The sequence below is a fragment of the Methylobacterium sp. WL1 genome (genome assembly GCF_008000895.1).
GTDB lineage: Bacteria > Pseudomonadota > Alphaproteobacteria > Rhizobiales > Beijerinckiaceae > Methylobacterium.
Genome location: NZ_CP042823.1, coordinates 838,028 through 892,593, shown reverse-complemented (window position 1 = coordinate 892,593; position 54,566 = coordinate 838,028). Strand labels below are relative to the sequence as shown.

The window sequence follows — 54,566 nt, the reverse complement described above, 5'->3', positions numbered from 1 at the left end:
TCGGCCTCGTCCACGGTCCAACCCTCGCGGCCGAGCGACCGGCGCAGGCGCTCGCGGGCATCCGGGTCGTCATCGACCACGAGGACGCGCGCCTCCCCCGGGCCCTCCGGGCGGTAGCGCTCCATCATGCTCTTCAGCCGGTCCCAGTCGATCGGCTTGACGAAGTAGTCGGTGGCGCCGAGCGCCTGACCGAGTCCCTGCTCGGCCACCACCGAGGTCATGATCACCGGCGTCCCGGCGAGATCGGGATCGCTGCGGACCGCGTGCAGCACCGCCCAGCCGTCCATGCGCGGCATCTCGACATCGAGCAGGATCGCCCGCGGCTTGAGCGCCCGGGCGAGCGTCAGGCCCGCCCTGCCGTCATTGGCGGTGCGGACGTGGAACCCCTCGCGCTCGAGGAAGCGCTGGAGCAGCTCCCGGGCGGCGGGGTCGTCGTCCACCAGCAGGACCGTCTCGTGCTGCTCGTGCGACTCGACCGCCGTCGCCTCGGCCTCGGCGGTGACCTCCTGCGGCTCGTCCTCCGGCTTGAGCACCGCCGGCAGGCGGATCGTGAAGGTCGCGCCCTGCCCTTCCGTGCTTGTCACCGCGATGTCGCCGCCCATGGTCTGGCAGAAGGCCCGGGTGATCGCGAGGCCGAGGCCGGTGCCGCCGAACTGGCGGGTGGTCGAGTCGTCGGCCTGCACGAAGCGCTCGAACAGGCGCGCGATCTGCGCCTCGGACAGGCCGATGCCGGTATCGGTGACCGCGAAGGACAGCCAGTCCGCCGCCTCCTCCCGGTGGTGCCGCACGGTGAGGCGGATCGTCCCCTTCTCGGTGAACTTGGCGGCGTTGCCGATCAGGTTGAGCAGGCACTGGCGGATCTTGGTCTGGTCCTGGTGCATCGACCCGAGGCCGGCCTCGCCTGCCTCATCGCCCACATCGAGGACGAAGCGGTTGCCCTTCTTCTCCACCAGCGAGCCGGTGGAATCGACCACGTCCCGCAGCAGGTCCGAGACGGAAAACGTCTCGGCCGAGGCGGTCATGCGCCCGGCCTCGATCTTCGAGATGTCGAGCACGTCGTTGATCAGCGACAGCAGATGCCGGGCGGCCGCCTCGATCTTGCGCAGGTCCGGCAGCAGGGCGGCCTGGCCGATATCCTCAAGCTCCTCGCCGAGCATCTCGGAATAGCCGATCACCGCCGAGAGCGGCGTGCGCAGCTCGTGGCTCATGTTGGCGATGAACTGGCTTTTCGCCCGGTTGGCCGCCTCCGCGGCCTGGCGCGCCCGCTCGACCTCCTCCTCGGCCTCCTTGCGCTCCGTGACGTCGACGCAGGTGCCGACCCATTCGCGCAAAGTGCCGTCCGCGGCGAGCACGGGCACGCCCCGCACCTCCATGGCCCGCCAGGCGCCGTCGTGCCGGCGCAGGCGGTACTCGACCTCGTAGGGCTTGCGCGCCTCCACGGAGGCGGCCCAGGCATCGGCCGCGTGCGCGCTGTCGTCGGGATGGACCGCGTCGACCCAGCCCCAGCCCTGGTAGGCCTCTTCGGTCTGGCCGGTATAGGTGCTCCACCGGACCTGCGGCGGCATCAGCTCGCCCACCGCGTTGGTGTTCCAGATCACCGCCGCGGAGGCGTCCACCAGCGCCCGGAAGCGCTGCTCGGAATCGCGCAGGCGCTCCTCGACGGCGCGGCGGCGGGAGATGTCGGTGTTGGTGCCGTACCAGCGCAGGATGGTCCCGGCCTCGTCCCGGTGCGGCAGCGCCTTGGACAGGAACCAGCGGTAGATCCCGTCGCGCCCGCGCAGCGGAAACGTGTCCTCCCAGGACTGGCCGAGCAGGATCGCCGCCCGGAAGCGCTCGGTGACGGCATCGACGTGGTCGGGGTGGTGGACGGCGCGCCAGCCCCAGCCGCGCATCTCGTCCAGGGTGCTGCCCGTGTAATCGTACCAGCGTTGGTTGTACCAGACGATGGTCCCGTCGGCCTCGGCGATCCAAGCCAGCTGCGGCAGCGTCTCGGCGAGATTCCTGTAATCGGCATCGGTGACGACGCCTTGGCCGCCCTCGGATTCTCTCATCGGCTCGCCGAAATCCCGTCGCTCGCCCCGCGGGGCGCAGGGTATTCCTTATACACGCATCGGGTCGGGATCCGACCGGACCTCAACCACAGGGTCCACCGGCCGCCGGCCGCGGAGGGCATCGATGCTGTAGAGGGCCAGCGCCAGCCAGATCAGGGCGAACATGGCCGCCCGGTGCGGCTCCACGTGCTCGCCATAGACCAGGACGCTCAGGCCGAGCAGGCAGGTCGGGGCGACGTATTGCAGCAGGCCCAGCGTGGTCAGCCGCAGGCGCACCGCGGCGGCGGCGAACCAGATCAGCGGCAGCGCCGTGGTGAGCCCGGTCAGCATCAGCAGCGTTAGGTTCCTGGGCTCGGCCGGCAGGAACGGCTCGGGCGAGAGCACGAGCCACAGGATCGCGAGCGGCAGGAGCAGCAGCGTCTCGGTCAGGAACCCGACCAGGGCATCGACTCCCACAAACTTCCGCACCAGCCCGTAGAGCGCGAAGCTGACCGCGAGCGACAGCGAGAGGGCCGGTAACTCCCCCGCCCACACTACGGCGACGGCCACGCCCGTCGCCGCGATCGTGACCGCCACGACCTGCAGGGGCCGCAGCCGCTCGCCGAACACCACGCGCCCGAACGCCACGCTCACCAGGGGATTGATGTAGTAGCCGAGGCTCGCGTCGAGCAGGTGTCCGCGGTCGATCGCGTAGAGGTAGAGCAGCCAGTTCACCCCGATCATCGCGGCTGAGACCGCCAGCAGGGCGTGGCGCGGGCGCAGGGGCAGCGGCAGGTTCAGGCGCCGTCGCGCCGCGAGCGCCAGGGCCAGGGCGCCCGCGAACAGGCTCGACCAGACGATCCGCTCGGCCAGGATGTGGTAGGGGCTGAACGCCCCGAGCATGCGGAAATGCACCGGGACCAGCAGGCCCCAGCTCAGATAGGCGGCGAGCGCGTAGACCAGGCCCACGGTGTCCTCCCGATCGACCCGAGCGGGCGGACGGTGCTGCGGCTTTACGCCCGGCGTCGCGCCCATGACAGGGGTGCGCGACGCAGAGCTGCTATCCCGGCTGACATCCCGGCCGCCATCCCGGGTGGACGCGCGGCGCGCCCCCCGGCTCAGGCGGCCCGGATCGTCGCCAGGAACCGGTCGACCTCGCCGCTGAGATGCTCGGACTGGCGCGACAGCTCGGAGGCCGCGTCGAGGACTTGGCCGGCCGCCCGGCCGGTCTCCGCGGCGGCGCCGGCCACGCCGGCGATGTTGCTGGTCACCTCGCCGGTGCCCTGCGCCGCCTGCCCGACGTTGCGCACGATCTCCTGGGTGGCCGCCCCTTGCTCCTCCACCGCGGCCGCAATGGTGGTGGCGACCGCCTCGATCTCCTTGATCCGGGCGGTGATCGCCGCGATCACCGAGACGGCCGCGCCGGTGGATGTCTGGATCTGGCCGATCTGGCCGGCGACCTCCTCGGTGGCCCGGGCGGTCTGGTTGGCCAGCTCCTTCACCTCGGCCGCCACCACGGCGAAGCCGCGCCCGGCCTCGCCGGCGCGCGCGGCCTCGATCGTGGCGTTGAGGGCGAGCAGGTTGGTCTGGGCCGCGATGTCGGTGATCAGCCGGACCACGTCACCGACCTTGGCGGCGGCGGCGCTCAGCTCCTGCACCAGCGTCGCGGTCTGGTCTGCCTCGGACACGGCGCCCTGAGCGAGCTTGGCGGATCCGTCCACCTGCCGGCTGATCTCCTGGACCGACGAGCCCAGCTCCTCGGCCGCGCTCGCCACCGTGTTGACGTTGGAGGCGGCCTCCTCGGCGGCGGCCGCCACGGTGGTGGATTGGCTGGCGGTCTGGGTTGCGGTGGCGGTCATGGCCTGCGCGGTGGCCTGCAGCTCGGTGGCCGAGGACGAGACCTGGCCGATGATCCGGCCGACCGTGCCCTGGAAGCCGTCGGCCAGTTCCAGCATCGCCTGGCGGCGCGCCTCGGCGGCGGCCTCGTCCGCCATCCGCCGGATCTCGGCCTGCTCGGCGGCCTTCTGGGCGACGAGCGCCTTGATGCCCTCCACGGCGCGGCCGATCAGGCCGATCTCGTCGCCGCGCCGCGCCTCCGGGATCTCGGCCCCGATCTCGCCGTCCGCCATGCGCCGCAGCACATCCGTCAGCCGGCGGATCGGGCGCGTCACGCCGTAGATCACGACCAGGCCGCCCCCGACGATGCCCGTGGCGATACCGATGAGCGACACGGTCAGCAGCAGGGAGCGGGTCGCGTTGGTCTCGACGGTGAGGTCGTCCGACCGCTTCTGGACCGAGACATCCATGTCGTCCACGAGGGTGCGGGCGGCCTCGGTCAAGTCCGCCCGGATCGGTTCGGCCGTCCGGTGTGCGAGCACCAGGGCCTCGCTGCCCTGGCCCTTGTCGGCGAGGCTGCGCATGTCCCCAACGGTCCGGGCGTAGAGGTCGAATTGCGTAGCGATCCGGTCGATCCGCTCCCGGAAGGCGGGTGCGTCGCGACGGGCGTCTTCGACCAACTTCGCGGCTTCGGCCACGAGACCCTCGAGGCCCATGCCGACCCGGGTCCCGTCCGCCGTGCCGGCTTCTGCCGCGCTGCGGAAGGCCACGTAGCTCAGCTGCGCGACGACGCGGTTCAAACGCGCCACCCGGACGACCGCCTTCGATTCCTTGTCGAGCAGGATCGTGTAGGCGACGTCGATTCCGGCGACGTTCTGTGATGTGTACCAAGCTGATCCGAAGAAGAGTATACTCATCAACGCAATGACAGAAAAGAGCTTCGTGGGAATATTGATCTTGGCTATCAGTTCCATGGAAGCCTCTGCTTTGCGCGATGGCGAACGTGCCCGAGAGATCTGTGTCGATTAATGTGGATGGCGGCAAGATGGATTGTTGCCGATCGATGTCTACGCTGCCCGTTCCGAGAGAACAGAAACGGCATTGTCTCGATCAAGCGGCGCTATGAAAGCTTGTTATTTAGCTAGGCTGGCGTTTGAATGAAGAAAGAACGTTATTTTAATGCTGTTTGTGCGATCCGAATGCCGTCATTCCGCGGTGTGAGGCTTACGGGGCGATCCAGCTGCCGGTCCAGTCACCCTGGCCCCGGGTCCAGGCGGCCCGGCGATGGCCGCGGCGGTCAAGGTAGAGGAAGTCGAGGCGCGCGGCCCGTACCCTGACGACGGCGAAATGCGGTCGGCCGAGGGTCGCCGCCGCCGTCTCGTCGGGCAGCGTGTAGGCGTCCCCCGTGGGCAGCGCCGTGCCCGGAGCGGGGGCGGCGCCGTAGCAGACCCGGCTCATCGCCCGGGAGCCGGCCCAGGCTTCCTCCGCCACGGCATCGTCCGTGTGGAGCGTCGCCCGGCCCTCGATCCGGATCTGGATCTTGGCCGCCGCGTCGTAGGCGGAGAGTGCGCAGGCCGGGTGCGCCAGGATCTCGGCGGCCTTGTCGGAGCGGCGGTCGCAATGGAACCGCAGGATGCCGGATCTCGCGTCGGCGGCGCGCAGCACCACCGTGCGCAGGCGGGGGCCTTCGGGTCCGAGCGTCGCCAGGGCCGGCAGGTGGAAGCCGCTCCGGCCCTGCGCGGCGCCCTCGTCCAAGAGCCGCCACAGCTCGGCGAAGCTGGCGTCGAGGTCGTCGTAGAAGGCCGGCACGGGAGCGCGGGTCATGCCGGGTCGCTCCGACGTCGCCGCTGCTCGCGAAAAATCAGCGCCAGGTTGCGCAGGTAGATGCCGGTGGACAGGCCCTGGCCGATGATGATCACCGGTTCCCGGCGCACGAATCCGTAGACCAGGGTCATCAGCCCGCCCAGGATCGACAGGAACCAGAACGAGAGCGGCATCACGCTCCGGCCGGCGCGCTCGCTGGCGATCCATTGCAGGATGAAGCGGGAGCCGAAAACCAGCTGAGCGATGATGCCGAACACCACCCAGAAGTCGAGCCGGGTGACGAACACGTCGTAGAAATAGTCCGGCAGATCGCGCGCGAGCTGGATCAGCATCCGACATCCTGGTCTGCGGGCATGGCGGTGTCGGAGGCGGTGTCGGCGGCGGCGATCTCGGCGGGCTGCGGGTCGGCGCGCTTGCGTCGGATCAGCCACCAGACCCCGGCGAGGTCGAGGAGCCCGACCCAGAGCCGGTCGAACAGGCCGTAATTCGAGACGCCGGTGAGCCGCGGCCGGTCGATCACGTCGTGGTGGACCACCGAAAACCCTTCGCGCACCATCAGGGCCGGCATGAACCGGTGGAGGGCGTCGAAATAGGGCAGCCGGAGGTACACGGCCCGGCGGAAGACCTTCAGGCCGCAGCCGGTATCCCGGGTGGCGTCCTTGAGGATGCGCCCGCGCACGCCGTTGGCGATGCGCGATTGCAGCATCTTGAAGCGCCCATCCTTGCGTCCGCGCCGCTGGCCCTGGGCGAGCCCGGCCTGCGCGCCGCCCGCCTCCAGGGCGGCCAGCAGGGCCGGGATGAAGGCCGGGTCGTTCTGGCCGTCGCCGTCGAGGGTCGCGACGACCGGCGCCCGCGCGGCCAGGACGCCGCTGCGCACCGCCGCGGACTGGCCGCCACCGCGCGCATGCCGCACCACCCGCATCCACGGCCGGTCGGCGCGGGCCGCCGCCAGGGCCGCCCGCGTGCCGTCGGTGGAGCCGTCGTCGACGTAGATCAGCTCGAAGCCGAGCGGCGTGCAGGCGGCCTCGATCTCGGCCACCAGGGGGGCGATGTTGCCGGCCTCGTTCTTGACCGGCACGACGACGCTGAGGTTCGGCGCGCCGGTCACGGGGCCACCCCGTAGGCGGTCACGAAGACCCGCCGGCCGGTGTTGAGGTTGAAGCCCTCGACCTCGGCGAGCGGCGCGGGCGCGCCCCGCGCCACCGGCCAGGCGGCGTTGAAGTCGTCGCGTTCCCGGGCTTCCACGAACAGCAGCCGGCAGCCGCCCGCCTCCAGGAATTGCCTGGCGGCGGCGCCGTCCGGCGGGAGGGCGAGATCCGTGCCGGCCAGGAACACCAGGCTCGGCTCCCGGTAGCCGAGGCTCGCGACCTGCGGGTTCGCGCAGCCCACGCGGTCGCGCAGGGCGGCGAGCCGCGGCGAGACCTTCAGGGCCGGCAGCGAGCGTTGCGCCACGCCGAGTACCGCCGGCCCGAGCAGGCAGGAAGCGAGGATCCCGAGCACGAGGGCGCGCTCGGGCCTGCCGCCCGCGAAGGCCATCCAGGCCAGGACTGCCACCGCGCAGGCGGCGGCGAGCAGCGGCAGCGCGGCCCAGGGGAGCGTGTGGCTGTCCAGGCGCCAGCCGGCCAGGCACAGACCGAGCGTCAGACCCACAGGAATCGCCGGCACGAGCAGGGCGGTCGCCCGCGCCCCGCGCAGACGCGGGTCGAGCGCACCGCGGGACAGGGCCAGGGCGGTGAGGATGGCGAGCCACGGCATCAGCGGCAGGACGTAGTGGGGCAGCTTGGTCGGCACCGCCTCGAAGATCAGCCAGGCCGGCAGCACGGAAGCGATCAGGAACGCGAAGGCCGGCTCGCGCCGGGCGCGCCAAGCCAGCGGCAGGCTCATCGCCGCGAAGGCCGCGCCGGGCCAGAAGGTCGCGAAGAACGCCAGCGCGTAGGCCCCGGGCGGGGCCCAGTGCCGCTCGGCCCCGCCGCCGACCTTGGCCAGCATGTCGTGCCCCACCGCCTCAGCATAGAAGGCGCCGCCGCTCTTCCAGGCGATCGCCGCGAACCAGGGGGCCACCAGCAGCAGCGTGAGCGCCAGCCCCGCCCACGGCTTCAGCGCCAGGAGCCAGCGACCCGAGCGCGCCACCACCGACAAGATCAGGGCCGGCAGCACCACGAACAGCGGCACCATCGGGCCCTTGATCAGGATGCCGAGCGCCATCCCGAGCCAGAAGGCGGGGAAGACGGCGCGACCCAAGGGTCCGCCGGCCCGGGACGCCAGCCATACCCGCGCGAGCGCCCCCAGGCTCGCGGTGGCGCAGGCGGCGAGCAGCGCGTCGGTCTTGGCCATATGCGCCTCGGCCGAGAGCATCAGCCCGGCGCCGTACAGGGCGGCCGCCAGCAGCGCGAGGCGGCGGGGCAGGAAGGCGAGCGCGGCCCAGTAGGCGAGCAGCACCGAGGCGGTCGCGCCGATCAGCGACGGGATGCGATAGAGGGCGATCTGCCGGCGCGCGTCGGGCACGCCGAGCGCCTCGCCCGCCGCCACCGCGGCGGCCTGCGCCCAATAGATTCCGACCGGCTTCTTGTGCCGGGCCTCGCCCTGGAAGCGGATGTCGACGAAGTCGCCGCTCTCCAGCATCTGCTTCGAGGCCTGGGCGAAGCGCGGCTCGTCCCGGTCCATCGGCTGCAGGGAGATCTGCCCGGGCAGGAACAGCAGCAGGCAGAGCGCCAGCAGGGCGGCCGCGGCGCGGGCATGGGTCAGGCTCAGCGCGTCGAGCCCGCGGCCGATCCGATCGACAGGTGCGCGGCGCGGAATGCCGTCGGCGGAGAGGCTCGTGGTCATGCCCGGCCGGTCAATCAGGATCGGACGGGAAGGTCAAATGCCCCGTCAGTCCGCCGTCATCGCGCGCGGTGACGGTTCACCGTCAGGACGCGGCCCGCAGGCGCGCGAAGCCGGCGTCGAGATCGGCCTGGAGGTCGGAGATGTCCTCCAGCCCGATATGGAAGCGCAGGGCCGGGCCGCCGGGCGCCCACTGGGTCGCCGTCCGGTAGCCGGCGCAGTCGAACGGGATCACCAGGCTCTCGAAGCCGCCCCACGAGAAGCCCATCCCGAACAGCTCCAGCCCGTCCAGCATCGCGGCGACCGCCGCCTCGGGCACGGGCTTGAGGATCACCCCAAACAGCCCGGAAGCGCCGGAGAAGTCGCGCTTCCAGATCGCGTGGCCGGGATCCTCCGGCAGCCCCGGATGCAGCACCCGCAGCACCTCCGGCCGCGCCTGGAACCACCGGGCCATCTCGAACCCGGCCCGGCCGTGCTCGCGCAGGCGCAGCGCCATGGTGCGCATACCCCGGAGCGCCAGGAAGATGTCCTCGGCGCCGGCGCAGGGGGCGAGGTGATCGAAGGTGCGCCGTACCGCCGGGTAATACGCGGCGTTGGCGGAGGTCAGGCCGATCAGCAGGTCCGAGCCGCCGCTGAGATACTTGGTGCCGGCCTCGACCGCGATGTCGACCCCGCGTTCATGGGGCGGGAACAGCAGCGGCGTCGCCCAGGTGTTGTCCATGATCACGCAGGCGCCTCGCGCATGTGCGACCTCGGCGATGGCCGGGATGTCCTGCATCTCGAAGCTCTGGGAGCCCGGCGCCTCGACCAGCACCGCCTTGGTGTTCGGTTGCATCAGCTCCGCGATGCCGGCTCCCACGGTCGGATCGTAATAGGTGACCGCGACGCCGAACCGGGCCAGGACGCCGTCGCAGAACTGCCGGGTCGGCCGGTAGGCGGAATCGGTGACGAGGAGATGGTCGCCGGCCGAGACCGCGGCCATCAACGCGATGGTGAGGGCCGACAATCCCGAGGGCGTCACCACGGTGCCGGCGGCGCCGGCAAGCTCCGTCCAGGCATCGGTGAGCGAATCCATCGTGGGCGTCGCCGAGGTGCCGTAATTGTAGCGCCCGCGCCGGTTCTTGATCGCGTCGTAGGTCGGATAGAGCACGGTCGAGCCGCGATAGATCGGCGTGTTGACGAAGCCGTGCTGCGCGCCCGGATCGCGGCCCGCATGGACGAGGCGCGTCGCAGCCCCGTACTTGTCCTTGGATTCGGGCTTGGGCGTCAGGGACATTGTGGCTCTGGGATCGCGTTGCGCTGCGACACACGAAGCCCGCGGGCTTGGGCGAGGTCAAGCGTGGCGCCGCTAGAGGGGCGGACGCACGACCTCCAGATTGACCCCATGAGCCTAGGGCGATATCAGTTCGTGATATCTCGTGCGCCGAGATCGGGCGCGAAATGAACAGCCGGCATGCGCGTACTTTGCGCGCCATCTACAAGGATCCGGTGCCGGCCTCGATCGAATGGCACGCCATCGAGAGCTTGCTGCTGGCAGTCGGATGTCGGCTTATCGAAGGGACCGGGTCACGGGTGCGTTTCGCGTACAGAGGCGTCGTGGCTGCTTTCCATCGGCCGCATCCGGCCAACGAGGCCGCGCGCTATCAGGTGCGCGCCACACGCGAGTTTCTCATCAAAATCGGTGTCACACCGGGAGAGTCGCCGTGAACACGATGACCTATCAGGGCTTTCGTGCCCGCGTCGCGTTTGACGAGGAGGATGAGCTTTTCGTCGGCCAAATCGCTGGCATCAACGATGTGATCAGCTTTCACGCGGACACCGTGCCCGAGCTGAAGGCCGCGTTTCATGAGGCGGTGGACGACTACACCGCGGCGTGCCGAGCGATCGGAAAGGAGCCGGAAAAGGCTTATTCCGGCAAGCTGATGCTCCGGATCGACCCGAAAATCCATGCCCAGGCAGCCCGCGCGGCGGAACTCGCCGGAACGAGCCTCAATCAATGGGCCGAAGATGTCCTGCGTCGGGCGGGCTCAAACCTCATGCGGTCTGTGACCGAGGAGGCCTGAACCGCCTAACGCCGACCCGGCCCCATCGCTCACGGCGTCTCGGGCGGATCGGAGACCACCGCCTCCTCGTAAGCTTGCATCCAGGCGGCATGCTCTTCCGAGCCGTCCGGATAGGGACATTCGCTTGCCGGCTTGCCGTACAGGCGGGCGTTGCGCCCCTGAATGAACGCGCTGTCGCTGGCGGTGGCCTGGACGTTGGTCAATATCGCCTCCCGAACATTGGCACCCATCCCGACGATTTGGGGTGGGCTTCGTTAACGGGCCGGCGGGTAATCTGTTGCCGTCTCCAGTCGCGTTCCGGGTCGTCTGCGTGCGTATCCTGCGTTCCCTTTTCGGCGGCGTCCTCGTGCTGGTCTCGACGGCGATCGTCGCCTTCGTCAGCGCCGACCGGCTCGCCCACCTGGCGCCGCCGGCCGTGGTGCGCGCCGCCCAAGCCGAGCCCTCGGCCACCGGGTCGCTTCCAGCGCCGGTCAAGGCCGTGCCGACGCCCAAGGCGGCCGTGCCCAGCATCCCGAACGGGTTCGATACCGAGCGGCTCAACGCCCTGATGCGCGGCGACCCGATCCTGCCGCGCCGCTGAGCGGACGGGGCCCGTCACGGGGTCCCGCCAGGCGGCTCGTACGCCGGCCCCCTACCGGGCGGTGCGGAAAACCTGCAGGTCGAGGTCGCGGACCTTCTTGCGCAGGGTGTTGCGGTTGACCCCCAGCAGTTCCGCCGCGCGGATCTGGTTGCCCCGCGTGGCAGCGAGCGCCGCGCCGATCAGCGGGCCTTCGATCTCCCGCAGGATCCTGTGATAGAGCCCGGGCGGCGGCAGCGTGTCCCGGTAGCCGGAGAAGTAGTCCGACAGGTGGCGCTCCACCGCGCTGGACAGGGTCTCTGATTCGCCGTTGGCCTTGCGGGCGCTGCCGTTGGCGGAGGCCGGGGCGGCGAGCGGCAGGGTATCGAGCTCGGCCTCGATCACCGGGCCGGTGATCGTCTCCTGCGGGTACAGGGCGGCGAGCCGGCGGACCAGATTCTCCAACTCGCGGACGTTGCCGGGCCAGCGGTACCGCTTGAGCCGCTCCATGGCGTCGCCGTCGAGCGACTTGCGGGTCAGGCCCTCGCGCTCGACCAGCACGAAGAAGTGCCGGATCAGGTCCGGTACGTCCTCGGACCGCTCGCGCAGGGCCGGCAGCCGCAGGGGCACGACGTTCAGCCGGAAGAACAGGTCCTCGCGGAAGATCCCCTGCTGGATCGAGATCCGCAGGTCCTTGTTGGTCGCCGCGATGATCCGGACGTTGGTCTTGATCGGAACGCGGCCGCCGACCGTGGTGTACTCGCCCTGCTGCAGCACGCGCAGGAGCCGGGTCTGGGCCTCCATCGGCATGTCGCCGATCTCGTCGAGGAACAGGGTGCCGCCCTCGGCCTGTTCGAACCGGCCGGCGGAGCGCTGGAGCGCGCCCGTGAAGGCGCCCTTCTCGTGGCCGAACAGCTCGGATTCGATCAGGTCGCGCGGGATCGCGGCCATGTTGACCGGCACGAACGGGCCGGTGCGGCGGCGGCCGTAATCGTGCAGCGCCCGGGCGACCAGCTCCTTGCCGGTACCGGACTCTCCGGTGATCATCACGGTGAGGTCGGTGGGCATCAGCCGGGCGAGCGCCCGGTAGATCTCCTGCATGGCGGGCGAGCGCCCGACCAGCGGGATGTCCTCGTTGTCGGGCGGCGCGCCGGCCGCGGGCGCCCCGCGGGGACGCGACAACGCGCGGCCCACGATGGCGATCAGCTCCTTCAGGTCGAAGGGTTTCGGCAGGTACTCGTAGGCCCCGCGCTCGGAGGCGCGGATCGCCGTCATGAAGGTGTTCTGTGCGCTCATGACGATGATCGGCAGTTCCGGCCGCACCCGCTTGATGCGGGGCAGCAGGTCGAACACGTTCTCGTCGGGCATCACCACGTCGGTGATGACGAGGTCGCCCTCGCCCTGCGCGACCCAGCGCCAGAGGGTTGCGCAATTGCCCGTCGAGCGGACTTCGTAGCCCGCCCGGGATAGTGCCTGGTTCAGCACCGTGCGGATGGCGGCGTCGTCGTCGGCGACGATGATGTGGCCGTTCGGCATGACTCTCTACTCAGACGTCCGGCCGGGCGGCCGAAACACAAGACGATTTCAAGGGTCGACCGACGATTCACGCCCGTCGCGGGCGCTCGACATCGGCAGAAGAATGCGGAACGTCGTGCGGCGGGGGGCGGGATCGCACTCGACGATGCCGCCGTGGTCGCCCACGATCTTGGCGACCAATGCAAGTCCGAGGCCGGAGCCCTGCGACTTGGTGGTCACGAAGGGGTCGAACAGGTCCGGCAGCAGGTCGGCCGAGATGCCCGGGCCGTTGTCGCGGATCGCGACCTCGATCGGCAGGCTGACCCGCTCGCGCGAGCCCGGCACCTGCAGGCGCAGGCCGGTGCGGAACGCGGTGGACAGGGTGATCTCGCCCTCGACCGCATCCGGGCCGATCGCCTCGGCGGCGTTCTTCACGAGGTTCAGGATCACCTGGATCAACTGGTCGCGGCTTCCGAGCACCGGCGGCAGCGACGGATCGTAGGTCTCGACGAAGCGGATATGGCGCGCGAACCCGCTCTGGGCCGAGCGCTTCACCTGGTCGAGCACCCCGTGGACGTTGACCGCGCCGCGATCGGCCGGGCGCTCGTCACCGAACAGCTCCATCCGCTCGACGATCCGCACGATCCGGTCCGATTCGTCGCAGATCAACCGGGTGAGCATCCGGTCCTCCTCGGCGCCGGTGCCCTCCAGGAGCTGCGCGGCGCCGCGGATGCCGGCGAGCGGGTTCTTGATCTCGTGGGCCAGCATCGCACCGAGCGCCACCATCGAGCGGGCGGCGCCGCGATGGGTGAGCTGGCGGTTCATCTTGTCCGCGATGGTGCGCTCCTGAAGCATCATCACCACGGCGTCGTCGTCGTCGGCGAGCGGCGTGGCGAACACGTCGACGCTACGCTCCAGACCGAGGCGGGGCTGGGTCAGCTCGACCCGGTATTCGCTGACGCTGGCCCGGCGGCGCCGGACGTCGGCCACGAGCGCGATGATCGGCGACGCGAACGGGATGATGTCGCGCAGGCGACGCCGCTGCATCAGGCGCGCGGAATAGTCGAAGAACGCCTCCGCGGCGTGGTTGCAGTGGAGGATCCGCTCGTCGCCCCCGATGGTCAGGACCGGCAGCGGCAGGGCGTTGAGCACGGCCTCCCCGGACGTGGCGCGCCGGCCGCCGGGCTCCTGCGGAAAGGCGTCCTCGGTCACGCGGCCTCCCGGATGGTCTCGGCCGCCCCGAAGGCGCGCGCCAGAAGGGCCAGCGCCACCTCGGGATCGGTGGTGGTGAGGAGGGCGGCGCGCTCGGCCGGCTCCAGCGCCCCGCCAGTCTCGGCATAGGCGGCGAGGTGCTTGCGGGCGTGGCGCACGCCCATATGGCGGCCGTAGAGCGACAGCAGCCCGGCGTAATGCGCGGCCGCCATCCCGGCCTGCTCGGCCCGAGACGGCGGATCCGTCGGCCGGCCGGCCAGCGCCGCCGCGACCTGCCCGACCAGCCAGGGCCGCCCTTGGGCCGCGCGCCCGATCATCACCCCGGCGGCGCCGGAGGCGGCCAGGCACGCCCGGGCGCTGGCGAGGTCGACCACGTCGCCGTTGGCGATCACCGGGATCGACACCGCCTCGACCACGGGGCGGATCGCGGCCCAGTCGGCCACGCCTTTGTAGAATTGCTGCCGGGTCCGCCCGTGGACCGTGACGGCGTTGAGCCCGAGCCGCTCGGCCCGGGTCGCCAGATCGACGGCGTTGCGGGTCGCGTCGTCCCAGCCGAGCCGCATTTTGACGGTGACCGGCACCGACACCGCGCCGCGCACGGCCGCGAGCAGTCGTTCGGCATGGTCGAGATCGCGCATCAGGGCCGAGCCCGACGCGATTCCGGTGACGATCTTGGCCGGGCAACCCATGTTGACGTCGATCACGTCGGCGCCACCGGCCTCCGCGAGGCGTGCGGCCTCGGCCATGGGCTCCGCCTCGCAGCCGGCCAACTGGACCACGTGCAGGTCGACCCCGGAGCCGTCGGCCCGCAGGGTCGCCTCGCCGGCGCCGCGGGTGAACTCCCGTGCCGCCACCATTTCGGACACCACCGCGTCGGCGCCGCAGCGCCGGGCGATCCGACGCATGTGCAGGTCGGTGACCCCGGACAGGGGCGCGAGCAGGCAGAGCGGGGCGGGGGATTTCTCCCCGCCACCCGGACGTCCACGGCGCAGCGCGCTTAAATAATGATCAGTCGCCATTCTGCACAACAATGAGGCAAGGGCGATCCGCTGGCAAGCGGATACCGCGCGTTGATTTCGGGCCCTCCCCCGCTTAAACGACGGGCACCCTCACCGGCAGAGGTTCGGCAGCACGGCTGGCCCGCGCGCCCGCCCCCGTTTCCGCGCCAGGATCCCACGAGTTTCCCGCCCATGCCCGCCATCGGCACGCCTGCCACCGGACCCGCGGATACGGGGTCCGGCGTCGCCGCGGTGGTCGTGGCGGCCGGTCGCGGCATCCGCATCGGCGGCGGCACGCCTAAGCAGTACCGCAGGGTCGGCGGCCAGGCCGTCCTGACCCGGACGCTGGCGGCGCTGGCCGCCCAGGACACGATCGACCGGATCCAGCCGGTGATCGCCGCCGACGCGGCAGACTTCTTCCTCAGTTGCTTGGACGAACTCGCCCCCGGTCTCCGGGAAAAGATCGGCGCCCCCGTCGAGGGCGGGGCCACGCGCCAGCTCTCGGTGCGTGCCGGCCTCGAGGCGCTGGCGGCGGGTGCTGCGCCGGAGATCGTACTGGTCCACGACGCCGCCCGCCCCTACGTCGATGCGGCCTTGATCGCCCGGGCGATCGCGGCTGGCCGCGACCACGGCGCGGCGGTACCCGGCGTGCCGGTGACCGACACGGTCAAGCGAGTCGCCGAGATCGCCCCCGGTATCGGCCGCGTGATCGAGACCCCGCCCCGGGAGCACCTGCGCGCGGTCCAGACCCCCCAAGCCTTCGCCTTCGCCCCCCTGCTCGCCGCGCATCGCGACGCCGCCGGCCAGGGCCTCGATGGCTTCACCGACGACGGCGCGCTCGCCGAATGGGCGGGCTTGCCGGTGGTGGTGTTCCTGGGCGACATCGCCAACCGCAAGATCACCCAGCCCGCCGACCTGATCGAGGCGGATCGGGCCTTCGCGTCCGATTCAACCGAAACGCCAGCGCCCGGAGCCCGCGCCATGACCGCCTACGTCACCCGCCTCGGCACCGGCTTCGACGTCCACGCCTTCACGTCCGGCGACCACGTCTGGCTGGGCGGCATCAAGATCCCGGCCGATCGCGGCGTGCTGGCTCATTCCGACGGCGACGTGGCGCTGCATGCGCTCACCGATGCGCTGCTCGGCGCCATCGCGGACGGCGATATCGGCACGCATTTCCCGCCCTCCGACGAGCGTTGGCGGGGCGCTTCCTCGGACCAGTTCCTGGCCCACGCCTGTGCCCTCGTCCGCGCCCGCGGCGGTCGGATCGACCACCTCGACATCACCGTCCTGGCCGAGGCGCCGCGGATCGGCCAGCATCGGGAGGCGATCCGCGCCCGCATCGCCGAGATCGCCGGCGTGCCGCTCACTGCCGTTTCGATCAAGGCGACGACCACGGAGAAGCTCGGTTTCGTCGGCCGTGCCGAAGGCCTTGCAGCCCAGGCCGCCGCCACGATCCGCCTCCCCGAAGAGGACGGCCCGGTGCTCGATGCCGAGGCCGAGACAGCGATGCGGCAGGGGTGAACGGCTGGTTCGCATTGGCGGACCGAAGCGTATTCTGGCCGCCGCGTTCTACGTCTTGCTGCGCCCAGCCGCGATGTTCACGTCTCTGCTTTTGCGGCGCGGCTTCCCCTCTCCCCGCGAGCGGGACGAGGGGATCCGTTCGGCCCGTCGCGCGAAGCCGTTAGCGCTGCGAGAGGAAGAGGCCGAAGGGTTTCCGACCGACCCCCGCCCTCATCCGCGTTGCACGCCGAAGGCACCCTCTCCAAAAAAGGAAATCACGCCGTCCGGAGCAGGAGCGCGATCGCCGCGATGGCGATCGTGGCCATCGTCAGCAGGATCCCGCCGCCCCGGCATGCGAACTGGCGGGGGGTGTTCGGCGCGGCGAACATGCCGATCGGGTGGAGGATACGGCCGACCAGCAGGGCGATCAGCAGGCCCTGGACCAGACCGTGGCCGCCGCCGCCAGCCTCCAGCAGGGCGACCAGGATCAGCGCCAGCGGGACGTATTCCGAAAAGTTGGCGTGGGTGCGGACCCGCTTGAGCAGGGATGCGTCGCCGCCGTCGCCCAACAGGACGTTGTCGGAGACGCGGGATCCCATCACCCACCCGGACAAGCCGAGATACACGAGGGCGAGCAGCGCGGCGTAGAAGGCCGTGGTCGCGGGGAAGATCATCGGTGTTGGGTTTCCTGTCTGGGCAGCCGGTCCTTGAGCCAGGGCCGGCCTTGCGTCACAACACGAGATAGGGCGCTCCGGCCCAGGGCGAACCGCGTGCGATGATCGACGACACGGAGCTTCTGGACCGCGCCGAGGCGCTGGTCGCGGCCTACGCCAAGGCCGGGCGCACGATCGTCACGGCCGAATCGTGCACCGGGGGGCTGGTGGCGGGGCTGCTCACCGCGGTGCCGGGTTCCTCCGCGGTGGTCGAGCGCGGCTACGTCACCTACTCGAACGAGGCCAAGGCGGAGGCGATCGGGGTGCCGATCGACTTGATCCGCCGGCACGGCGCCGTCAGCGAGGATGTGGCCCGGGCGATGGCCTGCGGGGCGCTGTCGGCCTCGCGCGCCTCGGTCGCGGTGGCGATCACCGGCATCGCCGGTCCAGGCGGCGGCAGCGCCGAGAAGCCGGTCGGGCTGGTGCATTTCGGGTTGGCCCTGCGCGACGGCGGACGCCGGCACCTGGAGCGGCGCTACGGCGACCTCGGACGCGGCGCGATCCGCCGCGCGGCGGTCGCGGACGCGCTCGGCCTGCTCGAGGGAGCGCTGGCGGACTGATCCAGCGGCGGGAGGGGTCGATGGCCAGCCTGAAGACCCAGCTCTGCATCGTCGGCGGCGGCCCGGCCGGGATGATGGCCGGCCTGCTCTTCGCCCGGGCCGGGATCGCCGTGACGGTGCTGGAGAAGCACGCGGATTTCCTGCGCGACTTCCGCGGCGACACGATCCACCCCTCCACCCTCGACCTGATGGACGAGCTCGGCCTCGGCGAGCGCTTTCGCGCCCTGCCCCAGCGGCGGGTCGAGTCCTTCTCGGGAGTCGTGAACGGCCGGAGCTACCGGGTCGCCGATTTCAGCCGGCTGCCGACCCGCAACCGATTCCTGTCTTTCATGCCGCAATGGGATTTCTTGGACTTTCTCGCCGGCGAGGCGGGCCGCTATCCGGGGTTCCGGCTGATCCGCCGGACCGAGGCACGCGACCTCGTCGAAGCGGAGGGCCGGGTCGCGGGCGTGCGGGCCGAGGGGCCGGACGGGCCGGTGGAGATCCGGGCCGACCTCGTGCTCTGCGCGGATGGCCGGCATTCGCGGATGCGCGAACGCGCCGGCTTCCTGCCCCGGGCCTTCGGGGCGCCGATCGACGTGCTGTGGTTCCGCCTGCCCCGCCGGGACGGCGACCCCGAGGCGGCGGCCGGGCGCTTCGCACCGGGGCGTCTCCTGATCACCCTCGACCGGGGCGACATCTGGCAATGCGCCTACCTGGTCCCGAAGGGCGGGGACACGACGCTTCGCGCCAGGGGGCTGCCGGCCTTCCGGGCGGCGGTGGCCGAGATGGCACCGTTCCTGGCCGACCGCACCGAGTCCATTCCCGACTGGGACGCGGTCAAGCTCCTGACCGTGACCGTCGACCGGCTGGAGCGCTGGCACCGCCCCAGCCTGCTCTGCATCGGCGATTCCGCGCACGCGATGTCGCCGGTGGGTGGGGTCGGCATCAATCTCGCGATCCAGGACGCGGTGGCGGCGGCCAACATCCTGGCCGGGCCCCTGCGGTCCGGGCCGGTCGCCGAGGCAGACCTCGCGCGGGTCCAGGCCCGGCGGTTGTTCCCGGTCCGGGCGACGCAGGCGCTACAGCGGTTCATCCAGGCCCGGGTGATCGCCACCACGCTCAAGGCCGATGCGCCGTTCCGGGCTCCGCTCGCCCTGCGGATCCTCGACAGGCTGCCGATCCTTCAGGTCCTGCCCGCCCGGATGATCGGGATGGGCGTGCGGCCGGAGCACGTGTCCGCGCCGGCCCGGACCTGACGCGTTCAGGCGGTGCCGTACATCCGGTTTGCCCGGCCCTCGAAGGCGTCGGTGAACTTGCGGAAGGCGCGGTCGAACATCGTGCCCATCAGGAGGCCCAGCGTCCGGCTCTTGAACTCGTAGGTGATGAAGAAATCTACGGCGCAGCCACCATTCGGCGCTTCCTTGAACAACCAGCGGTTCTCAAGGTGCCGGAACGGGCCGTCGATGTACTCGGCCACGATCTTGTGGTTGGCCGGATCGAGGCTGACCCGGGTAGTGAAGCGCTCGCGGATCGCCTTGTAGCCCACGCCCATCTCGGCGATCAGCACCTCACCGCCCTCCGGCATGTCGTGGTGCTGGACCTGCTGACGGCGGATCACCCGCAGGGATTCGCACAGCGGCAGGAACTCGGGATAGCGCTCCACGTCCGCCACGAGATCGTACATCTGCTGCGGCGAATGCCGCACCGTGCGGGTAACCCGGAAGGACGGCATTTCTGTTCCGACGTGCTCAGGCCGAGAGGGCGGGGGCGTGCGAGGAGGCATGCTTGGCGAGCCGGGCCGCCTGAAGCTTGGCGAAATCCTCGCCCGCATGGTGCGACGAGCGGGTCAGCGGCGTGGCCGAGACCAGCAGGAAGCCCTTGGCGTAGGCGGTGGTCTCGTAGGTCTTGAACTCGTCGGGCGGTACGAAGCGCACGACCTCGTGATGCTTCTTGGACGGCTGCAGGTACTGGCCGACGGTCAGGAAGTCGACCTCGGCCGAGCGCAGGTCGTCCATCAGCTGGAGCACTTCGTTGCGCTCCTCGCCCAGGCCGACCATGATGCCGGACTTGGTGAAGATCGTCGGGTCGAGCTCCTTCACCCGCTGCAGCAGGCGCACCGAGTGGAAGTAGCGGGCGCCCGGCCGCACCGTCAGGTACTTTGCCGGGACTGTCTCCAAGTTGTGGTTGAACACGTCGGGCTTGGCCGCGACCACGACCTCCAGGGCCCCGTCCTTGCGCAGGAAGTCCGGGGTGAGGATCTCCACCGTGGTACCGGGGCTCGCACGACGGATCGCCGCGATGGTCCGAGCGAAATGCTGCGCGCCGCCGTCCTTCAGGTCGTCCCGGTCCACCGAGGTGATCACGACGTGGTGCAGGCCGAGCTTGGCCACCGAGTCGGCGATTTTCTCGGGCTCGTGCTGATCCAGCGCGTCTGGCAGGCCGGTGCGGACGTTGCAGAAGGCGCAGGCCCGCGTGCAGGTGTCGCCCATGATCATGAAGGTGGCGTGCCGCTTCTCCCAGCACTCGCCGATATTCGGGCAGCCGGCCTCCTCGCAGACCGTGACGAGGCCGTGCTCGCGCACGATCTTCTGGGTCTCGGTCCAGGCCTTGGAGCCCGGCGCCTTGACCCGGATCCAGTCCGGCTTCTTCGCCTGGACGGGCTGGTCCGGCCGGTGCGCCTTCTCGGGATGGCGCAGGCGCGCGGCGCGCGGATCGTTCTTCAGGATGTCGAGGACGATGGCCATGCCACACCGCGGGGAAGCGCCCGGGGGCGCGGTCGGTCAGTAGAGACTGACTTAAGGCGCCCGGCCCCGCGCCGCAAACCACCGCGACGCCGGGACGCCATGCGGTGGTTGAGGATGCCGCGTTTCCGTCAGATCCCGAGCACCCGCACGAGCAGGCCGGCCAGTGCCGCCCCGATCACCGGGCCGCCCACCGGAACCAGCGCGTAGCCCCAGTCGGACGCGCCCTTTCCGGCGATCGGCAGTATTGCGTGGGCGATGCGCGGCCCGAGGTCGCGAGCGGGGTTGATGGCGTAGCCGGTGGTGCCGCCGAGCGAGAGGCCGACGCCCCAGACCAGCATACCGACCATGTAGGGCGCGACCCCGCGCGGGATCGCCCCGGAGGCGCCCAGCGTGTTGGTCACCAGCGCCGAGATGGTCAGGATCAGGAAGAAGGTCGCGATGATCTCCGACGTCCAGTTGGCCTTGGCGTCCCGGATCGCCGGCCCGGTGCAGAAGCAGGCGAGCTTCAGGTCCTGCTCGGGGGTTGCCGCCCAGTGCGGCAGGTAGTGCAGCCAGACGATCGCCGCCCCCGCGAAGGCGCCGAGCATCTGGGCCGGGATGTAGACGGCGAGCTTCGAGACATCCCCGGAGCTGACGGCGCCCGCCACGGTCACGGCCGGGTTGAGGTGCGCGTCCGGGCTGCCGGTGGCGGTGGCGACGAAGATCCCGGCGAGCACCGCGAAGGCCCAGCCGGCGGTGATCGCGATCCAGCCCGCGTTCTCGGCCTTGGATCCCTTGAGCAGGGCGCCGGCGACGACGCCGTCTCCGAGCACGATCAGGGTCATCGTGCCGAGGAATTCACCCAGGAATGGCGACGTCATGGTCTGGTCTCCCCCAAAGATCGTCTTGTTACGAAAGTCTTTTTTTGAGGTTCTTCCGTCGCCGACCTCGGGCGTTGGCTGGAGGTCGGAACTTGCGGGTCTCAAAGGGCCCGGGCCTTTTCGCGTGCGCGGGGTTACGCCCGGCCATCCTGGGGGGCTCCGCCCCCGAACCCCTGCCGAAGGTCCCGCGCTCTCTCGAGCCGCGGGACCGGCCCGCTCAATCCTCGTCGAGCTTCCAGTCGAAGGAGCGCTTGACCGCGCGGCCCCAGGCGGCGGCGATCTTCTCGCGCTGGCCGGCATCCATCTTCGGGGTCCAGCGCTTGTCGACGCCCCAGTTGCGCTTAAGGTCGTCGAGGCCCTTCCAGTAGCCGACCGCGAGGCCGGCCGCGTAGGCGGCGCCGAGCGCCGTGGTCTCGGAGACCTTCGGGCGCACCACCGGCACGTCGAGCATGTCGGCCTGGAACTGCATCAGCGTGTTGTTGGCGACCATCCCGCCATCGGCCCGCAATTCCTTGACCGGAATGCCGGAATCCCGGGCCATGGCGTCCAGCACCTCGTGGGTCTGGAAGGCCGTCGCTTCCAGAACCGAGCGGGCGATGTGGCCGCGGTTGACGTAGCGGGTCAGGCCGATGATCAGCCCGCGCGCGCCCTCGTTCCAGTGCGGCGCGTAGAGGCCCGAGAAGGCCGGCACGAAGTAGACGCCGCCGTTGTCCTCGACGGTGGTTGCGAGCGTCTCGACCTCGGCCGAGTCCTTGATCATGTGGAGGTTGTCGCGCAGCCACTGCACCAGGGCGCCGGTGATCGCGATGGAGCCTTCGAGCGCGTAGGCGGGCTTCTGGCCGTCGAGGCGGTAGGCCAGGGTCGTGACCAGGCCGGCCTTGGACGGGACCGGCTCGGTGCCGGTGTTCATCAGCGCGAAGCAGCCGGTGCCGTAGGTGTTCTTGGCCTCGCCGGGTGCGAAGCAGGTCTGCCCGAACAGGGCCGCCTGCTGGTCGCCCAGGATGCCGGCGATCGGCACGCCCGCGAACGGCGCCTTGGTCTCGCCGTAGACCTCGCTCGACGAGACGATCCTCGGCAGCATCGCCTTCGGGATGCCGAAGACGCTCAGCATGCCGTCGTCCCATTCCAGGGTCTTCAGCGACATCAGCTGCGTGCGGCTGGCGTTGGTCACGTCGGTGACGTGCAGCCCGCCCTCGGTGCCGCCGGTGAGGTTCCAGACCAGCCAGGTGTCGATGTTGCCGAACAGCACGTCGCCGGCCTCGGCCCGCTCGCGGGCGCCCGCGACATGATCGAGCAGCCAGCGCAGCTTGAGGCCCGAGAAATAGCTCGCCAGGGGCAGGCCGGTGAGGTCGCGGAACCGGTCGCGGCCGCCGTCGCGGGCGAATTCGGAGACCAGCCGGTCGTTGCGGGTGTCCTGCCAGACCAGGGCGTTGTGCAGCGGCTTGCCGGTGCGCCGGTCCCAGATCAGCGTGGTCTCGCGCTGGTTGGTAATGCCGACGGCCGCGAGGTCGGTGGGCTGGAGGCCGGCCTTGTCCAGGGCCTCGCGCATCACACCCTGCGTCTTGGTCCAGATCTCGGCGGCGTCGTGCTCGACATGGCCAGGAGCCGGATAGATCTGCGCGTGCTCGGCCTGGGCCAGCGCGATCACGCTGCCCTCGCGATCGAACACCATGAAGCGGCTGCTCGTGGTGCCCTGGTCGATGGCCCCGACGTAACGGCTCATCGTTCCCTCCCTGTGTTATGCCCGACCGGTCTCGCGCCGGATCGGGTTCGGCAAGATCATGCGGCCTCGGCCCTGCGGTCGAGGTAGGCGGCGAGGCGTGCGGCGCTTTCCGGGCCGGTGCGCAGGCCGAGCTTCGAGCGGCGCCAGAGGATGTCCTCGGCGGTGACCGCCCATTCCGCGACCCGCAGGTAATCGACCTCGGCCGCCGTGAGGCCGCCATCGAAGACTTCGCCGAGATCGGCCATGGATTGCGCGGTCCCCACGATCTCGCGCGCCTTGGTTCCGTAGGCGCGAGCGAGGCGCCGCGCGGTCTCGGCGGGCAGGAACGGTTTTTCCGCCTGGAGCTTGGCGAGGAACGTGTCGAAATCCGCGTCTGGCATGGCGCCGCCGGGCAGCACCGCATCGCCGGTCCAGGCCGGCTTGAGGCCGGGTAAGAACGGCTTGAGCTTCTCGATCGCGTGCTCGGCCAAGCGCCGGTAGGTGGTGATCTTGCCGCCGAACACCGACAGCACGGCCGCCTTGCCGCCCTGGTCCTCCACGTCGAGGACGTAGTCGCGGGTCACCGCGGAGGCGTTCTCGGCGGCGTCGTCGTAGAGCGGGCGCACGCCCGAATAGCTCCAGACCACGTCGGCCGGGGTGATGCGCGTGTCGAACGAGCGGTTGACGCAGCCGCAGAGGTAATCGGTCTCGTCCCGGGAGATCGAGACCGGCCCGGGCTCGCCGTCATACGGCACGTCGGTGGTGCCGATCAGCGTGAAGTCGCGCTCGTAGGGGATCGCGAAGATGATGCGCTTGTCGGGCTGCTGCAGGATGTAGGCCTGGTCGCCCGGGAACAGGCGCTTCACCACGATGTGGCTGCCCTTGATCAGACGGACCGCCGCGCGGCTGTTGATGCCGAGCGTGCCGCCCAGGGTCGCGCTGACCCAAGGGCCTGCGGCGTTGACCACGGCCTTGGCCCGCACGGTCCGCTCGCCGCCGCCGCGCTCGTCCCGCAACGTCGCGACCCAGCCGTCGCCATCGCGCCGGGCCGAGACGACGCCGGTGCGGGTCAGCACCGTGGCGCCGCGCTCGCGGGCATCCATGGCGTTGAGCACGACCAGGCGGCTGTCCTCCACCCAGCAGTCGGAATAGACGAAGCCACGGGTCAGGCGCTTCTGCAGCGGCGCGCCGTAGGGCGAGCTGCGCAGGTGCACGGACTTGGAGCCCGGCAGGGTCCGCAGCCGCGCGAGATGGTCGTACAGGAACAGGCCGAGGCGCAGCATCCAGGCCGGGCGCAGGCCCTCGTCGTGGGGCAGCACGAAGCGCAGCGGCCAGATCACGTGGGGCGCCTGCCGCAGCAGCCGCTCGCGCTCGGCCAAGGCCTCCCGCACCAGACGGAACTCGTAATATTCGAGGTAGCGCAGGCCGCCGTGGATCAGCTTCGTCGAGGACGAGGAGGTGAAGCCGGCCAGATCCCCGCGCTCGGCCAGCAGGACCGACAGGCCGCGGCCCGCCGCGTCGCGTGCGATCCCGGTGCCGTTGATGCCGCCGCCGATGACCAGGAGATCGTAGGCGTCGGACGGCTCGCGCTGGCGCTGTGCAGCCGGCATTGTTCCTCCTCTCCTGCCCTCGATGGCAGGTTGAGGACATATTGAGCCGCCCGAACATTTTCGCAAGCGAAAAAAACGAAGTTCGTTACGGTTCGTCCGCGCTGTCCGCCACCGCCAGGGTCACGCCCTGGCGCTCGATCATCGCGACGATTTCCGGGGGCGGCATCCGGTCGGTGAAGAACGTGTCGACCTGATCCAGGCGACCGACCTGCACCATCGGCCTCCGGGTGAACTTGGTATGGTCCGCCACCAGGAAGGTCTTGCGGGCATGGGCCAGGATGGTCTGCGTCGCCCGCACCTCCTCGTAATCGTAGTCGAGCAGCGCGCCGTCGGCATCGATCCCGCTGATGCCGATCACCGCCACGTCGACTCGGAACTGGCTGAGCGTGTCGCAGGTGAGCTGGCCCAGCACCGCGCCGTCGCGGTTGCGCACGGTGCCGCCGGCCACGACGATGTGGAATTCCGTGGCCTCGGCCAGCGACAGCGCGACGTTGAGGTTGTTGGTGATGACGCTGAGGTCGTCGTGCCGGGTCAATTCCCGGGCCACGGCCTCGGGGGTCGTGCCGATGTTGACGAAGACCGAGCAGTGGGACGGGATCCGGCTGGCGGCCAACCGGCCGATCCGGGTCTTCTCGGGGAGCAGGGTCACCCGTCGGTCGGCGTAATCGATGTTCTCGACGCTCGACGGCAGCCCGCCCCCGCCCCGGTAGCGCTCCAGCCGCCCTTCCGCGCTCAGCTCGTTGAGGTCGCGCCGGATCGTCTGGACGGTGACGCCGAATTGCGCGGCGAGCGCCTCGATGGTGACGAAGCCCCGCTGACGCACGGATGCCACGATGGCGCTGCGCCGCCCCTCGACGCCGGACACCTCGACCCTGTCCTCGGATCTCCGGTCGAGCGGTCGTGACATCGAGACTCCTGGCGTTCCCCGATCCGCTCGAAGACGCGGATGTTCGTTTGCGAACATTGTGTGCGTGCAGCGGCTTTCGCAGGAGAGTGAACCGGCGGGCGTGGCTGGGCAACCGCTTCGGTGCTGTGAACCGATAGATTCACAGACCTGCCGGAGGCTACGCCTGCCCCGTGGGAGGGTCGCGCTGTGCGCGGCTCCGCTCGTATTCGCCGTACCGATCCCGCGGGCCTGCGGCCAAAAGCCCGCAAAAAAGGCCTGTCGCGGGTGCGACAGGCCTGATCGTCCGGGTGATGCCGCCGTGCTGCGTCCCGGCAGATCACATCTGGTGGTGACGCATCCGGCGGTGATGCTTCATCATGCGCTTGTGCTTCATGCGCTTGCGCATCATCGGACGCTCGACCGGGGCTGCACCGCGCTCCATGGCGGCGGCTTCGCCAGCGCGCTCCATGCCGCCGCGGGGACCGCCCGCCTGGGCGCCGGAGGAGTTGTAGGGCGAGTTGCCCTGGGCGTAGGCGGAGCCCGCGAGCAGCGTCAGCGACGCGGCGGCCAACAGAAGTTTCCTCATGATCAATCCCTGGGCGTAGACTGTCGCAGGCGAGGCGCCGTCCGTCGTCTGGGTGGTGCCGCTGCGTCGGAAAATAAGCGGCCCAGAGGAGACTTGGTTCCCCGATCCCGCGTTTCGGAGACGAATGATTGCTTGGCGGGGTCCGAGGGCCTATTTCGCGACCTGTCCCGGCGCGACCGCGCCCGGGATGCGTTCGGGAGGGGGCGGCTTTGGCCAGCAGCGGTTCGGCCTATCTGCTCCTGGATGTCGCCGGCACGCCCTGCGCCCTGCCGCGCGCGGCGGTGTCCGAGATCCTGCCCCTGCCGGCCCTGCACAATCCCCCCGCCACGGGCGGCTGGCTCGCCGGCTTCCTCAACCTCGGCGGCGCGCCGATTCCGGTGATCGATCTGGCCCCGCTGCTCGGCCTGCGCCAGGCCGCGACGGCTCCGAGCCTCTACGCGCATCTCGTACTGACCCGCGACGACGCGGTCGCGTACCTCGTCGATCGCGCCGCCGACCTCGTGGTCGTCCCGGATTCCGCGATCCGGCCGGCCGAGGAGGCCGGGACGCTCAACGGCTGCGTGGCCGCCGAACTCGTGATCGGCGACAGCCTGGTACACGCCCTGGCGCCCGAGGGGTTGCTGACCGCGCAGGAACGGGCCCGGATCGCGGCGCTGACCCGGGCCGCCGCCGAGCGTCTCGCCGCTTTGCCGCCGTCCGCGTGATCCCACGATGGCGCGCCAAGTTCCGCCCCGCCCCCATCCGGGCGACGACCCCGCCTATGCTGCCCTGAAGGCACGCATCATCGCCCGCACGGGCCACCATTATTATATCGACAAGGACGAACTCCTGATCGAGCGCCTGCGCCGGCGCTTCCGGGCCACCGCCGTCGCCGACTGCGCCGCCTACAGCGTCTTGCTGGCCGACCGGTCCCGGGGCGAGGCGGAATGGGCCTGCCTGGAGGCCGAGATCACCGTTGGCGAGACCTTCTTCTTCCGGTACGCGGAGCAGTTCCAGGCCCTGCGCCAGACGATCCTGCCCGCGCTGATCGCGGCTCACAGCCTCGACCGCACCCTCCGGATCTGGAGCGCCGGCTGCTCGACCGGCGCCGAGCCCTATTCCCTGGCGATCTTGGTCCGCGAGGCCCTGGGCGACGCCCTGCCCGACTGGCGGATCGCGATCCTCGGCACCGATATCAGCGTCGAGGCGCTGGCCACCGCCCGGGCCGCCGAGTACGGGCGCTGGGCGCTTCGCACCATGCCGCCGGAGGACCGGCTGCGCTACTTCACGCGCCTGCCCCCCGCCCCCGGGATCCGCCGCGAGGGCGGTTACGCCCTGCGGCCGGAATTCCGCGCGCTGGTGCGGTTCGAGCGGGGCAACTTGTTAAGCCTCATCGAGCCCAAGACCCCGCCGGGCGAAGGGTACGACCTGATCTTGTGCCGCAACGTGCTGATCTATTTCGAGGCCGAGACGGTGGCCGCGGTGGTGCGCGGCCTCGGGCGCAGACTTCGGCCGGACGGCTGGCTGCTGCTGGGCCATGCCGAGCCGAACCCGACCTTCTCGGGGTTCCTCGATCCCGTAAGCCTGCCCGGGACCGTGGCCTACCGCCGCCTTGCCGACGCGGTGCCGCCCGCGCCCTGGCCGGTCCCGCCGCCGGCCGAGCCGGGCCCCGCCCGGCCTGTCGAGGAACCGCGGGTGGCGCTCGAGGACCGTCGTGGCGACCTGGCGCAGCCGCGCCCGCCCGCAATGGAGGTGGCCGAGCGGTCCTCTGTCGAGATCGTGGCCGCCGACCCGGACGCGCCGGCCGGTGACCTCGCCCGCATCCGTGCGCTCGCCGATGCCGGCGAAACCGGCGCCGCCTGGCGGGTCCTGCGCGGCGCCCTTGCGCACGACCCGACCGATCCGGCCCTACGCTTCTACGAGGGCCTGCTCGCCCGCACCCTCGGCCGGGACGACGAAGCCGAGCGCGCGCTGCGGGCAGCGCTCTACCTCGACCGGGGCTTCGTGATGGCCCACTACCATCTCGGGCTGCTGCTGATCGGGCTCGACCGTCCCGTCGAGGCGGCCCGCGCCCTCGACAACGCCATCGCGTTGAGCCAAGCCCTCGGACCGAACACGCTCCTGCTCAGGGGCGACGGCGCCGCGGCCTGCGGATCGCCGCCGGTGCCACCGCCGCCGCGCCGGGCTCGGGCCGGAGCGTGGCCCCTGACAGCGGCATCAGGAGCCCTGATGGAGCGCAGCCCAGCGCGCCGGATCGCGGCGGGCGCCCCAAGTCCGACCAGGCGCTCAAGTCCGACCGGGCGTTCAAGTCCGACCGGGACCTGGTGGCCGAGCGCACCGCAGCGCTGGCCCAGCGCAGAGTCTTCTCTGCCGGGCCGGAGACCGGCATCGACCACCTCGTTTGCGCCTGCGGGGCCGAGCGCTACGGGCTGCCGCTCGCCGCGGTAGCGCACGTTCTGCCGATGCGCCCGTGCACGCCGATGCCGGGAGCGGTGCCGGCGCTGCTCGGCCTGATCGCGCTGTCGGGCCGGATCGTCGGCGTCCTGGGCCTTGCCCGGGCGCTGGGCCGCCCTGAATCGCCCCCCGACGGCGAGCGCGGGGGCGGGCATCTCGTCGTGCTGCGCGGCGGCCAGGCTCAACCCGTCGCTCTGGCGGTCGACCGGGTGCTGGGCATCGCCACCGCCTCTGTCGACTCGACCGCGGAGGACGCCGATCCGGCCGGATTGGGCAATGCCGCCGCTTCGGGTTATGCCCCCGCCTCGGCCGGCGACGGCCGACCGGATTTCGTCGTCGTCGACCTTCCCCGCCTCTTGCGTCGCGTACTGCCCTAAAATCCCGTCCGCGCGCCCCTCCACCGGAGCCAGCCCCGACCGTGACGTTCTCGATCGGAAGACGCATCCTCCTCGGCTTCGTGGCCGTCACCGTGGTGATCGTGGCGCTCGGCTTCTACGCGCTGGAGCAGATCGGGGCGGTGCGCGACACCACCGACGCCATCGTCCGGCGCGATATGTCGGTGCTGCGCCAGCTCGACGACCTCGGCAACCAGGCCCGGGATCTCGGGCTCCTGCGGCGCAGCGCCGTGATTGCGATGCTGTCGCAGGCGCAAGGGCGGCCGGCGCGCGCCGACGATACCCTGACGACCTGGCGCCGGACCGCCGCCCAGATCGAGAGCGGCCTCGCCGCCACGATGCAACTCGCCGGCGAGTACCGGACCCAGTCGATCTCCACCGAGCGCAACGCCGTCTGGGACCGCATCGCCACGGCCGCGGCGGACGTGCAGCGCTCGTTCCGGGAGGTGCGGAGCGTCGGCGAGGCGCAGTTCGCCGCCATCGCCCGACAGGACGTCGCCGGGGTCGAGGCGCGCAACGACGAGATCAGCCGGCTGCAGGCGCCGTTCCTGGGGGGCATCACGAACCTGCGCACCCTGCTCGACGGCGGCATGGCCCTGGGGCAGCGCGCCGCCCACGAGGTCTACGAGCGCTCGCGCCTGTCGATCTACCTGACGCTGACTGCAGCCGTGCTGCTGGCGATCATCGTCACCTGGATGATCCGGCAGGCCGTGGTGCGCCCGCTGGAGACCGTGATGGGCTTCGTGGAGCGGGTCGGCGACGGGGATCTCTCGGGCCGGCTCGACATGCGCGGCGGCGACGAGATCGCGCGCCTGGGGCGGACCCTGAACGCGATGGTGGACAACCTGTCGGACCTCGCCCGCACGAGCCGGGCGGCCACCGCCGACCTGAACGCCGCCGCGGCCGAGATCCGCGCCTCGGCGCAGCAGCAGGCGGCGTCGGTCGAGGAGCAGTTCGCGGCCGATGCAGGAGACTGCGGCCACGGTGGACGGATCACCCATTCCGGCGCCCAGATCGGCAAACGCGCCACCGAGGTGATCGCCACCGCCCAGGCCACGGCCCAGACCTCCGCGGGATACTGCGCGCGGTCTCCGACACCGCCAAAGGCGATGGACGCGATCCCGCGAGCAGGCCGAGGCGGTGGCGCAACATCGTCAGCCTGTCGGAGAAGACCCAGACGATCGGCGACATCATCGAGACGGTCAACGACATCTCCGGAGCGCACGCACCTGCTGGCGCTGAACGCCGCGATCGAGGCGGCGGCGGCCGGCGAGACGGCGCAGCTTCGCCGTGGTGGCCTCCGAGATGAAGCTGCTGGCCGACCAGGCCAAGGCGGCCACCGGTCAGGTCCGGGGGATCCTGGGCGAGATCCAGCGGGGCATCAACACGTCGGTGATGCTCACCGAGGAGGCGGTCAAGCGCGCGGCGGCCGGCAAGACGCGCTCGGACACGACCCAGCGGACGATCGAGGAGATCACGGCGCGGGTGGAGGAGAACGTGCAGACGTTCCAGCAGATCGTGGCCTCGACCAACCAGCAGCAGCTCGGGATCGAGCAGGTGATGGGCGCGCTGCAGAACATCCGCCAGGCCAGCCAGCAGACGGCGGCCGGCACCCGCGAGGTCGAGGCGGCCTCGGCCAACCTCACCGAACTCGCCCAGGCCCTCATGGCCCTGGCCGAACGCTACCGGCACTGAGGGCGGTACCGCCTTGCCCGCCGATATCCGCCAGCTCCTGCTCGCGGCCTTCGAGGTCGAGCACCGCGAGCACGTCACGGCGATCCGGGCCGCGCTCGGGAGCGCGACCCCGGACTGGAACGACGTGTTCCGCCGCGCTCACAGCCTCAAGGGTGCCGCCCGCGCCGTCGATCTCCCGGCCGTGGAGGCGGTCGCCCACCGCCTGGAGACCCTGTTCGAGCGGGTCCGCACCAACGCGCAACCGGTCGACCGCGAGGCGGCCAACGCCGTCCACTTGGCCCTCGACCGGATCGAGAGCTACGTCGCCGGCCTCCAGGACGGGGCCGGGCCGGACATGCCGGCCGACGCCCTATCGGCCCTCGGGCAATGCCTCGGCCTCCCCGGGGAGGCCGCGAGGAAGCCCCGCCTGCTGCGCCACCGCCACCGGTCGCGCGGGCTGCCGAACCCGCCCGCCGGCGCCGGTTCCGGTCGCCCGGCGCCATCCCCGAGCCCGCCGGTCCGGCGCCGCGATCCTACGCGTGCCCGGGGAGGCCGTGGAGGCCCTGGCGGGCAATACGACCTGACCAGTACCCTTGCGGCGCAGGCCCCGCCGCCGGGCCTGGCGCGCCTCGCCCGGCTCGCCCGCGACATGCGGGCCGGCGCCGGGCGCTGGCGGCAAATCCGTTGCGGACGAGGCGGAGGCTGCGCGCTGGCGGCCATCTCGGCGGCTTCGCCCGGGAGGCCGCGGAGCTGTCCCGCCGTCAGGCCGCGGCGACCAGCGCGGTCGAGGGCGCGGCGTTCCGGGTCCGCGCCGAGGCCGAGCGCCTCGCCCTGGTGCCGGCCGAGACCGTGCTCGGCCCCCTCGCCCGCTCGATCCGCGAGACCGCCCGGGAGCAGGACCGCGACGTCGATCTCGACCTGCGCGGCCTCGACCTGCCTGTGGAGCGCGGCCTGCTCCAGGCCCTGAAGGATCCGCTGCTCCACGCCCTGCGCAACGCCCTGAGCCACGGCTGGCAGAGTCCGGAGATCCGCCGTGCCGCCGGCAAACCCGAGGCCTTGGCGCTCGGGCTGGAGGTGGCCGTGCGCGGCTCGCGCCTGCAGGTCACCGTCACGGATGACGGGCCGGGGCCGGACCTGTCCCGGATCGCCGCCACAGCCCGCGCCCGCGGCCTGATCGCCCCCGGGGAGGAAGCTGACCCCGAGACCCTGCTGCGCCTCGTCTTCGAGCCCGGCTTCTCCACCGCGGAGGCGGTCGATACCCTGTCGGGGCGGGGCTACGGCCTGTCCGTGGCCGCGGATGCCGCCCGCCAGCTGCTCGGCAGCGTGCGCCTGGAGCCGCGCGAGCCCGCCGGTACCGCCCTGGTGTTCAGCCTGCCGCTCTCGGCGGCCCGGCGCAGCCTGCTGCTGGTCGAGGCGGCCGGGCGGACCTATGCCTTGCCGGGCGGCGCGGTGGAGCGGCTGCTGCGCATGGACCGCACCGGCTTGCCCATCGCCCTGGGGCGGACGATCCTGCGGATCGGCGCGGATGATGCCGCGACGAACCATCCGGTCGCCGCCCTCACCGAGATCCTGGGCCAAGCGCCGACCGCCCCGGACGCGGCCGGTCAGGACCCGACGATCCTGACCGCGGTGCTGCTGCGGGCCGGCGGCGGCCGCCTGGCGCTCGGGGTCGACCGCCTGCACGACGTCCGCGCTTTACTGGTCCTGCCGGCGCCGGCCTTCGGGGCCGATCCCGGCCTGATCGCCGGGACGGCTGTCCTGCCCGGCGACGTGCCGGTGCTGGTCCTCGACCCCGACGGCCTCGCCGCCCGGGCCGCGTCGATGGCGTCGGGCCTTTCGCTCGGAACGATGGCGCAGGCTCCACGTTCGACGACCGCGCCCCGCGCCACCGCACGGGCGACCATCCTGGTCGTCGACGACTCGATCACCACCCGCACCTTGGAGAAGGGCATCTTGGAAGCCGCCGGCTACCGCGTGGTCGTCTGCGTCGACGGTCAGGACGCCCTCGACCGGCTGCGCGCCGAGATCGAGCCCATCGATCTTGTGCTGGCCGACGTGGAGATGCCGCGCCTCGACGGCTTCGGCCTGCTCAAGGCCCTGCGCGCCGATACCCGCTTCGCCCGGCTCCCAACAATCCTGATGACCTCGCGCGGGGATGCGGCCGACGTCTCCCGCGGCCTCGACCTCGGCGCGGACGCCTACCTAACCAAGCAGAAATTCGACCAGCGCCAGCTGCTCGACACGATCGGACAGCTGCTATGACGCCCGTCCGGGTCATGCTCGTCGAGGACAGCCTCGTGGTGCGCGAGTTGCTGCGCTACATCGTGTCGCGCGATCCCCGGCTCGAACTCGTGGCCGCGGTGCCCTCCGGCGAGGAGGCCCTGGCCACCCTTCAGACGGTGCGGCCGGACGTGATCTCCATGGATATCCGCCTGCCCGGCATCGACGGTCTCGAGACCACCCGCCGGATCATGGCGGAGCAACCGACCCCGATCGTCGTGATCGCCGATGCGGTGGAAGATTCGTCGCTCCGCATCTCCATGAATGCGCTGCGCGCCGGCGCCCTGTCGGTGGTCGAGAAGCCCGTGGCGACGACCCATGCGGGCTACGAGGCGGTGGCCGGAGAGATCTGCACCCAGCTTCGAATTATGGCGCAAGTCCCGGTGATCCGGCGGCGGCCGATCGGTGCCGAATGGGCCGGACGAACCAGCCTGGCCTCCTTCGCCGCCCCCACCGAGGCGGCGGCGCAGGCGCCGAGCCTGCTGGCGATCGGCGCGTCGACAGGCGGTCCGCCGGCGCTCGCCCGGGTGATCGGCGCCCTGCCCAAAACCTTTCCGCTGCCGGTGCTGGTAGTCCAGCATATGGGCCCGGCCTTCATGGAGGGTTTCGCCACCTGGCTCGACAGCGTCGTGGCCCTGCCGGTCTCGCTGGCGCAGGACGGGGAGCGCGCGGAGCCCGGCTGCGTCTACGTGGCGCCCGGTGACCGGCACCTGGAGATCGGCTCCGGCCGGGTGATGCGCGTGATCGCCACCGAACCCGTCTCCGGCCAGCGCCCGGCCGCCACGGTGCTGTTCCGCTCTCTGGCCCGTCAGGTCGGACCCTCGGGGATCGGCGTGCTGCTCACCGGCATGGGCGAGGATGGGGCGGTCGGCCTCGCCGACATGCACCGGGCCGGCGCCCAGACCGTGGCCGAGCACGAGAGCACCGCTGTGGTCTACGGCATGCCGGCGGCGGCGGTGCGGCTCGGCGCCGCCCGCGCGATCCTGCCCCTCGACCGGATCGGCGACCACGTCCTGCGGCTTGCCGATCCCGGGGCGCGGCCGTGAGCCGGAGCGAGGCCGGCGCCCAGGACGGGCCTGCCCGGATCCTGCTCGTGGAGGATTCGGAGACGCAGGCTCTGGAACTGCGCCTTCTCCTTGAGGCGAACGGTTTCTCGGTGGAACGCTGCCCCTCCGCAGAAGCCGCCCTCGACCATCTCAACCGCAGCCAGCCCGACCTCGTGGTGGCCGATTATCACCTGCCCGGCATGGATGGCGACGAGCTGATCCGCCAGATGCGCCTGTCCCTGCGCACCCGGGCCCTGCCGGTGCTGATGCTCACCGGCGGCGGTGGCGGCGAACGGAAGGGCCTGGAGAGCGGCGCCGACGCCTACCTGCCGAAATCCGCCGACCGCGACCTGATGATTCTGCGCATCCGCGCCCTTCTGCGCGAGCGCCGCCCCTCCGCCGAGGGCGAGGGGCCCGGTGCCGCCGCGTTCCGGCGCGGGCGGATCCTGGTGATCGACGGCAGCCTGACCTACCGGACCTTCCTGGCGGGCCTGCTCGGGCAGGAGGGGCACCACGTTGCCACCGCCGACGGGCCGGAGGCCGCGCTCGAATCGCTCAACGGAGTGGGCGAGGATGCGTTCGACTGCGTGACCGTCGACCTGCTCGGCCACGCCTATGACGGCCTCACCCTGTGCCGGGCGATCAGCCAGCGCCGCTCCGGCCAGGCCGCCGGGGCCGGCTTCCACCTCGTGGGCATCGCCGGCAGCGATCCGGCCAAGGACTTTCTGGTCGAGGCCTTCGCGGCCGGCGCCGACGATGTTGTCTCCAAGACCGATGCCGAGGTGCTGGCCCTGCGGGTGCGCGGCTTCGTGCGCCGCCGCCTGCTGGAGGAGGACGACCGTCGCATCGCCGGCCAGTTCGGCGAGCGCGAGCGGGCGGTGGAGCGCGCCCGCGCCGAGGCCGAGGCCTCCGAGGCGCGCGCCCGCCTCGCCGACGCCCTGGAGCGGGCCAACCGCGACCTCGCCGACGCCAATCGGCAGATCACCGAGGCCCAGGCCAAGCTGGTCCAGGCTGCCAAGATGGCCTCGCTCGGCGAGCTGGTCGCCGGCATCGCCCACGAGATCAACAATCCCCTGGCCTTCATCCTGGCCCATCAGGGTACGGTCGAGCGCCTGCTCAACGAATTGCCGAACGCTGCCCCGGAGGCGGCCTCCCGCGCCGTCGACAAGGCCCGTCAACGGGTCGGGTCGATGCGGATGGGGCTGACCCGGATCCAGGATCTGGTGCTCAACCTGCGCAAGTTCTCGCGCCTCGACGAGGGCGAGCGGGCCCTGGTCAACGTGCCCGAGGCGATCGAGACCGTGCTGGCGCTGATCCAGCACAAGCTCGGCGGCCGGATCGCGGTGGAGCGCAGCTTCGCCGGCCGGCCCGAAATCCACTGCACCCCGGCGCTGCTCAACCAGGTGGTGATGAACATCCTGGGCAACGCCGCCGACGCCATGCCGGAGGGCGGCATGATCCGGATCGATACCCTGTCGAACCCGGAGGTCGACGAGATCCGCATCAGCGATACTGGTCCTGGTATCCCGGAAGACCTACGTGAAAAGATATTCGAGCCGTTCTTCACGACAAAGCCCGTGGGCTCAGGCACCGGCCTGGGTCTTGCGATTGCCTACAGCGTCGTTCAGGCGCATAGCGGCTCGCTCACCGTGGAGGCGGCGCCGGACGGGGGAGCCTGCTTCGTGATCGGGATTCCGCGGCAGGCGTCCAGCGCATGAGTGAAGGCACGGCAGGACGAGCATTCCCCGCTGCGATGGACACCGGTTCGGTGACGGATACGCATTCACTGCACGAGAACGGGGCCGGGTTCGATGGCCCCCGCGGGACCATCCTGGCCGTCGATGACGAGCCGGATATCCTGATCGCCCTGGAGGACCTGTTCGAGGATTCCTACCGGGTTCTGACGACCTCGAACCCGAACGAGGCGCTCGAGATCCTGCACGCCGAGCCCGACATCGCCGTGGTGCTGTCGGACCAGCGCATGCCCGGCCTCACCGGCGACGCGCTCTTGGCCGAGGCACGCGCCTTCCACGACGCGCAGGCGATCCTGCTCACCGGCTATGCCGACATCACCGCGGTGATCGCCGCGCTCAACCGCGGCGGCATCGTCGGCTACGTCACCAAGCCCTGGGACGCGAGCCTGCTGCGCTCCACGGTCCGGCAGGCCTTCGAACGCCATCGGCTCGGCCGCGACCTCGCCACCGAGCGGGCCCTGCTGCGCGGTCTGCTCGACCACGCTCAGGACGCGATCAGCTTCAAGGACGCGGACGGGCGCTTCGTGCGCCTCAACGCCCGCAAGGCGGCCCAGCTCGGCCGGGACGTCTCGGGCTGCCTCGGGCAACGGGAGGGCGACCTGATCGGCGCGAAGGGCGGCGCCGTGGCCGAGGCCGATGCCGCCGCGATCCGCTCCGGGGCGGTCGCCGAGAGCCTGACCAGCGACGGCCCGGTCGGTGCAGAACTCTGGAGCCACGTCACCCGGGTGCCGATCCGCGATGCGGGCGGCGCGATCAGTCATCTCGCGGTGATCGAGCGGGACGTGACCGAGCAGCGGACCCTGGAGGCCCGGCTGCGCCAATCCGACAAGATGCAGGCGCTCGGCACCCTGGCCGGCGGCATCGCGCACGATTTCAACAACCTGCTTACCGCGATCCTCGGCAGCCTGGAACTCGCCGCCCCCAAGGTCGCCGACCTGCCGCGGGTGCAGCGCCTGATCGAGAATGCACGCGGCGCGGCCGAGCGCGGCGCCTCCCTGACCAAGCGCCTGCTGAGCTTCAGCCGCGCGCACGACCTCCAGGCCCGCGCCACGGACGTCAACGCCCTGATCGGCGGGATGAGCGACCTGTTCGGCCGCAGTCTCGGCGGCTTGGTCAGCGTCCGCACCGACCTGACCGAGGGCCTGCCCGCCGTTCAGGTCGATCCGGACCAGCTCGAACTGGCCGTGCTCAACCTGTGCATCAACGCCCGGGACGCGATGCCGGAGGGCGGCACCATCATGGTGGCGACCCGGCGCCTCGACATCGCGGGCGACCCCGAGATCGCCGACGGCTCCTATCTCGGTATCAGCGTCACCGACGATGGCACCGGCATCCCGGACGAGATCCTGCGCAGGGTCTGCGAGCCGTTCTTCACCACCAAGGCGGTGGGTCAGGGCACGGGCCTCGGCCTCGCCATGGTGTTCGGCCTCACCCAGCAATCGAAGGGCCGGCTCGCCATCGAGAGCGAGGTCGGCCGGGGAACGCGGGTCGAGCTCGCCCTGCCCTTCGCGACCGAGGCACCCGAGCAGGTGGCCGGTGAGCAGGACGACGCCCCGATGGCAGCCCGTTCGGCGCGGATCCTGGTGGTCGACGACGACGCGCAGGTCCGGCATGTCACCGCCTCGTTCCTGGCGGGCTTCGGCCACGACGCCACGGAGGCCGGCGACGGCGAGGCCGCGCTCCGGTCCTTCGCGCCTGGCCGCTTCGACCTGATCGTAGCCGACCTCGCCATGCCGGGCATGAGCGGCATCGAGCTCGCCGCCGAGATCCGCGGCCGCGACCCGAGCCTGCCGGTGCTGATCCTCACCGGCCATGCGGAGGCGATGCAGATTCCGGACGATCTGCCGGTGCTGACCAAGCCGTTCCGCTCGGCCGACCTGGCGAACCGGGTCTCGGCGCTGCTGGACGGGTCTGATCCGGGGCGGGGATAAACCCGACGGGGGGGGTACCCTGCCGGCGTTGCCGACGCTCGAGAAGCTCGCACGGGCGGACTGATCGGTCCGGCAAGGGGCGCACAGGCCCCTGGGAACGCGACGCCCCTGCCCGCTCTCGAAACCGGGAACGCAGCTTCCCGGGCCCGGGGGCCGGAAATTCTCGGGAACCACCGTGTTACCGGCTCATTGATCCTCCACGGAGCCGTCACGCTCCGGGTTACGATCGTGGAGGTGAACCATGAGCAATCACGGTATCTTCCCAGGCATTCGGCGCGATGCTGACACGGATCAGGACGATCCACCCAACAAGAATCGGCAGGGATAGAGGTTTCGAAGCTGCCGCGCGGTCGAGTTCCCGGTCAGGCCGACACTGACCGCCAGGGCGAGCTCCCGCGACGCTTCGAAACGTAGACCCTGCTTCAGGCCCGCCGGCGCAAGCCGGCGGGTTTTTTTGGGCTCTGCACGAACACGAAAAAGCCGCCCCGGACGGTCCCGGGACGGCTTTCTTAAGCTGGATCGTTGGAGCTTCGCTCAGGCCGCCTCGGCGACCTCGACCTGACCGGAATCCTTGCCGCGGGCCTCGACGTCGCGATCCACGAACTCGATCACGGCCAGCGGGGCGTTGTCGCCCTTGCGGAAGCCCGCCTTCATGATGCGGAGATAGCCGCCCGGACGGCCCTGGTAGCGCGGGCCGATCACGGCGAAGAGCTTCTTGACCATGTCGCCGTCGCGCAGCTGCGCCATGGCGAGACGGCGGGTGTGCACGCTGTCGATGCGGCCCAGGGTGACGAGCTTCTCGACCACGGGACGCAAGTCCTTGGCCTTCGGCAGGGTGGTGACGATCTGCTCGTGCTTCAGCAGCGCGACCGACATGTTGGCGAACATCGCCTTGCGATGCTCGGCTGTGCGGTTGAAGCGGCGACCGCGATAACCGTGACGCATGATTTGGCTTCCTTCTCATCTCGGCCGCCGTGCCACGGTACGGCCGGGTGCCTCATCGAGGCTGTTGTTATCCGCGTAACCCCGCGGCGGGATTTTTTGGACTTCGCGTCAGGCCTGCGGAGGTCCGTATCTGGCCAGGCCCGACGGACGGCACCGTACAGCGCCGCCAAGTCCGGCCCGAAGCCGCTTCGCCTCAGTAATGCTCTTCGAAGCGCTTGGCGAGATCTTCGATGTTCTCCGGCGGCCAGCCGGGGATGTCCATGCCGAGGTGCAGGCCCATGCCGGCCAGCACTTCCTTGATCTCGTTGAGCGACTTGCGGCCGAAGTTCGGGGTCCGCAGCATCTCGCCCTCGGACTTCTGGATCAGGTCGCCGATGTAGACGATGTTGTCGTTCTTCAGGCAATTCGCCGACCGGACCGACAGCTCCAGCTCGTCGACCTTCTTGAGCAGAGCCGGGTTGAAGGGCAGCTGCGGGGCCAGCGGGGCAGCCTCTTCCTTGCGCGGATCCTCGAAGTTCACGAAGACCTGCAGCTGGTCCTGGATGATCCGCGCGGCATAGGCCAGCGCGTCTTCCGGGCCCACGGCACCGTTGGTCTCGATCGTCATCGTCAGCTTGTCCTTGTCGAGATCCTGGCCCTCGCGGGTGGTCTCGACGCGGTAGCTGACCTTGGTCACCGGGGAGAACAGCGCGTCCACCGGGATCAGGCCGATCGGCGCGTCCTCTGGACGGTTGCGCTCGGCCGGAACGTAACCCTTGCCCGTGGCGACCGTGAACTCCATGCGGATCTCGGCGCCGTCGTCCAGCGTGCAGATCACCAGCTCCGGGTTCAGGATCTGGATGTCGCCGACCGTGCCGATGTCACCCGCCGTGACGGTGCCCGGGCCGGTCTTGCGCAGGGTCATGCGCTTGGGCGCATCGGTCTGCGACCGGATCGCGATGGTCTTGATGTTCAGGACGATGTCGGTGACGTCCTCGCGGACGCCCGGGATCGAGGAGAACTCATGCAGCACGCCGTCGATCTGCACCGAGGTCACGGCCGCGCCCTGGAGCGAGGACAGGAGCACCCGGCGCAGGGCGTTGCCCAGGGTGGTGCCGAAGCCGCGCTCGAGCGGCTCGGCCACGACGGTGGCGACCCGCTTCGGGTCGTCGCCGGTCGAGACCTGCAGCTTGTTCGGCTTGATCAGTTCCTGCCAGTTCTTCTGAATGACCACGATCCTACCTCTCGTCCATGCTCGGGATCCGCGACACCCGTTCCCGCGCTTCGGCCGCCCGGCGCCGCCCCCTGGCGCCCCGAACGGTCCCTGAATTCAAGTCTGTTATTCGCCACCGACCCAGAGGGCCGGCACGAAGCGGTACCCGGCCCCGTCCCGATCCACGTAGCCGAGGGCCGGGAATTCCAGGTGCGCACCTGCGATGAAGGTCCGCTCCTGCGCCACCTCGTCCATGATGGCCTTGCGCGTCGCACGCGCCTGGTCGCCATCGACGTCGAATCCGACACCCGCCTCCGGGTTCTTGAACTGGATCGCGGGCAGGTGCACCACGTCCGTCCACATCAGCAGCGACTGTCCACCGGAGACGATGCGGAAACCGCAATGCCCGGGGGTATGACCCGGCAGGTGGACCGCGCTGATCCCCGGCAGGACCTCACCGCCGCGATGCTCGCGCATCCGCTTGGTGTAGGGCGCGACCGCCTTTCGGGCGTTTTCGAAGTACGGCTTGGCCTCGTCCGGCGCCCGCGAGAGAGCGTCGTCCGGCAGCCAGTGCGCCGCCTCGTCGGCATGCACCACGATCTCGGCGTTGGGGAACCGGGCCGCCCCGTTCTTGACCAGCCCGCCGACATGGTCGGGATGCAGGTGCGTGACCAGGACGGTTTCGATCTCCTCGAGCTTGACGCCGGTGAGCGCCAAAGCCGTGCTGAGCCGCCCCAGGGTCTCCACCGGGGCAAAGTCGCCGTATCCCGTATCGATCAACACCGGCTTGCGGCCGGCACCGGTGATCAGGAAGGCGTTCAGCGTGATCTTGGGCTGCTCGGTGCGGAAGCCCGCAACCTGGAGCTTGCCGGCTTCGTCTTTCGGGATCCCCGTGACGAGATCGAGGCTGGCCTGAAACCAGCCGTCGTTGAGCGCGGTGACCGTGAGGTCGCCGAGGTTCCAACGCAGCACGCCCGGAAGCGGCTTCGATCCCGTCATGAGCTTCTCCGTCAGACCGACTGGTTCAGACCCGACGACGCTTGCGCGGACGGCAGCCGTTGTGCGGGATCGAGGTCACGTCGCGGATCGAGGTGACCGTGAAGCCCGCGGCCTGGAGCGCGCGCAGCGCCGACTCACGACCCGAACCCGGGCCGGACACCTCGACCTCGAGGGTGCGCATGCCGTGCTCGGACGCCTTGCGGGCGGCATCCTCGGCGGCAACCTGCGCGGCGTACGGCGTCGACTTGCGCGAGCCCTTGAAGCCCATCGCGCCGGCGGAGGACCACGAGATCGTGTTGCCCTGCGCGTCCGTGATGGTGATCATCGTGTTGTTGAACGAAGCGTTCACGTGGGCGACGCCCGACACGATGTTCTTGCGTTCGCGCCGGCGGACGCGTTGCGGTTCCTTGGCCATTCGGGTCTCACTCTTCCTTCAAGCGCGCCCGTAATTCCAGGCGCTCGGGATTCTTTTGGGGACTCGGCCGGCGCGCCCGTGAAGGGCGGTCCGGCCCGATGCGGGATCCCTCGCGGGACACCAACACGACGGAAGGAAGGCCGAGCTCAGCACGGCCTTCCAAGTGGAGAATTACTTCTTCTTGCCGGCGATCGGCTTCGCCTTGCCCTTGCGGGTGCGGGCGTTGGTATGGGTGCGCTGGCCGCGGACCGGCAGCTGCTTGCGGTGACGCAGACCGCGATAGGCGCCAAGATCCATCAGGCGCTTGATGTTCATCGAAACTTCGCGGCGCAGGTCGCCCTCGACGATGTAGTCGCGGTCGATCGTCTCGCGGATCTGCAGCACCTCGGCGTCGGTGAGCTGGTTCACGCGACGCTCGGCGGGGATGTTCACCTTCTGGGTGATTTCCTCGGCCTTCTTAGAGCCGATGCCGTGGATGTACTGGAGCGCGATGACGACGCGCTTGTTGGTCGGGATGTTGACGCCTGCGATACGGGCCATGATCACGCTCCATCTGAGGCCCGGCGATGCGGGCGTTGATCGCGCGCGTCCGGTGGAGGCCGGCCCCTGCGCGCGCCAAACGACAACGTGGCCCTGGGGCGGCCCTGGACAGGGCACCTCGGACCAGCGATCGATTGGACGAAGGAGGGCCTGCTAGCGTGCGCGGGCCCAGATGTCAACGACTGGTGAACGATCGGCCGCGCTTCCATGCGTCGCGCGCGGACCATGCCAGGGTCACCGAGGGAGCACAGATGTCGGTTCTGACCAGCGACGGCGCCACCCTGCGGGCTTTCGCAGACTCGGTCCTTCGGGCCGCCGAAGAGAATGCCGAGGAAGTCGTCCCGGTGATCCTTGCGGTCGTCGGTGGCATCCTCACCGAGGCCCAGCCCGGTACCATCGCACTCCAAACCGAGGATGACGGTCCCGGCCAGCTCTGGGCGACCTTCGCGGGCCGCCGGATGGTGTTCCGCTACAACAGCATGACCGCGATGGTCGAACTGCGCGACGACCGCACCGACGGCAATCCCACCCGTCTATTCGGACGCCGCGCGCTGCCGATGGACATCGTCAATTTCTTTGGAGCGTTGCGGGCGGAGGGGCCTGGGGATCGCTGACGCCGCCGCGTCAACGGAATCGCTGGCTTCGGTACCGGCAATAACCGCCCATCGTCTGGTAGCCGGCCGGGCAGCGGCGGACGCACGCACCCGCCGCATACTTGAGAGGCGGCCGACACGCATGCCGGAAACGCTTCTCCCCGTAGACGAAGGATTGCGCGGGGCTCTGCGCCGCGACCGGGAGGGGCGCCAGCACCACGGCCAGAAGCAGAAGGCTTGCGGGGATACGGAGGGCGGTCATCGGGACTCCCGATCGTGTTTCGCCATCAACCTCCGGCTGCGCCTATGGTTCACCGCACGCTCCGATCCCGGGCGATTCGTCGTTCGAGACGGCGTCCCACGACCGGGCGATCAGATCTCGCACATCCGGTCGAGCGACCAAGCGCATGCCGGGCTGTGTAATGGGACCGCGTTCGGTGCCGGCCCCATGGGACCGACGCAACGCGCCGCAGGGCCGGTCGGCCCGTCGATGCCACCCCGCGAGTGTCGCCTGCTGGTTTCTCGCCGCGCGCAGGATCGTGGCGCAAGATGGAACTGACGGATGTGTCCTCCGGTAGCGGCCGGCATCCGAATGCATGCGGCATGCTGGCGTTTGCGGCAGGAGGGGCCGCGCTCGGCCTACGGTCTCAGCACCACCAAGATTTCTGTGATCACCGGTTTGAGTTTTTGCATGCTCTCTCCTCGCGGTTCGCAAGATCAGAACTCGCTTTTTGATCATATATCCACCTTAAGCCGCAAATGTAAGAAATAGTTCATGTTTTAATACGATATACTGATCCAAGGTATGAATTGATGTCGATCAATTAGGCTCGCGCGGAATGACTTCCAGCGGTGCCACGCTGCGTGAATCCTGCTTGACCTTGGGAAGAATCAGAGTTTCACATAAAATATCTTTGGCGACGAGCGGAGTAATCCGCATGAGTCCATGTGCGCATCGCGCTACATTTCCTGCGATCCATCGATCTATGCGTCGGGCGGCTTTCCGGGTGATCTGGATATGCTGCATCGACTGCACGCAACGCCGGCCCCGGAGATCGTTTCCGTCGCGAATCTCTACGATCCGGCCTGCTACACCCGCACTCTCGATCCGGACGCGATCTTCGCCGATCCCGCCCTCCGGCCGAATCTGGATCGGGCTTTCGCCTTCGTTGGCGGCGTCCAAGCGGTCGCACCGGCCTGTGTTTTGGTTCGGATCGACAATGCGAGCATCTGCGACCGGAGCATCACGGTCTCACGCGATGGGGAAACGCTGCTCCTGTTCGAGACTTTCCGTCCCTCCGATCTCGTCACGCCCCCGCAACCGGGAGCCAGCGGGCCGACCACGACCCTTCCGAAGACCTGCGCTTATCTCCTGCTGACATCCTCCGGGACCTTCAACTGGGGACATTGGCTGGCCGAAGACCTGCCGCGCCTCCTGGCAGTGGACTGCCTGTCCGGTCTCCGCAGACCCATCTGCCTGTTGCTGCACGGTTTCGTCCCGGCGACCGACAGGATGCGGATCGAGCTTCTCCGGGGCTTGCTCGGACGCCGGGACGTCACGATTCGGTTGCTGCGACCGGATACGACTTACCGGGCGGCGGACCTCTACTTTGCCTCGCCGGTGGCTGGTCTGCCTGGCCCGAAGCATCCCCAGGCTCTCGCAGACCTTTCCGTTCGGGCCATCGCGATGAAGCGTCGCCTGGACCGGCGATGGTGGCGATCGCCCCCGCGCCGTCCGACCCGTTTGTTCGTGATTCGCCGACGTGATCGCGGCCGGGTGCCGATCGGATGGGTGGACCTCTGCAGGACCCTGCAGGCCCGCGGCTACCAGCCGATCGATCCCGAGGGGATCTCAGCGCGGGAGCAGGCCGCGACCTTCGCGTGTGCAGAGCGCGTCGTCGGCTGCATGGGCGCCGCGATGGTGAACACGCTGTTCTGCGCGCCAGGGACGCGCATTCTATACTTCGCCCCGGAAACGTTCACCGATCCGTATTATCTCGACCTCGCAGCGGCGCGCGGTCATCGCTACGGCGTCTGCTACGGCAAGGCCCTCGATCCGGGTCGGCCGGCGCAATCGGATTACGTCCTCGATCCAGACCACCTAGCCCGTGCGCTGGCATGGCTCGATGGGGATCGAGAGGGATGCCGGCAAGCTGCTCGAAACGATTTACCTGCGGGCCGGATATACCCCCACGCCCCGCTTCGCGTCGGCGCCGATGGCATCCAAGATTCTTCGCGGCTCGCTCCGAACACGGAGCCGCACACGCTCCGTACCGTCGAAGAACTGTGATCTTCCTGAAAGAACGACGGCGCTGACGCCATCGCCGATCATCGCCGTTGCGCCAACCTAAGGTCTACGCCACCGAACGTGGATCGAACCACTCTCAGCCCGCTGCTTGAGCGTCGGCTTCGCGCGCTTCGAATTCATCACAAGGCCGGCCGCCGAATGATGCGGCGTGCCGGCGGTCTTGGTCAGGACTCCACACGTTCCGCGTGCGGCTCCAGCACCGCCATGATCTCCGTGGTCACGGTATCGATCGGCTGCATGCCATCGACGGTGTGGAGCAAACCGGTCTTGGCGTAGTAGTCCGAAAGCGGCGCGGTCAGGGCCCGGTAGGCCTCCAGGCGCTGCTTGAACACCTCGGGGGTGTCGTCCTTGCGCACCGCCTGCCCGCGCGCGAGCGTCTCCGCCGCCCGCTTCTGGATGCGCCCGACCAGCGCGTCCTCGTCGACCTTGAGCTCGACGACCGCGGACAGGTTCATGTCCTTGCCGGACAGCATGGTTGCCAGCGCCTCGGCCTGGGCCACAGTGCGGGGGAAACCGTCCAGGATGAAGCCGCGCTTCGCGTCGGGTTCCTCGATCCGGTCGGCAACGATCCCGACCACGATCCGGTCGGAGACGAGGCCACCCGATTCCATCACGGCCTTGGCCTCGAGGCCCACCGGCGTGCCGGCGGCGACCGCGGCGCGCAGCATGTCCCCGGTCGAGAGCTGCGGGATGCCGAAGCGCTCGACGATCCGCTCGGATTGCGTTCCCTTCCCCGCGCCGGGGGGGCCGAGCAGAATGATGCGCATGGCGTTGTCCTCGTCCTGCCCGACTCTCTACGGGCACAAGCGGCGGTTGGCGAAGCCTCCCCGGCATCGCCCGTCTCGGGTTTTTCTAGTCGGTCCCGGGCCAGGAGGCATCCAGACCTTTTGCTGAGAGGCGGGCGCGGCGGTGGCTTCGTCCCGCCTCTGTAGCAGGCTCAGCGGCGGCGTTGCGTGGTCGAGGCGCCACGCAGCTTGGCCTTCTTCACGAGGCCCTCGTACTGATGCGCCATCAGATGCCCGTGGATCTGAGCGACCGTGTCCATGGTCACCGAGACCACGATCAGCAGCGAGGTCCCGCCGAAGCCAAGGCTCGCCGAGGCGTAGGACGACAGGATCTCGGGGCAGAGGCAGACGAGAGTCAGGTACAGGGCGCCGATCACCGTGATCCGGGTCAGCACCTTGTCGATGAAGGCCGCGGTGCGCTCGCCCGGACGGATGCCCGGGATGAAGCCGCCATGCTTCTTCAGGTTGTCGGCCGTCTCCTGCGGATTGAAGACCACTGCGGTGTAGAAGAACGTGAAGAAGATGATCAGCGCCGCGTAGAGCGCCATGAACAGTGGCGTCCCGTGGCCCAGATAGGCCGTCACGGTGCCAAGCCAGCCGGTGCTGCCGCCATTGGCGGAGAAGCTCGCCGCGGTGGCCGGCAGGAGCAGGAGCGACGAGGCGAAGATCGGCGGGATCACACCCGACGTGTTGAGCTTCAACGGCAGGAACGAGGTCTGGCCCTCGTACATGCGGTTGCCGACCTGGCGCTTCGGGTAATTGATGAGCAGGCGGCGCTGGGCGCGCTCCATGAACACGATGAAGTAGACCAACACCACGGCCGCCACGGCGACGCCCAGGATGATGATCGGCGATAGCGCGCCGGTGCGGCCGAGCTCGAGAGCGCCCGCGATCGCGACCGGGAGGTGGGCGACGATGCCGGCGAAGATGATCAGCGACGAGCCGTTGCCGATGCCGCGCGAGGTGATCTGCTCGCCGACCCACATCAGGAACAGGGTGCCGCCGGTCAGCGTGATCACCGTCGAGGCCAGGAAGAACGGGCCGGGATCGATGGCCGCGGACGAGCTCTGGAGACCGATCGCGATGCCCCAGGACTGCACAAGCGCCAGCACCACCGTGAGGTAGCGGGTGTACTGGTTGATCACCTTACGGCCGGACTCACCCTCCTTCTTCAGCGCTTCCAGGCTCGGGATCACCGAGGTGAGCAGCTGAACGATGATCGAGGCCGAGATGTACGGCATGATGTTGAGGGCGAAGATCGCCATGCGCTCGACGGCACCGCCGGAGAACATGTTGAACAGCCCGAGCACGCCGCCGGCCTGCTGCTGGAAGTTCCGGGCGAACTGCTCCGGATCGATGCCGGGGATCGGGATGTAGGTGCCCAGCCGGAACACCACGAGGGCGCCGAGCGTGAACCAGATGCGCTTCTTCAGCTCATCGGCCTTCGCGATGGCACCGAAATTGAGGTTGGCGGCAAGCTGCTCGGCGGCTGAGGCCATAAGCGTCGCGTCCTGGGAGTGTCGCCGGGCGAACGGCGCCCGGATGAATTGAAAACGGCGGCCCGCGTGGTCGCAGGGCCGCCGCTCGAAGGATCGGCTTAAAGGGTGCGCGGGGACCGTGCAACGGGGCCCCGCGTCGCTCCCATGCCGGCCGTCAGGCCGTGGCCTCGGCCTTGGCGCCGCCGCGGGTCGACACGCCGGTGGCGAATGCGACGCTGACCGAGCCGCCGGCCTTCTCGACCGCCTCGATGGCGGACTTGGAAGCGCGGGTGACCTCAAAGCTGAGCTTCGCGGTCAGCTCGCCGACGCCGAGCAGCTTCACGCCGTCACGGGCCCGGGCGATGATGCCGGCGGTGACGAGGCTGTCGACCGTGACGGTCGCGGCCTTGTCGAGCTTACCGGCGTCCACCGCCTCCTGGATCCGGCCGAGGTTCACCTCGTTCAGATCCTGGGCGTAGAGGTTGTTGAAGCCACGCTTCGGCAGGCGCCGATGCAGCGGCATCTGACCGCCCTCGAAGCCCTTGATGGACACGCCGGTCCGGGCCTTCTGACCCTTCACGCCGCGGCCGGCGGTCTTGCCCTTGCCGGAGCCGATGCCCCGACCGACACGCATCCGATTCTTGGTTGCGCCGGGATTGTCGCTGATCTCGTTGAGCTTCATCGGTGCCTCCTCACGCCACGTCGCCGTGGACGCGCACGAGGTGCGCAACCTTGCGGATCATGCCGCGCACGGAGGGGGTATCCTCCAGCTCGGACACGCGGTGGAGCTTGTTGAGCTTCAGGCCGATCAGCGTCTGGCGCTGGCTGGCCTCCTGGCGGATCGGCGAGCCGATCTGCTCGATACGGACGGTCTTCTGTGCCATCGGACCCTCCCCTTACGCGACCGCAGCTTCGGACTGGTCGGCCGGATCGGCGTCGCGGCGACGGGCCTGGAGGCTCGAAACCTTGATGCCGCGGCGGGCCGCCACGGAGCGCGGGCTGTCCTCGTTCTTAAGCGCCTCGAAGGTGGCGCGCACGAGGTTGTAGGGGTTGGAGGAGCCGAGCGACTTCGCGACAACGTCCTGCATGCCGAGCGTCTCGAACACCGCGCGCATCGGGCCGCCGGCGATGATGCCGGTACCCTGCGGAGCCGCACGGAGGATCACCTTGCCGGCGCCGTGGCGGCCGTTCACGTCGTGGTGCAGGGTCCGACCCTCGCGCAGCGACACCCGGATCAGGCCGCGCTTGGCCGCCTCGGTCGCCTTGCGGATCGCCTCAGGCACCTCACGGGCCTTGCCGTGGCCGAAGCCGACGCGGCCCTTCTGGTCGCCGACGACGACGAGGGCTGCGAAGCCGAAGCGACGGCCACCCTTCACCACCTTGGCGACGCGGTTGATGTGGACGAGCTTGTCCACGAATTCGCTGTCGCGCTCCTCGCGCTCGTCGCGGCGGCCGCGGCCCCCGCCTTCCCGTTCACGTGCCATGTTGTCTAACCTATCTCACTAGCGCGGATCCTCGGACCCGCTCGCTCGATTCCCCTCGCCGGAAACGGGAGGGAATGGCCGCGCGGGTATCACGCCGCGCGGGGTGAGTTCCCTTAGAACTCCAGGCCGCCTTCGCGGGCGGCCTCGGCCACGGCTGCGACGCGGCCGTGGTAGATGTAGCCGGAGCGGTCGAAGATCACCTTCGTGACGCCCGCGGCCTTGGCGCGCTCGGCCACCAGCTTGCCCACCGCCTTGGCGGCGGCGACATCGGCGCCGGTCTTGAGTTCACCCTTGAGTGCCTTGTCGATCGACGAGGCGGCGGCCAGCGTCTTGCCGGCGACGTCGTCGATGACCTGCACGTAGATCTGCTTCGACGAGCGGAACACCGAGAGCCGCGGACGGCCGTTGGCGGCCGCCCGCAGCGCGCGACGGACGCGCGCCTTGCGGCGATCGAGGGCTTCGAGCTTGCGAGACATGATGCCCTCCTTACTTCTTCTTGCCTTCCTTGCGGAAGATGAACTCGCCCGCGTACTTCACGCCCTTGCCCTTGTAGGGCTCGGGTCCGCGGTAATCGCGGATCTCGGCGGCGACCTGACCGACCTGCTGGCGGTTGATCCCGGTGATCGTGATCTCGGTGGGCTTCGGGGTAACGATCGTGATCCCGGCGGGGATCGCGTACTCGATGTCGTGGCTGTAGCCGAGCGACAGCTTGAGGGCCTTACCGGCCATCGCCGCACGATAACCGACGCCCGTGATCTCAAGCTTCTTTTCGAAGCCCTTCGACACGCCCTCGGCGATGTTGGCGATCTGAGCCCGCGACGTGCCCCACAGGGAACGGGCCGGCTTGGACTGGTTGATCGGCTCGACCGAGATCGCGCCGTCCTTCATCTCCACGCTGACCAGCGTGGGGACGTCGAACTGCAGCTCGCCCTTAGAGCCCTTCATCTTCACCGTCTGACCGGTGACGGTGGCGGTGACGCCGGCCGGCACGGGAACGGGCTTCTTGCCTACGCGAGACATGGGATAACCTCCTCCGTCCCGATCAGAATACGGTGCAGAGCACTTCACCGCCGACGTTGCGCTCACGCGCCTCGTGGTCGGCCATGACGCCCTGCGGTGTGGAGACGATGGTGACGCCGAGGCCGTCGGCCACGTGCGGCAGATCACCGACCGACGAGTAGACCCGACGACCCGGCTTCGAAACGCGCTTGATTTCGCGGATCACCGGGCGGCCGTCGTAGTACTTGAGCTCGATGGCGAACTCGGTACGGCCGTTGCCGAGGTCGGTCGCCGCGTAGTCGCGGATGTAGCCCTCGGACTTCAGGACGTTCAGGACGTTGGCGCGCAGGCGCGAGCCGGGTGTCTGAACGACGTTGCGACGGCGAAGCTGGCCGTTGCGGATACGGGTGAGCATGTCACCCACGGGATCGTTGACCATGGGGACCTCCTTACCAGCTCGACTTGACCAGGCCGGGGATCAGGCCCCGGTTGCCAAGCTCCCGCAGCGCGATGCGCGAGATGCCCATCTTGCGATAGAACGCGCGGGGCCGGCCAGTCATGCCGCAGCGGTTGCGGATGCGGGTGGCCGACGAGTTGCGCGGCAGTTCCGCGAGCTTAAGGCGCGCCTCGAAGCGCTCCTCCATCTCGAGGGTGTCGTTGTTGGCGATGTCCAGCAGCGCCTTCCGCTTGGCCGCGAAACGCTTCACCAGCGTCTTGCGGGCCTCATTCTTCTCGACTGAGCTTTTCTTCGACATGTGGTCTATCTCCGGTGTCCGCGTATGAGGCGCGAGGGCCTCACTGCCGGAACGGGAACTGGAAGGCGGCGAGCAGTGCCTTGGCCTCGGCATCAGTCTGGGCGGTGGTCGCCACGACGATGTCCATGCCCCACATCTGCTCGGCCTTGTCGTAAGAGATCTCCGGGAACACGAGGTGCTCCTTGAGACCCAGGGCGTAGTTGCCGCGGCCGTCGAACGAGCGCGGGTTCAGGCCGCGGAAATCGCGGACGCGCGGCAGCGCGATCGTGATCAGGCGATCCATGAACTCGTACATGCGCTGCTTGCGCAGCGTCACCTTGCAACCGATCGGCATGCCTTCACGGACCTTGAAGGTCGCGATGGCCTTGCGGGCCCGGGTGATCACCGGCTTCTGGCCGGCGATGAGCGCGAGGTCGCCAGCCGCCACGGTCGCCTTCTTGGAGTCAGCGGTGGACTCGCCGACGCCCATGTTGATGACGATCTTCTCGATCTGCGGGACCTGCATCGGGTTCTTGTACCCGAACTCCTCGATCAGCTTCTGGCGCACCACTTCGTCGTAGTGCTTGCGCAGGCGCGGGGTGTAGGCGTTCTTGTCGGCCTCAGCCATCGATCTGATCCCCCGTGCTCTTGGCGAATCGGACCTTGCGCCCGTCTTCGAGGATGCGGAAACCCACGCGGGTCGGCTTGCCGTTGGCATCGGCGACCGCGATGTTCGAGAGTTGGATGGCGGCCTCCTTGGAGATGATGCCGCCTTCCTGGTTCTGCGTCTGCTTCTGGTGCTTCTTGACTAGGTTGATGCCACGCACGAAAGCGCGGCCTTCCTTCGGCAGAACCTGGATGACTTCGCCCGAGCGACCGGAATCGCGGCCGGTGAGTACGACGACCTTGTCGCCCTTCTTGATCTTCGCGGCCATCACAGCACCTCCGGCGCCAGCGAGATGATCTTCATGTGGTTGCGCGCGCGCAGCTCGCGCGGCACCGGTCCGAAGATGCGGGTGCCGATCGGCTCTTTCTGATTGTTGATCAGGACCGCAGCGTTCTTGTCGAAGCGGATCACCGACCCGTCGACGCGCTTCACGGCCTTGGCCGTGCGAACGACGACCGCCTTCATGACGTCGCCCTTCTTGACGCGACCGCGCGGGATCGCCTCCTTGACCGACACGACGATGACATCGCCAACGCCGGCATACTTCCGCTTCGACCCGCCGAGAACCTTGATGCACATCACACGGCGTGCACCCGAGTTGTCGGCGACGTCCAGATTCGTCTGCATCTGGATCACGTGCGTGACTCCTTGTTTCAGGCGGGTTTCCGCACACGGACGGTATTGCCCGGCGGACGACGCCTGATGGGGATCTGATGTCCCCGGCTCATGGTATAGACCGCGCTTGCGGCGTCCGAGACGCCGGCGCGGTCACCGCGTTCACAGGGTGCGAGCACCCATCGAAATGTCGCGAAGGCCGGGCGGATACTACGGGCTGCCCCGAAAGGCAAGCCGATCGCGACACATTCGCCGGTGGGATCGGGGGGGATCGGGCGCGGTCGGGGCGATTCGATGGCTGGCGCAGCGTGGTGTCCCGGCGCGGCCGACCACGGGCTTATCGATGTGCGTCCGGCGCGTCGAGGACGGCTTCCGCCAGGATGTCTCCGCGGCGGCTGGGCGGCGAGACGGGGCGGCCGACAAATCGAAACGACACCACAGCCATGTCCGCCGCGCAGCCTCGCGCGGCGGCTGGGCTCTCTCGGGCGTTCAGGGCTTCAGAAGGGCTGGCCCGCTGATTCGAACAGGAAGTCGTCGAGGCTCGGGATCGTCACGGCGCTTCCGTAGGCCGGCTTCGACAGGCGCCACGGACGCTCGGACCGGGCCCGGATCGCCTCCGAGGGGCGCAGGCGCCGCATGCCGCCCTCCTCGGTCACCTCCTCGATCGTCAGGAAGCCGTAGACCTGCAAGCGGGACGCGGTGAGCTTGATCTCACGGTCCTCGGCGGCGACGATCATGCTGCCGGTGGCGTAGACCGCGTCCATGAGCGAGCGTTGCTCGCTGCGGCGGCGGTTGCGGGCGTCCCGCTCGCCTGCCGCGGAGGCGGGGGCGATCCGCCGGAAGGGGACGACGTTGCTGACCGCGACGCAACCCATACGCAACATCCTCGACGCACACAGAGGCCGGCCCACGGGCCGTCCGACGATCGGGACATTTCGACGGTTCGCTTTAATCTTCCGTAGACCGTGTTGCCGGGCCCCTGCCCCGATCCGGCACGCCCCCGTTCCGGCGCCCACGTTGGATGCACCATCCCGGATGGCCTCGACGATGCCGAATCACGCGGTGCTCGAGGGCGGTGCGGTCGAGACCGGACCGGGTCCGGCGGTTCGTCTCGACCTGATGGCCCTTCGGCGCGGTGCTGGGAGCAGGCTGCCGCGAGCCGCGCCCGTTCACGGCGCGATCTGGCTCGATTCGAGGCTCTCCAGGAGCGTCGCGATGCCGAAAACCTGGAAGGCCAGGAAGGTCTCTGTCTCCACCTCCCGGGACGCATAGGACAGCTCGGCGAGGCCGATGGTCATGGTCAGCGACGTGTCCTTGATGGTGTTGAGATATTGGCCGACCCCCGGCAGCCAGGCGAAGCGCAGGGCCAGCGGCAACGCGATCTGGCGGAAGATCTGGAGATCGATCAGGTGGAGGGCCAAAGCGGCCTCCCGCTGGGCAGGCCGTACGCCGTCGAGGCCAGCCCGGCATTCCCCGGCGATGTCGGCGGCGGCGTAGAGCGTCAGCCCGAGGAAGCCGGCCAGGGTCTCGTAGGCCGGCCGGTGCAGGGTGGCCGACCCCAGGGCCAGGCCGTGTGGGCTATTCACTCAGGCGGTGAGCCAGGACGGCATCAGCGCGACGGCGCCGAAGTACCAGAAGAGCAGCTGCACCAGCGACGGCGTGTTCCGGGTGAGGTTGATAAAGGCGGTACTCCGCGCCTTCACGAACCGGCCCCCCGCCTCCTTCGGGCAGCAGAAGGCAAGGCCGAGCGCCGTTCCGGCCACGCACACCGACGCAGACAGGACCAGGGTGACCCCGAAACCCTGCAGCAGCCAGACCAGGTAGCGCGGCGCGAGCAGATCGCCGAAGGGACTCACCGCCGTCGGCTAGCTGTGGTCGCCGATCCGGAACAGGCACGGCAGCGGCTACGTCGTGTTCGGGCCGAATCAGCGGTCGTAGAGCGCCGCAGCCTTCGCGCTGGCCTCCAGCTCCCGGAGCGTCTCGTCCACCACTGCGCGGAGGCGGGTCTCACCCTTCGGGATGCCGGCGCCGATGTAGTCGTTGGAAATCGAGAAGGCCGGAACCTCGTGATTCTCTTTGTCGGGAGCCGTGGCCAGCAGATTGACGAGCTTCGATCCGTCCTGCGTGTTCGCCTGAACGTTGCCGTTGCGCAGGGCCGCGAAGGCGAAGGGCGTATCGTCGAACGCCACCACGGTCGCGTTCGAAAAGTCCCGGCGCAGGACGGTCTCGTTGGTTGTGCCCTTATCGGCTGTAGGAGTGCGCTCTGCCGACATTGCTTAAGCACTGACTGTGAAATGGAGGATTCTCTCGCCAAAATATGAATTCAATCATATTAATATTAAAAAGTAAAACTCTATTAGTATGACCGAGACTGTTCGAATGAAATGAGATGAGTTTATGGGCGTTAAAAAATATCAATCGATGAGATAACAGAAGGGCGAGCCAGATAATGTAACGTATCACCTTAGTAATATGATATCGATTAATATGGTATTGAAATTCAATATATACATTTGTGATCACCAAAAATCGACATCTCCTCTCGCGTTGACTGAACGGTTTCCCAGGCACATTGTCGTGATCTCTGCATCCCAATGATAACGGGAGCAAAAACGAGAGGTTTGACGAATGCGCGGATATATTCTGGCAGTACCCGAAGCAAATGCGCCGGGCGCAATCTCGGGCGATGACGGTCAGCGCTATCGTTTCTCAAGTTCAGATCTGAACAGTAAAAGCACACGGGCTGGTCATGCGGTGGACTTCATAGTTGTCGATGGTGAGGCACGCGAAATATACCCTGTCCCCGGTCAAGCCCCGGTTTTCTCACCGGCCTTCAGTAAAGCTGTTCGCCAGCGAGATTGGGTTGCTTTCTATTTTAATCCAAATGGCCGCATCGGACGTCGTGAATATTGGAACTTTGGATTTTTAGTGCTGATGATTGTAAGCATTGTTCTTGGCCTTATTCCAGGCGTGAACATAATCGTTTTTTTTGTTACGGCGTGGTGCGGCCTCGCTCTCGGCATCAAGCGCTGCCATGATGTCAATCGATCCGGTTGGCTGAACGCCGTACCTTACGTCCTCACTCCGCTGTCCTTCCTTTGTGCATCGATCGGCTTTCTCTCATCTTACAGCCGCCATGCGATCGGGGTTCCTGCCTTGTTCATCACTCTCGCCTTGCTGACTGGCGTTGCCACCTTCGGATTTTGGATCTGGTTCATCGTACAGGTGCTGGCAAAAGCCGGCGATGCGGAGCCGAACCGGTTCGGCCTTCCACCCATCGCACCGAGCGCATAGGA

The 54,566-nt window shown here is 69.4% G+C and carries 57 protein-coding genes and 3 pseudogenes (1 of these 60 cut by a window edge); 18 read left to right on the top strand and 42 right to left on the bottom strand.

Features of this window, described 5'->3' with window-relative positions; all coding sequences use genetic code 11:
* From FVA80_RS04710 to metC, 8 genes are all read right to left on the bottom strand, one after another.
* Window positions 1-2,051 carry the 5' portion of a response regulator gene (locus FVA80_RS04710; protein ID WP_147909211.1) on the bottom strand. The gene continues 349 nt to the left of window position 1, outside the view, so only the first 2,051 of its 2,400 coding nucleotides appear in the window; the start codon lies at window positions 2,049-2,051; the stop codon falls past the left edge of the window.
* A gap of 48 nt (window positions 2,052-2,099) precedes the next feature.
* Window positions 2,100-2,999, bottom strand: coding sequence for an EamA family transporter RarD (gene rarD, locus FVA80_RS04705; RefSeq protein ID WP_147909210.1), 900 nt, complete (start codon window positions 2,997-2,999; stop codon window positions 2,100-2,102).
* Window positions 3,000-3,148: 149 nt separating this feature from the next.
* Window positions 3,149-4,840 carry a HAMP domain-containing methyl-accepting chemotaxis protein gene (locus FVA80_RS04700; protein WP_147909209.1) on the bottom strand — a complete coding sequence of 564 codons (1,692 nt, stop codon included), beginning with the start codon at window positions 4,838-4,840 and terminating at the stop codon, window positions 3,149-3,151.
* 250 nt (window positions 4,841-5,090) lie between these two features.
* Window positions 5,091-5,690, bottom strand: a complete 600-nt coding sequence (locus FVA80_RS04695) for a pyridoxamine 5'-phosphate oxidase family protein (RefSeq protein ID WP_147909208.1) — start codon at window positions 5,688-5,690, stop codon at window positions 5,091-5,093.
* Window positions 5,687-6,022, bottom strand: coding sequence for a lipid-A-disaccharide synthase N-terminal domain-containing protein (locus tag FVA80_RS04690; RefSeq protein ID WP_147909207.1), 336 nt, complete (start codon window positions 6,020-6,022; stop codon window positions 5,687-5,689). Before FVA80_RS04690 ends, FVA80_RS04695 begins: the two co-directional genes overlap by 4 nt.
* Complete coding sequence (locus tag FVA80_RS04685; protein WP_147909206.1) at window positions 6,016-6,798, bottom strand: glycosyltransferase family 2 protein; 783 nt, start codon at window positions 6,796-6,798, stop codon at window positions 6,016-6,018. Before FVA80_RS04685 ends, FVA80_RS04690 begins: the two co-directional genes overlap by 7 nt.
* The gene (locus FVA80_RS04680) at window positions 6,795-8,516 is read right to left on the bottom strand and encodes a glycosyl transferase (protein WP_147909205.1); all 1,722 of its coding nucleotides are present in this window, start codon (window positions 8,514-8,516) and stop codon (window positions 6,795-6,797) included. Before FVA80_RS04680 ends, FVA80_RS04685 begins: the two co-directional genes overlap by 4 nt.
* A gap of 82 nt (window positions 8,517-8,598) precedes the next feature.
* Window positions 8,599-9,789, bottom strand: coding sequence for a cystathionine beta-lyase (gene metC / locus FVA80_RS04675; protein WP_147909204.1), 1,191 nt, complete (start codon window positions 9,787-9,789; stop codon window positions 8,599-8,601).
* A gap of 164 nt (window positions 9,790-9,953) precedes the next feature.
* On the opposite strand from metC, the gene FVA80_RS04670 reads away from it, so the two are divergent.
* Window positions 9,954-10,220: a type II toxin-antitoxin system HicA family toxin gene (locus tag FVA80_RS04670; protein ID WP_147909203.1), complete on the top strand. Its 267-nt coding sequence runs from the start codon at window positions 9,954-9,956 to the stop codon at window positions 10,218-10,220.
* Complete coding sequence (locus FVA80_RS04665; RefSeq protein WP_147909202.1) at window positions 10,217-10,576, top strand: type II toxin-antitoxin system HicB family antitoxin; 360 nt, start codon at window positions 10,217-10,219, stop codon at window positions 10,574-10,576. The genes FVA80_RS04670 and FVA80_RS04665 overlap by 4 nt, the downstream gene beginning before the upstream one ends.
* Before the next feature lie 29 nt (window positions 10,577-10,605).
* Here FVA80_RS04665 and FVA80_RS04660 read toward each other — a convergent pair whose 3' ends face one another.
* A complete protein-coding gene (locus FVA80_RS04660; RefSeq protein ID WP_187193593.1) occupies window positions 10,606-10,779 on the bottom strand; it encodes an Rmf/CrpP family protein in 174 nt (57 codons plus the stop codon).
* 74 nt (window positions 10,780-10,853) lie between these two features.
* Here FVA80_RS04660 and FVA80_RS04655 point away from each other — a divergent pair, with 74 nt between their 5' ends.
* On the top strand, window positions 10,854-11,156 hold the full coding sequence (locus FVA80_RS04655) for a hypothetical protein (RefSeq protein ID WP_246692262.1): 303 nt from the start codon (window positions 10,854-10,856) through the stop codon (window positions 11,154-11,156).
* Window positions 11,157-11,207: 51 nt separating this feature from the next.
* Here FVA80_RS04655 and ntrC read toward each other — a convergent pair whose 3' ends face one another.
* The 3 genes from ntrC to dusB are packed head-to-tail and all read right to left on the bottom strand — an operon-like array spanning window position 11,208 to window position 14,878.
* Window positions 11,208-12,668, bottom strand: a complete 1,461-nt coding sequence (gene ntrC, locus FVA80_RS04650; RefSeq protein ID WP_147909200.1) for a nitrogen regulation protein NR(I) — start codon at window positions 12,666-12,668, stop codon at window positions 11,208-11,210.
* A 48-nt stretch (window positions 12,669-12,716) separates the two neighbouring features.
* A complete protein-coding gene (locus FVA80_RS04645) occupies window positions 12,717-13,859 on the bottom strand; it encodes an ATP-binding protein (RefSeq protein WP_147909199.1) in 1,143 nt (380 codons plus the stop codon).
* Complete coding sequence (dusB, locus tag FVA80_RS04640) at window positions 13,856-14,878, bottom strand: tRNA dihydrouridine synthase DusB (protein ID WP_147909198.1); 1,023 nt, start codon at window positions 14,876-14,878, stop codon at window positions 13,856-13,858. Before dusB ends, FVA80_RS04645 begins: the two co-directional genes overlap by 4 nt.
* Window positions 14,879-15,049: 171 nt before the next feature.
* Here dusB and FVA80_RS04635 point away from each other — a divergent pair, with 171 nt between their 5' ends.
* Window positions 15,050-16,381 (top strand): bifunctional 2-C-methyl-D-erythritol 4-phosphate cytidylyltransferase/2-C-methyl-D-erythritol 2,4-cyclodiphosphate synthase, encoded by a 1,332-nt coding sequence (locus FVA80_RS04635; RefSeq protein ID WP_147957782.1) that lies wholly within the window; start codon window positions 15,050-15,052, stop codon window positions 16,379-16,381.
* A 254-nt stretch (window positions 16,382-16,635) separates the two neighbouring features.
* Here FVA80_RS04635 and FVA80_RS04630 read toward each other — a convergent pair whose 3' ends face one another.
* Window positions 16,636-17,034 (bottom strand): MAPEG family protein, encoded by a 399-nt coding sequence (locus tag FVA80_RS04630; RefSeq protein ID WP_147909196.1) that lies wholly within the window; start codon window positions 17,032-17,034, stop codon window positions 16,636-16,638.
* Window positions 17,035-17,135: 101 nt separating this feature from the next.
* On the opposite strand from FVA80_RS04630, the gene FVA80_RS04625 reads away from it, so the two are divergent.
* Both FVA80_RS04625 and FVA80_RS04620 read left to right on the top strand, forming a co-directional pair.
* Window positions 17,136-17,633: a CinA family protein gene (locus tag FVA80_RS04625; protein WP_147909195.1), complete on the top strand. Its 498-nt coding sequence runs from the start codon at window positions 17,136-17,138 to the stop codon at window positions 17,631-17,633.
* A 20-nt stretch (window positions 17,634-17,653) separates the two neighbouring features.
* On the top strand, window positions 17,654-18,871 hold the full coding sequence (locus FVA80_RS04620; protein WP_147909194.1) for an FAD-dependent oxidoreductase: 1,218 nt from the start codon (window positions 17,654-17,656) through the stop codon (window positions 18,869-18,871).
* A gap of 5 nt (window positions 18,872-18,876) precedes the next feature.
* Here FVA80_RS04620 and FVA80_RS04615 read toward each other — a convergent pair whose 3' ends face one another.
* The 7 genes from FVA80_RS04615 to FVA80_RS04585 form a co-directional block, all read right to left on the bottom strand.
* Complete coding sequence (locus FVA80_RS04615; RefSeq protein ID WP_147909193.1) at window positions 18,877-19,347, bottom strand: type II toxin-antitoxin system RatA family toxin; 471 nt, start codon at window positions 19,345-19,347, stop codon at window positions 18,877-18,879.
* A 16-nt stretch (window positions 19,348-19,363) separates the two neighbouring features.
* Window positions 19,364-20,359 carry a lipoyl synthase gene (gene lipA / locus FVA80_RS04610; RefSeq protein WP_147909192.1) on the bottom strand — a complete coding sequence of 332 codons (996 nt, stop codon included), beginning with the start codon at window positions 20,357-20,359 and terminating at the stop codon, window positions 19,364-19,366.
* Window positions 20,360-20,487: 128 nt separating this feature from the next.
* Window positions 20,488-21,219 (bottom strand): MIP/aquaporin family protein, encoded by a 732-nt coding sequence (locus tag FVA80_RS04605; RefSeq protein WP_147909191.1) that lies wholly within the window; start codon window positions 21,217-21,219, stop codon window positions 20,488-20,490.
* 217 nt (window positions 21,220-21,436) lie between these two features.
* Window positions 21,437-22,942, bottom strand: a complete 1,506-nt coding sequence (gene glpK, locus FVA80_RS04600; RefSeq protein ID WP_147909190.1) for a glycerol kinase GlpK — start codon at window positions 22,940-22,942, stop codon at window positions 21,437-21,439.
* 56 nt (window positions 22,943-22,998) lie between these two features.
* Window positions 22,999-24,531: a glycerol-3-phosphate dehydrogenase gene (glpD, locus tag FVA80_RS04595; RefSeq protein WP_147909189.1), complete on the bottom strand. Its 1,533-nt coding sequence runs from the start codon at window positions 24,529-24,531 to the stop codon at window positions 22,999-23,001.
* An 85-nt stretch (window positions 24,532-24,616) separates the two neighbouring features.
* Window positions 24,617-25,438 (bottom strand): DeoR family transcriptional regulator, encoded by an 822-nt coding sequence (locus tag FVA80_RS04590; RefSeq protein ID WP_147909188.1) that lies wholly within the window; start codon window positions 25,436-25,438, stop codon window positions 24,617-24,619.
* A gap of 316 nt (window positions 25,439-25,754) precedes the next feature.
* Window positions 25,755-26,003 carry a hypothetical protein gene (locus FVA80_RS04585; RefSeq protein ID WP_147857686.1) on the bottom strand — a complete coding sequence of 83 codons (249 nt, stop codon included), beginning with the start codon at window positions 26,001-26,003 and terminating at the stop codon, window positions 25,755-25,757.
* A gap of 209 nt (window positions 26,004-26,212) precedes the next feature.
* On the opposite strand from FVA80_RS04585, the gene FVA80_RS04580 reads away from it, so the two are divergent.
* The 9 genes and pseudogenes from FVA80_RS04580 to FVA80_RS04545 all read left to right on the top strand — a co-directional run bounded on the left by FVA80_RS04580 (window position 26,213) and on the right by FVA80_RS04545 (window position 37,516).
* Complete coding sequence (locus FVA80_RS04580; protein ID WP_147909187.1) at window positions 26,213-26,707, top strand: chemotaxis protein CheW; 495 nt, start codon at window positions 26,213-26,215, stop codon at window positions 26,705-26,707.
* 7 nt (window positions 26,708-26,714) lie between these two features.
* Window positions 26,715-27,467: pseudogene (locus FVA80_RS31005) on the top strand (protein-glutamate O-methyltransferase CheR); the annotation flags it as partial.
* Window positions 27,468-28,303: 836 nt separating this feature from the next.
* On the top strand, window positions 28,304-28,813 hold the full coding sequence (locus FVA80_RS04570; protein WP_147957920.1) for a chemotaxis protein CheW: 510 nt from the start codon (window positions 28,304-28,306) through the stop codon (window positions 28,811-28,813).
* A gap of 41 nt (window positions 28,814-28,854) precedes the next feature.
* Window positions 28,855-30,526: pseudogene (locus FVA80_RS04565) on the top strand (methyl-accepting chemotaxis protein).
* Window positions 30,527-30,539: 13 nt separating this feature from the next.
* A pseudogene (locus tag FVA80_RS31000) lies at window positions 30,540-30,764 on the top strand (Hpt domain-containing protein); the annotation flags it as partial.
* Between the two features lie 425 nt (window positions 30,765-31,189).
* Entirely contained in the window at window positions 31,190-32,767 is a 1,578-nt protein-coding gene (locus FVA80_RS04560; RefSeq protein ID WP_246692261.1) for a response regulator, read from the top strand.
* Window positions 32,764-33,831 (top strand): chemotaxis-specific protein-glutamate methyltransferase CheB, encoded by a 1,068-nt coding sequence (cheB, locus tag FVA80_RS04555; protein ID WP_187193592.1) that lies wholly within the window; start codon window positions 32,764-32,766, stop codon window positions 33,829-33,831. The genes FVA80_RS04560 and cheB overlap by 4 nt, the downstream gene beginning before the upstream one ends.
* On the top strand, window positions 33,828-35,549 hold the full coding sequence (locus tag FVA80_RS04550) for a response regulator (protein ID WP_147909514.1): 1,722 nt from the start codon (window positions 33,828-33,830) through the stop codon (window positions 35,547-35,549). The genes cheB and FVA80_RS04550 overlap by 4 nt, the downstream gene beginning before the upstream one ends.
* Complete coding sequence (locus tag FVA80_RS04545; RefSeq protein WP_246692260.1) at window positions 35,546-37,516, top strand: response regulator; 1,971 nt, start codon at window positions 35,546-35,548, stop codon at window positions 37,514-37,516. Before FVA80_RS04550 ends, FVA80_RS04545 begins: the two co-directional genes overlap by 4 nt.
* 534 nt (window positions 37,517-38,050) lie before the next feature.
* On the opposite strand, the gene rplQ is transcribed toward FVA80_RS04545, so the two are convergent.
* The 5 genes from rplQ to rpsM form a co-directional block, all read right to left on the bottom strand.
* A complete protein-coding gene (gene rplQ, locus FVA80_RS04540) occupies window positions 38,051-38,461 on the bottom strand; it encodes a 50S ribosomal protein L17 (RefSeq protein WP_147909515.1) in 411 nt (136 codons plus the stop codon).
* 193 nt (window positions 38,462-38,654) lie between these two features.
* A complete protein-coding gene (locus tag FVA80_RS04535) occupies window positions 38,655-39,674 on the bottom strand; it encodes a DNA-directed RNA polymerase subunit alpha (RefSeq protein ID WP_147909516.1) in 1,020 nt (339 codons plus the stop codon).
* A 105-nt stretch (window positions 39,675-39,779) separates the two neighbouring features.
* Window positions 39,780-40,652, bottom strand: coding sequence for an MBL fold metallo-hydrolase (locus FVA80_RS04530; protein ID WP_147909517.1), 873 nt, complete (start codon window positions 40,650-40,652; stop codon window positions 39,780-39,782).
* Between the two features lie 25 nt (window positions 40,653-40,677).
* Window positions 40,678-41,067 (bottom strand): 30S ribosomal protein S11, encoded by a 390-nt coding sequence (rpsK, locus tag FVA80_RS04525; protein WP_007557606.1) that lies wholly within the window; start codon window positions 41,065-41,067, stop codon window positions 40,678-40,680.
* A 171-nt stretch (window positions 41,068-41,238) separates the two neighbouring features.
* Window positions 41,239-41,607, bottom strand: coding sequence for a 30S ribosomal protein S13 (gene rpsM / locus FVA80_RS04520; RefSeq protein ID WP_147853146.1), 369 nt, complete (start codon window positions 41,605-41,607; stop codon window positions 41,239-41,241).
* 251 nt (window positions 41,608-41,858) lie between these two features.
* On the opposite strand from rpsM, the gene FVA80_RS04515 reads away from it, so the two are divergent.
* Complete coding sequence (locus FVA80_RS04515; protein ID WP_147909518.1) at window positions 41,859-42,221, top strand: hypothetical protein; 363 nt, start codon at window positions 41,859-41,861, stop codon at window positions 42,219-42,221.
* Window positions 42,222-42,231: 10 nt separating this feature from the next.
* On the opposite strand, the gene FVA80_RS30995 is transcribed toward FVA80_RS04515, so the two are convergent.
* Window positions 42,232-42,462 (bottom strand): hypothetical protein, encoded by a 231-nt coding sequence (locus FVA80_RS30995; protein WP_147909519.1) that lies wholly within the window; start codon window positions 42,460-42,462, stop codon window positions 42,232-42,234.
* A 684-nt stretch (window positions 42,463-43,146) separates the two neighbouring features.
* On the opposite strand from FVA80_RS30995, the gene FVA80_RS04505 reads away from it, so the two are divergent.
* Window positions 43,147-44,490, top strand: a complete 1,344-nt coding sequence (locus tag FVA80_RS04505) for a glycosyltransferase 61 family protein (RefSeq protein WP_147909520.1) — start codon at window positions 43,147-43,149, stop codon at window positions 44,488-44,490.
* A 182-nt stretch (window positions 44,491-44,672) separates the two neighbouring features.
* Here the strand turns inward: FVA80_RS04505 and FVA80_RS04500 are convergent, their stop codons facing one another.
* The 16 genes from FVA80_RS04500 to FVA80_RS04430 all read right to left on the bottom strand — a co-directional run bounded on the left by FVA80_RS04500 (window position 44,673) and on the right by FVA80_RS04430 (window position 53,543).
* On the bottom strand, window positions 44,673-45,275 hold the full coding sequence (locus FVA80_RS04500) for an adenylate kinase (RefSeq protein ID WP_147909521.1): 603 nt from the start codon (window positions 45,273-45,275) through the stop codon (window positions 44,673-44,675).
* 170 nt (window positions 45,276-45,445) lie between these two features.
* On the bottom strand, window positions 45,446-46,792 hold the full coding sequence (gene secY / locus FVA80_RS04495) for a preprotein translocase subunit SecY (protein ID WP_058192231.1): 1,347 nt from the start codon (window positions 46,790-46,792) through the stop codon (window positions 45,446-45,448).
* 154 nt (window positions 46,793-46,946) lie between these two features.
* Window positions 46,947-47,453, bottom strand: coding sequence for a 50S ribosomal protein L15 (gene rplO, locus FVA80_RS04490; protein WP_147909522.1), 507 nt, complete (start codon window positions 47,451-47,453; stop codon window positions 46,947-46,949).
* Between the two features lie 10 nt (window positions 47,454-47,463).
* A complete protein-coding gene (gene rpmD / locus FVA80_RS04485) occupies window positions 47,464-47,655 on the bottom strand; it encodes a 50S ribosomal protein L30 (protein ID WP_007557591.1) in 192 nt (63 codons plus the stop codon).
* Window positions 47,656-47,667: 12 nt separating this feature from the next.
* Window positions 47,668-48,255: a 30S ribosomal protein S5 gene (rpsE, locus tag FVA80_RS04480; RefSeq protein ID WP_007557588.1), complete on the bottom strand. Its 588-nt coding sequence runs from the start codon at window positions 48,253-48,255 to the stop codon at window positions 47,668-47,670.
* Between the two features lie 113 nt (window positions 48,256-48,368).
* Window positions 48,369-48,731: a 50S ribosomal protein L18 gene (gene rplR, locus FVA80_RS04475; protein WP_010686176.1), complete on the bottom strand. Its 363-nt coding sequence runs from the start codon at window positions 48,729-48,731 to the stop codon at window positions 48,369-48,371.
* 10 nt (window positions 48,732-48,741) lie between these two features.
* Complete coding sequence (rplF, locus tag FVA80_RS04470; protein ID WP_147898533.1) at window positions 48,742-49,275, bottom strand: 50S ribosomal protein L6; 534 nt, start codon at window positions 49,273-49,275, stop codon at window positions 48,742-48,744.
* Window positions 49,276-49,297: 22 nt separating this feature from the next.
* A complete protein-coding gene (gene rpsH / locus FVA80_RS04465) occupies window positions 49,298-49,693 on the bottom strand; it encodes a 30S ribosomal protein S8 (protein WP_007557585.1) in 396 nt (131 codons plus the stop codon).
* A gap of 10 nt (window positions 49,694-49,703) precedes the next feature.
* Window positions 49,704-50,009 carry a 30S ribosomal protein S14 gene (rpsN, locus tag FVA80_RS04460; protein ID WP_092039092.1) on the bottom strand — a complete coding sequence of 102 codons (306 nt, stop codon included), beginning with the start codon at window positions 50,007-50,009 and terminating at the stop codon, window positions 49,704-49,706.
* A gap of 40 nt (window positions 50,010-50,049) precedes the next feature.
* Window positions 50,050-50,616, bottom strand: a complete 567-nt coding sequence (rplE, locus tag FVA80_RS04455; RefSeq protein ID WP_147853154.1) for a 50S ribosomal protein L5 — start codon at window positions 50,614-50,616, stop codon at window positions 50,050-50,052.
* Window positions 50,609-50,923, bottom strand: coding sequence for a 50S ribosomal protein L24 (rplX, locus tag FVA80_RS04450; protein WP_007557581.1), 315 nt, complete (start codon window positions 50,921-50,923; stop codon window positions 50,609-50,611). The genes rplE and rplX overlap by 8 nt, the downstream gene beginning before the upstream one ends.
* Window positions 50,923-51,291 carry a 50S ribosomal protein L14 gene (rplN, locus tag FVA80_RS04445; protein ID WP_007557579.1) on the bottom strand — a complete coding sequence of 123 codons (369 nt, stop codon included), beginning with the start codon at window positions 51,289-51,291 and terminating at the stop codon, window positions 50,923-50,925. The genes rplX and rplN overlap by 1 nt, the downstream gene beginning before the upstream one ends.
* A gap of 476 nt (window positions 51,292-51,767) precedes the next feature.
* Complete coding sequence (locus tag FVA80_RS04440) at window positions 51,768-52,145, bottom strand: hypothetical protein (RefSeq protein ID WP_147909523.1); 378 nt, start codon at window positions 52,143-52,145, stop codon at window positions 51,768-51,770.
* Between the two features lie 294 nt (window positions 52,146-52,439).
* Complete coding sequence (locus FVA80_RS30990; protein ID WP_246692259.1) at window positions 52,440-52,856, bottom strand: hypothetical protein; 417 nt, start codon at window positions 52,854-52,856, stop codon at window positions 52,440-52,442.
* Window positions 52,857-53,126: an ABC transporter permease subunit gene (locus FVA80_RS30985; RefSeq protein ID WP_246692258.1), complete on the bottom strand. Its 270-nt coding sequence runs from the start codon at window positions 53,124-53,126 to the stop codon at window positions 52,857-52,859.
* Window positions 53,127-53,195: 69 nt separating this feature from the next.
* The gene (locus FVA80_RS04430; protein ID WP_246692257.1) at window positions 53,196-53,543 is read right to left on the bottom strand and encodes a transporter substrate-binding domain-containing protein; all 348 of its coding nucleotides are present in this window, start codon (window positions 53,541-53,543) and stop codon (window positions 53,196-53,198) included.
* A gap of 355 nt (window positions 53,544-53,898) precedes the next feature.
* Between FVA80_RS04430 and FVA80_RS04425 the strand changes: the two genes are divergently transcribed.
* Window positions 53,899-54,564, top strand: a complete 666-nt coding sequence (locus FVA80_RS04425) for a DUF805 domain-containing protein (protein WP_147909524.1) — start codon at window positions 53,899-53,901, stop codon at window positions 54,562-54,564.
* Window positions 54,565-54,566: the final 2 nt, after the last annotated feature.

Bases quoted from the DNA above. Each gene is read 5' to 3' on its own strand.
- lipA (WP_147909192.1), bottom strand. From the start codon at position 20,359: ATGGCCATCGTCCTCGACATCCTGAAGAACGATCCGCGCGCCGCGCGC.
- FVA80_RS04425 (WP_147909524.1), top strand. From the start codon at position 53,899: ATGCGCGGATATATTCTGGCAGTACCCGAAGCAAATGCGCCGGGCGCA.
- FVA80_RS04625 (WP_147909195.1), top strand. From the start codon at position 17,136: ATGATCGACGACACGGAGCTTCTGGACCGCGCCGAGGCGCTGGTCGCG.
- metC (WP_147909204.1), bottom strand. From the start codon at position 9,789: ATGTCCCTGACGCCCAAGCCCGAATCCAAGGACAAGTACGGGGCTGCG.
- FVA80_RS04545 (WP_246692260.1), top strand. From the start codon at position 35,546: ATGAGTGAAGGCACGGCAGGACGAGCATTCCCCGCTGCGATGGACACC.
- FVA80_RS04635 (WP_147957782.1), top strand. From the start codon at position 15,050: ATGCCCGCCATCGGCACGCCTGCCACCGGACCCGCGGATACGGGGTCC.
- FVA80_RS04585 (WP_147857686.1), bottom strand. From the start codon at position 26,003: ATGAGGAAACTTCTGTTGGCCGCCGCGTCGCTGACGCTGCTCGCGGGC.
- FVA80_RS04590 (WP_147909188.1), bottom strand. From the start codon at position 25,438: ATGTCACGACCGCTCGACCGGAGATCCGAGGACAGGGTCGAGGTGTCC.
- rplE (WP_147853154.1), bottom strand. From the start codon at position 50,616: ATGGCTGAGGCCGACAAGAACGCCTACACCCCGCGCCTGCGCAAGCAC.
- FVA80_RS04605 (WP_147909191.1), bottom strand. From the start codon at position 21,219: ATGACGTCGCCATTCCTGGGTGAATTCCTCGGCACGATGACCCTGATC.
- rpsN (WP_092039092.1), bottom strand. From the start codon at position 50,009: ATGTCGAAGAAAAGCTCAGTCGAGAAGAATGAGGCCCGCAAGACGCTG.
- FVA80_RS04440 (WP_147909523.1), bottom strand. From the start codon at position 52,145: ATGGGTTGCGTCGCGGTCAGCAACGTCGTCCCCTTCCGGCGGATCGCC.
- FVA80_RS04680 (WP_147909205.1), bottom strand. From the start codon at position 8,516: ATGACCACGAGCCTCTCCGCCGACGGCATTCCGCGCCGCGCACCTGTC.
- rpsE (WP_007557588.1), bottom strand. From the start codon at position 48,255: ATGGCACGTGAACGGGAAGGCGGGGGCCGCGGCCGCCGCGACGAGCGC.
- glpD (WP_147909189.1), bottom strand. From the start codon at position 24,531: ATGCCGGCTGCACAGCGCCAGCGCGAGCCGTCCGACGCCTACGATCTC.
- FVA80_RS04695 (WP_147909208.1), bottom strand. From the start codon at position 5,690: ATGACCCGCGCTCCCGTGCCGGCCTTCTACGACGACCTCGACGCCAGC.
- rpsM (WP_147853146.1), bottom strand. From the start codon at position 41,607: ATGGCCCGTATCGCAGGCGTCAACATCCCGACCAACAAGCGCGTCGTC.
- FVA80_RS04500 (WP_147909521.1), bottom strand. From the start codon at position 45,275: ATGCGCATCATTCTGCTCGGCCCCCCCGGCGCGGGGAAGGGAACGCAA.
- FVA80_RS04670 (WP_147909203.1), top strand. From the start codon at position 9,954: ATGAACAGCCGGCATGCGCGTACTTTGCGCGCCATCTACAAGGATCCG.
- dusB (WP_147909198.1), bottom strand. From the start codon at position 14,878: ATGGCGACTGATCATTATTTAAGCGCGCTGCGCCGTGGACGTCCGGGT.
- cheB (WP_187193592.1), top strand. From the start codon at position 32,764: ATGACGCCCGTCCGGGTCATGCTCGTCGAGGACAGCCTCGTGGTGCGC.
- FVA80_RS04505 (WP_147909520.1), top strand. From the start codon at position 43,147: ATGTGCGCATCGCGCTACATTTCCTGCGATCCATCGATCTATGCGTCG.
- rplR (WP_010686176.1), bottom strand. From the start codon at position 48,731: ATGTCTCGCAAGCTCGAAGCCCTCGATCGCCGCAAGGCGCGCGTCCGT.
- FVA80_RS30995 (WP_147909519.1), bottom strand. From the start codon at position 42,462: ATGACCGCCCTCCGTATCCCCGCAAGCCTTCTGCTTCTGGCCGTGGTG.
- FVA80_RS04530 (WP_147909517.1), bottom strand. From the start codon at position 40,652: ATGACGGGATCGAAGCCGCTTCCGGGCGTGCTGCGTTGGAACCTCGGC.
- FVA80_RS04430 (WP_246692257.1), bottom strand. From the start codon at position 53,543: ATGTCGGCAGAGCGCACTCCTACAGCCGATAAGGGCACAACCAACGAG.
- FVA80_RS04515 (WP_147909518.1), top strand. From the start codon at position 41,859: ATGTCGGTTCTGACCAGCGACGGCGCCACCCTGCGGGCTTTCGCAGAC.
- rplO (WP_147909522.1), bottom strand. From the start codon at position 47,453: ATGAAGCTCAACGAGATCAGCGACAATCCCGGCGCAACCAAGAATCGG.
- rpsK (WP_007557606.1), bottom strand. From the start codon at position 41,067: ATGGCCAAGGAACCGCAACGCGTCCGCCGGCGCGAACGCAAGAACATC.
- rplX (WP_007557581.1), bottom strand. From the start codon at position 50,923: ATGGCCGCGAAGATCAAGAAGGGCGACAAGGTCGTCGTACTCACCGGC.
- ntrC (WP_147909200.1), bottom strand. From the start codon at position 12,668: ATGCCGAACGGCCACATCATCGTCGCCGACGACGACGCCGCCATCCGC.
- secY (WP_058192231.1), bottom strand. From the start codon at position 46,792: ATGGCCTCAGCCGCCGAGCAGCTTGCCGCCAACCTCAATTTCGGTGCC.
- rplQ (WP_147909515.1), bottom strand. From the start codon at position 38,461: ATGCGTCACGGTTATCGCGGTCGCCGCTTCAACCGCACAGCCGAGCAT.
- FVA80_RS04630 (WP_147909196.1), bottom strand. From the start codon at position 17,034: ATGATCTTCCCCGCGACCACGGCCTTCTACGCCGCGCTGCTCGCCCTC.
- FVA80_RS04615 (WP_147909193.1), bottom strand. From the start codon at position 19,347: ATGCCGTCCTTCCGGGTTACCCGCACGGTGCGGCATTCGCCGCAGCAG.
- glpK (WP_147909190.1), bottom strand. From the start codon at position 22,942: ATGAGCCGTTACGTCGGGGCCATCGACCAGGGCACCACGAGCAGCCGC.
- FVA80_RS04700 (WP_147909209.1), bottom strand. From the start codon at position 4,840: ATGGAACTGATAGCCAAGATCAATATTCCCACGAAGCTCTTTTCTGTC.
- FVA80_RS04620 (WP_147909194.1), top strand. From the start codon at position 17,654: ATGGCCAGCCTGAAGACCCAGCTCTGCATCGTCGGCGGCGGCCCGGCC.
- rpsH (WP_007557585.1), bottom strand. From the start codon at position 49,693: ATGGTCAACGATCCCGTGGGTGACATGCTCACCCGTATCCGCAACGGC.
- rplF (WP_147898533.1), bottom strand. From the start codon at position 49,275: ATGTCTCGCGTAGGCAAGAAGCCCGTTCCCGTGCCGGCCGGCGTCACC.
- rpmD (WP_007557591.1), bottom strand. From the start codon at position 47,655: ATGGCACAGAAGACCGTCCGTATCGAGCAGATCGGCTCGCCGATCCGC.
- FVA80_RS04690 (WP_147909207.1), bottom strand. From the start codon at position 6,022: ATGCTGATCCAGCTCGCGCGCGATCTGCCGGACTATTTCTACGACGTG.